We start from the raw sequence: 57,671 nt of genomic DNA on the forward strand, positions 1-57,671 counted from the left end.
CAGAAGTTAAGCTCTTTAGCGCCGATGGTAGTTGGGGGTTTCCCCCTGCGAGAGTAGGACGTTGCTAGGCACACCGAAGTACTGACAGAAGTCAGTGCTTTTTTTATTGTCTAAAATACTGTGGAAACTTGCCAACAATGACTCTTTTACGATACAGTGGATATGTGAAGGATGATTAGGATGAAAAAATGGATAGCGATTATAGCAACGCTAGGCTTATTGGGTTGTTTTTTATATGCTAATCAGCAATGGCTTCATCTAACGAAATACGCAATTACGTTAAAAAAGCTTCCAAAAGAAATGGATGGTTTAAAGATTGTGCAAATTTCGGATTTGCATCATGCAGAATTTGGGCATGAGCAGAGTAAACTTATTGAAAAAGTGAAAAATGAAAAGCCAGATATGATTGTGATTACGGGAGATTTAGTTGATCGCTACCATTATGACTTAGACCAGAGTTTAGAGGCTGTTGAAGGCTTTGTAAAAATTGCCCCTGTTTATTATGTGAATGGCAATCATGAAGTATCTTTAAATGATGTACCACAAATCACAAAATTATTAAAAGATATTGGCGTACATGTATTAGAAAATCAAACATTATCGTATTATCGAAATGGTGCTGCGATTGATATTATCGGTATTGATGACCCACTAAACGGCAAAAAGACAGCGCAAATGCTGAATGAAGCTTTAGTAGGCACTGATACAGAAACATTTCGGTTATTATTAGCGCATCGCCCTGAATATTATCAGGATTATGTGAATGCGGGTATTGATTTAACATTTAATGGTCATGCACATGGTGGTCAAATAAGAATTCCTGGTATCGGTGGTCTTGTAGATCATCAAATGAATTTGTTCCCAACACATATTGAAGGAATTGAGCGACAGGACCAATTGACGCAAGTCATTAGTCGAGGTCTTGGAAATAGTCGCGTCAATATTCGTCTTTTTAATCCACCTGAAATAGTCGTAGCCACGCTACATTCGGAAAAGTGATCAATTATGGTCACTTTTTTTATGTTTTCAGCAAGAAAAATACTTGACAGCGTTTGTTATTCTGAAATAGAAAAAACATGGATTTTTAACTAGAAATGGTGCATATACATGGATTTTTGCCTAAAAAACGCGTATTTCATTGACGTTCCGTAATTATCGTTTAAAATTTAAATGAGAATGATAATCAATTATATTTGGAGGGTTTAGGAAATGAAAAAATGCTTAGCGATTGCATTCGCGTTTATTCTTGCGTTGTCATTAATACCGGCACAAGAAGGTCAAGCGAAACTAAAAGACGGGAAATACAAAGTAAATTACACGGTAATGAATGTACAAGGAACTTCTGCATCATATGGTAACGACTATTTTGTGAAGCCGGCTATCGTAACGGTGAAAAATGGGAAAATGACGGCTCGTATTACAATTAAGAAAAGTAACTGGATCAAAAAATTCTCTGCGACAACAGGTGGCAATAAAGTCATAAGTCGTAATAAAAAGAAAAATACACGTGTTGTTCAATTTAAAGTGAAAAGCTTAAGTGCTAAGAAAATGACAAAAGTAAAAACGCGTGTTGAGATTCCATCACAAAATTATTACCACTCCTACACAATGAAATTGAAATTTGGTACTGCGAAAAAGGTGAAGTAACGTGAAAAAAAGCTGGTTACTCCTTTTAATAAGCTGTCTCTTCGTACTTGCTGCTTGTGGTAATAAACAGACAGAGGAAAAGGCTGCAGCAGAAACAACGTCTGAAACGAAAACAGTTGTTGCAGGCACGATGGTTGTAGCAGATATTTTGGATAAGCTTGAAATTGATTCGGTTGTAGGTGTTCCAACGTCAACGGTTAAAATGCCTGAGCGCTATACGAAGGCAACGGAGATTGGGAATGCGATGAATCCGGATATGGAAGTTGTAAAATCACTTAATCCAGATGTTTTCATTTCTGTAACGACATTAGAATATGATTTAAAGCCTGCTGTGAAGAACATTAATGTAAATGGTGAGTTTATCGATTTACAAGGTGTGAAGCAAATGCAGGATTCGATTTTAGCATTAGGGAAAGAGTTTAATCGGGAGGCGCAAGCCGAAAAATTAGCAAAATCATTTGATAAAAAGCTCGAGGAATTAAAAACAAAAACAGCTGATAAAAAGAAACCGAAAGTATTGGCTGTTTTAGGTGTACCAGGGAGCTATTTAGTTGCGACAGATAATTCTTACATCGGAAGTTTAATTGAAGGTGCTGGAGGCGAAAATGCGATTCAGGGACCATCAGAGGAGTACTTAGCCTCGAATACAGAATACTTGCAACAAAGTAAGCCAGATATTATTTTACGTATGGCACATGGTATGCCAGATGAAGTAATGAAAATGTTTGATAAAGAATTTAAAACAAATACAGTGTGGAAGCATTTTGATGCGGTGAAAAATGGTCGTGTCTATGACTTAGAGGAACCGTTATTCCAAACGACAGCAAATCTACAAGTGGATGATGCGCTAGAAGAATTGTATCGAATTTTTTATGAAGAACAATAGGGGATTAAGATGACAAAAAGAATCATAAGTTTTGCAGTAGTTACGATTTTACTGTTGGTGGCGATTTTCTTCTCGGCGACAACAGGTAGTGTCAGCATGGGGCTAGGTGAATTTATTCGGGCATTATTCGGTGAACAAAATGCGGATTTTGCAGTCATTAAAGATTTACGCTTCCCTCGAATTATTATCGCTATTTTTGCGGGTGCAGCATTATCGGTAGCGGGTGCATTGCTACAAGCAGTTATGCGTAATCCACTTGCAGATGCGGGTGTCATCGGTATTTCAGCAGGTGCGGGCTTTATGTCGATGTTCATCATTACATTTTTACCGACATTATTTTTCTTCACACCACTCTTTGCATTTATCGGCGGGGCGCTTGCATGCTTCCTTGTCTTTGTACTATCGTGGAAGTCGGGGTTAGAGCCGATGCGCTTGATCTTAGTTGGTATCGCCATCAGTGCGGTATTCACAGGTCTACGCGAGGCATTTATTATGATTTGTGGCTATATGAACGTCACAATTGATGGTTCGTTTACATCGAATATGACGATGAAAACGTGGACAGAGGTAGAAATTATGGTGCTGTATGGCACGATTGGTTTAGTGCTTGCGGTGCTATTAGTGAAATGGTGTAATCTACTAACATTAGATGATAAAACCGTACGCAGTCTAGGCTTTCCGTTGATGACGGCACGTATTGTCATTGCGGCAGTAGCGGTGCTATTATCAGCAATTGCGACAGCAGTAGCTGGTGTTATTTCATTCGTTGGTCTATTGATTCCACATATTGCACGTCGACTTGTCGGCAATGATTATAAATATGTCATTCCATTTTCAATGCTAGCGGGTGCATTACTGATTTTAATCGCGGATACTTTAGGGCGTACACTTGTAGCGCCACAAGAAATTCCGGCATCTACATTGATGGCCATTATCGGTGGACCATTCTTAATTTTCTTACTGCGAAGAGGTGACCGAGCGAAATGAACATTGAACATGTAACATTGTCATATGACGGAAGCCGTAATCATTTAGAAGATGTATCGACGAATATTCCAAAAGGGAAAATCACAACGATTATTGGACCAAATGGGAGCGGGAAATCAACGCTCTTAAACGTTATCTCACGTAATCATAAGGTGAGCAGCGGGCTTGTGACGCTTGAGCAGAAAGATATTTTAGCATTTAAGCCAAAAGAATTTGCGAGAAAGCTAGCAATCGTTTATCAGCATAATACAACACCAGAGGAGCTAACGGTTGAGAAGCTTGTCGCATTTGGTCGCGTGCCGCATCAGCGTTTTTTGAAGCGTCAAACGGTTGAAGACGACGAGGCGATTGACTGGGCGCTATCAGCTACAAACTTATTAGATAAACGAGACCGTTCGCTCACAGCACTCTCTGGCGGTGAACGTCAGCGTGTGTGGATAGCGATGGCACTAGCACAGCGCACATCGATTTTATGCTTGGATGAACCAACAACGTATTTGGATATTTATTATCAGCTGGAACTGCTTGATTTAGTGAAGCAATTAAATCTCGAGCATGAGCTGACAATTGTGATGGTGCTGCATGATATGAATCAGGCACTGCGTTATAGTGATCATATTTTAATGATGAAGGATGGTCATATTATCGCAGAGGGCGCACCAGAAGAAGTCGTAACGGTTGAACGTGTGTATGATGTATATGGTGTGACATCACGTGTCTATCAAGACGAAGAGCTCGGTACGGTGATGATGCCCGTATCTCGTTAAAAAAAGGAATTGCGTGAAATAGCGCAATTCTTTTTTTATGCAAAAAAGCTAAGAGAAAAAAACTCCTCTTAGCTCTTTGGGGTAATTCTTGCTACGCGAATAAGTGACAGTACGGCGCAGATGACTACTGGAATACCAAGATACAAAATGAACGCTAGACCGAGATCAAGTGAACCAATTACGATAAAAATAATGCCAGCTGATAAAAAGGAAAAAGCAATCATCATCGCTGTTTGTTTTGGCATACCTTGTTGTAGAAAATTGCCAATTACCCAGTATTCAGTGACGCCCATGACGATGCCAACAGCGAGCATTAAAAAAGTGATTGTCATTTATATTTCGCCTCCCTATAGTATCCTTTACCCACACATGAAAAAAAGGAACCGCACTAATGTGCAGTCCCTTTTGTGTGTAGCTGTAATTTTCGTTGCTCTAGGTAGGTCGGTAAAATCATACCACCTAACACAAGGATGATGCCGAAAACTTGTAGGGGCGTTAATACTTCGCCTAGCACGATAACTGATGCAATGATAGCTACCGGTAATTCTGTTGCACTCAGAATAGATGCTGTTGCGCCGCCAACTTTTGGTACGGCAATCGAGAATAAAATAATCGGGAAAATAATCCCGAAGAAGCCAAGTGCTAGACCAAAGTATAAAAGATCTGTTGTAAATAATTTTCCGTTGACCATTACTTCTGGTGATTGGAAAAGGGATACGATAATTAAAGCGAATAGTGACATAATCAGCATGCGGCTAATCGGTGTCACACCTTCGACTGGTTTTGAGTTGAACTGCATAAAGCAAGCAAAGCTAAAGGCAGCAGCAAAACCAAATACCCAACCGCGCCAATCAAGACCTGTTAAATCAGCATCAAGTACGCCGGCAGCTAAAATGGTACCGACAATTAAAATGATGATTGAAATGACTTCCATGCGCTTTGGTAGGCGACGATGGATAAGACAATCTAGTAATACACCAATCCATGTAAATTGGAAAAGCATTACTACCGCTAATGAAGCGGGTAAATAATGGACAGATTGCCCGTAAACAATACCAGTCGTTCCGGTGAACAAACCCGCAAACATGATAATCAAAAATCCTTTGCCTGACATGCGAGGCATTTTGCGTTGTGTCAAAATAAATAATACGGCCGCTAATAAAAAGCCGATTGCATATTGTGCTGTGACCGCTTCAGAAGTAGTAAAGCCATGTTGCATGGCTACTTTAATCATCGTTGATAAAATCCCGTAACAGCTTGAGCCGACAATGATTAACAGCGGATAAAGTAATTTATTATTCATAATTTTTTTCTCCTCAAGTAAATTCACTTTCCTCATCATAACAATTCTTTTTATAATGAAAAAGGACATATGTCCAAAAAGGGGAGCTTCTAATGAAAATTGTAAAGAATGACCAGTTATTGCATGAAAAACTAATGGCGTATCATTTTGACACCATTTTTCCTCAGCTAGAAAAGCACCCATTCATTTTACAGTCATTTGAAGCGGGCGAGATCATGCTTGATGAGGGTGTGGATATGACGGCGCTACTCTATTTAGTAGAAGGAACGATAAAAGTGACGGCAAGTGTAGGGAACGGTAAGTCGCTATTACTACGTTTCAATCATCCATTTGCGGTTATCGGGGATATTGAATTTATTCGTCATGTACCGGTGCAATCTCAAATTACAGCGGTGACCGACTGCTTATGTATTGCGGTGTCTTTTGAATATTTACGTCGTTTTGAAATGAATAACGCGGCATTTTTAAAATCACTTTTACAGCAAGTGACGTATAAATTACAGACGAATACAACCGCATCACGTGTCAATTTATTATCATCCGTTGACCAACGTTTCGCGAGTTATTTACTATCGGTCACAGATAGTGAGCATTTCGCTTATGAAATGCAGTATGCGAGTATTAGTGAGATTGCAGACTTACTTGGTACAACACATCGCCATTTAAATCGTGTTATTAAGCAACTCGTCGAACAAAAGATTATTGAAAAGAAACGACGTTCGATTCATATTTTAAATAAAGAGGCGCTAGAGGATTTATCCCAGGGCGCGCGCTATGAATAAAAAAGAGGCATCGCATGATTGCGCGCCTCTTTTTTTAATGCAATTCTTTTACTAAATGGTCAAATTCTTCGCCAATAATCATCCATGGCTCAGAAAATTTAAAGCCGACACGTTCGTATAACTGACGTGCACGGACCTTTTGTTTTTCAACGCTTAGCGATACTTTCTGATAGCCTTTTTCCTTCGCTACAACATCGGCATAGTTTAGCAGCGCTGTGCCAACACCTTGTCCGCGATGTGCGCGTGAAGAACAGATCGTATCAATATAAAATTCATCAGGGCGCGCTTCGATTTCGATTTTTGGAACCGGTGCACCTTTATCTGCTAGCCATTTTTCTAAGTTGTGATCGAGTGTTTCGGCTTTATCACCGCCGTAAACGACCATGATGCCTGCTAGCTCACCATCGAGTTCTGCTACATATGTGTTTAAATATGAGTGGCGATTTTTTGTACCTTTAAATAAAACATTTAACATTTCTAATACTTTCTCAGAATCCTCTTCACCTGTTAAGTGGTTTGCGATTTCATCAATTGCATCCACGATTAACGGCGCAGCAAGTACGCCATCTTCCGGCTTCGCTGGTCGAATGGTTACTACCATGAAAAATCATCTCCTCTACAAAGCAGTATAGCAGACAGAACATAAAAAAGCGTTCAATAGACATAGAGCATACAGTAGAATTTTCACATTTTCGAAAAAATTGATGTAATTCTTTTTCATGTAGCTTTCCTGTCGTCTGACTTCTATGGTACGATAAGGAGACATATTAATTTGAAGGAGCAGAGCAATGACACAGTCCAAAAAAGAATTCGTTTTATTATATGGGGACGCATTTGTTGATTTTATTTCAAACGACCGAACAAATACAACATTTACGAAGTTTTTAGGGGGAACAACGGTTAATGTGGCAGCCGGCGTAGCACGTATTGGCGCACCGGCCGCATTAATTACAGTTACAGGTGATGACGAGGTATCTGATTTCGTACGCAATGAGATTACGTCGGAAGGTGTTCGTTTAGATTATGCAAAAATCGTTCCAGAGAAACGCGTAACAAGTGTGGATGTTCATTTATTAGAAGGCAATGAACGCATGTTTACAAACTATATTGATGAAACACCTGATTTACAAGTAGAAGCGGATTCTTTAGTGGAAGAAGCGTTTGAAAAAGCTTCTGTCTTTAGCTTCTGTTCCAATACGATGTTCCACCCGGTAGCACTTGAAACGACGAAAAAAGCGGTTGATTTAGCTGTGAAGCATGATGCGATTATCGCAATGGATGCGAATATTCGCCCACTTCGTTGGGAAAGTCCAAAACAATGCCATGATACGATTGCTGAGTTCTTATCAAAAGCAGATGTGTTAAAGCTAGCTGATGAAGAGCTACTGTTCTTAATGGAAACAGAAACAATTGAAGAAGGTATTAAAAAACTAGCAGCCTATAATATTAGCCTTGTGATGGTTACAGTCGGCGCAAATGGCACTTACTTAGTGATGAACGGTGAAACACGTCACGTCCCATCAATTAAAATCGTTTGTGTGGATACAACGGGTGCTGGGGATGCCTTTATGTCGGGGATTTTACGTCAAATCCATTTAGAAGGCATGCCAACAACATTAGACCAAGCTTTTGATTACGTTTATTTTGCGAATCAATTAGGTGCAATGGCCGCAACTAAATCTGGCGCGATTACAGCGATGCCACATTTAAAAGATATTCAACAATTAATTAAAGCGTAATTTTATAGCGGAGTAGCTCAAAAATGAGCTGCTCTTTTTTTGTGGTAAAAAACGAACAACAATTAACAGATTTTTCTGTATACTGAGGAGGGGGAGATTTCATGAATAAGACAACAGGGGTGACCGGCAATCCAATTTATCCAATTATTTTAGCGATTGGATTTTGCCATTTATTTAATGATACATTACAAGCCGTTGTGCCAGCGATGTTTCCGGTGCTTGAAAAGGAGCTCGGCTTAACGTTCACACAGCTTGGCTTTATTACATTTACACTGCAAATGATTGCATCGGTATTGCAGCCGGTATTTGGGTACTACAGTGACAAGCAGCCGAAGCCGTTTTGGTTACCGCTAGCGATGATTTCGTCGTCTGTCGGCATACTCGGACTTGCGCTTGCACCAAGCTATACATGGATTATTGTGTCGATGATTTTCTTAGGATTTGGCTCTGCGATTTTTCATCCAGAGGGCTCAAAGGTGTCGTTTATGGCGGCGGGCTCAAAGCGTGGACTCGCGCAGTCGATTTACCAAGTAGGTGGCAATATTGGTCAGTCACTCGCACCATTAATTAGCGCATTCGTACTTGTACCATTTGGTCAAATCGGTGCGGCATGGTTTTTAATCGTATCAGCCGTTGGGATTTTTGTGTTATCGCGCATTGCCCTTTGGTACCGTGGTGTATTAGAAGAGGAAAAACGTTCAAATAAAAAGCGTACGCTCATTTCTAAATTTACGGCATTGTCGAAGAAGCAAGTATATGTTGCACTTGGCCTGTTATTATTTTTATTATTTATACGGTCCTTTTACGTGGCGAACATTACAAACTTCTATGTTTTCCACTTGATGGATCACTACGATTTACATGTGAAATCAGCGCAAATTGTCGTATTTGTCTTTTTATTCTTTGGCGCACTCGGCACGTTCTTCGGCGGACCACTTGCAGACCGCATTGGCAGTAAGACCGTTATTATGGCGTCGATGATTATTCCGATGCCATTTGCGATTATGTTGCCATATGTGCCACTTTGGGGCGCATGGATCCTTGCCTTTATTATCGGTTTTAGCATTATGCTTAGCTTTTCTGTAACGGTTGTTTACGCACAGGAGCTGATGCCAGATAAAATCGGTATGATGTCTGGTTTAACGGTTGGCTTATCGTTTGGGATGGGTGCACTCGGCTCTGTCGTCATTGGTATGCTGATGGACCATATAGGTATTATGGCGACGATGCAAATTGTCAGTTTCCTGCCCCTACTCGGGATTGTTGGCTTTTGGATGCCAAACGACCGCAAAGTATAACGAAAAAGAAGCGGTTAGGACAACATACGTCCTTTTTCTTTTTTCGCGTTCGCAACGAAAAACCGGAACCGCGCCACAGCGCAATTCCGGTTTTTTTTATGCTCATCGGAGCGGTTGTTTTTACACGTCTGTTCCAATCTCTTCTTATTTATGCTGATTCAAATTCTGGTAATTTTTTCGCGTCTAGCTCGTCGACAGCGCCTTCATCAATTGGTACCTCATGCAGCGCACCTTTGTACATAAATTTGAAGATACCATTTTCAAAATCCGTCCCGATTTCTTTAAAGAAAATGCCCTCACAAATGACGTTTTTCTTACATACGAATGTAACTTTGTAGCGGTCGTCTTCATTTACTAAATAAGCGCGTGCACCCTTTTCAAACATCGCATCATTTGAATTGACAACCTCTCGTTCAACGGACACGACGTGTAAATCAACGAATGGCAACGCACGCAATAATAAATTGACGAATGAGCCTTTCGTGATTTCCTCCCAGCGACTTTGTGCCGTTTGACCAATGATAGCCTGCGTAATATTTAGGTCATGGCAAACTTCTGCAACGACACGCTGAATCGGGCGGTCCTCATCATCTTTAATAATAAATTCCTCAACCTCAAGCTCGTCACAAAGTTTTTGCCAATGCTCGATACTATCACGTTTTGTTGAGTCGATTTCATCTAATGGTAGACGATCGATTGTTAGTACATATAAAGGGCAATCTAGCATTTGCGCGATTTCATGCCCTCTGCGAATTAAGCGTTCTCCGTTTGGACCGTAGTATACACATACTAAAATGCTTTCATCCATACGTCCGCGTAGATATTTCACAGAAATTCCCACCTTTTCAACGATTTTTTGTATTTTCAATATAATTTCATGCAAAAGCAACCCTCATTGAATGAAAAGCACGAGAGGATTGTGTATAATTTTAGTATAAAAATAACACAAAATAGATTTTTTAAGTGCAAAATAGTACTTATTATTATGTGTTTTAATGTGGTGTTTCAGGCAAGAAAAATAATAGGGTGTTCTTTTTTCTCTATATGGCTTTCTATTATGATGGGTTACCACAGTAACGTCAAGTAAATTACAAAAGGGGGACAAAAGATTTGTGACGATTCATTTAGCGATTATTTTACCATTACTAATGGCTGCACTTATTCCATTTATTTATAAACTTTTCACAAAAATAAAAATCGGCTGGCTCGTATTGCTCGTGCCAGTGACTGTATTTATTCTATTTGCTCGGTTTATTCCACTGATTTCCTCAGGTGAAACACGAACGTATACATATGAGTGGATGCCATCGCTCGGCATTAATTTTACAACCTACTTAGATGGTCTAAGTATGATTTTTGGATTGTTAATTTCGGGGGTAGGGGCACTCGTCGTGTTATACTCTATCTTTTATTTATCCACAAAAGAGGCACTTCATAACTTTTATTGCTACTTACTATTATTCATGGGTGCGATGCTCGGCGTCGTGTTCTCAGACAATTTGATGGTGCTTTATGCATTTTGGGAATTAACAAGTGTGTCGTCATTCCTATTAATCGCTTTTTGGCATCATCGACGTGCTTCGAAGGCAGGCGCACGAAAATCAATGCTTATTACCGTATCGGGTGGTATCGCGATGTTAGCTGGCTTTATTATGCTGCACGCGATGACGGACAGCTTCAGCATTCGTGAAATCATTGCTGAGATGCCAGCGCTTACGAATGAGTCACTTTTCATTCCAGCAATGATTTGTGTATTACTTGGTGCGTTTACAAAATCAGCGCAGTTCCCGTTCCATATCTGGTTACCGGATGCGATGGAGGCACCAACGCCAGTGAGTGCGTATCTTCATTCCGCAACAATGGTAAAGGCGGGGATTTATGTCGTCGCTCGTTTGACGCCAGTATTCGCCTACGATTTGACGTGGTTTTGGACGGTAACGATTGTCGGACTGATTACGCTGTTTTGGGGTTCATTTAATGCGGTGAAGCAGACCGATTTGAAGGCGCTACTTGCATTTTCAACGGTCAGTCAGCTTGGCTTAATCATGAGTCTTTTTGGTATGGGTTCTCTAGCGTTTCATGTAGATATTGATGCGTCTACGATTATTTATACGCAGGCAGCGTTTGCTGCGCTATTCCATTTAATGAATCACTCGACCTTTAAAGGGGCGCTATTTATGATGGTCGGCATTATTGACCATGAAGCGGGAACGCGTGATATTCGCCGACTTGGTGGCCTGATGACGATTATGCCAGCGACATTTACAATCGCTGTGATTGGCAGTATGTCGATGGCGGGGTTACCACCTTTTAACGGCTTTTTGAGTAAGGAAATGTTTTTAACATCGGCACTAAAGGTTGCTGAATTCGATATCTTTACGCTTTCAAGTGCAACAGCGCTTGTACCAGTCATTGCCTGGGTAGCGAGTGTCTTTACGTTTATTTATTGCATGATTATTATTTTTAAAACATTCTTTGGTACGACGGAAAAACTACCACAGGATCGTCATATTCACGAGGCGCCAATGGGCATGCTGATTTCGCCATTCGTGCTCGTATTTTTCGTCATTACGATTTTCTTCTTTCCAAATGTGCTCGCAAAATACATTTTGGCACCGGCAATGCTGAGCGTTTATCCAGGGCTTGCATCAATGACGGATATGACGCCGCATGTCTATGCATGGCATGGCTTTAATACAGAGCTATGGATGACGATTGGTGTCGTTGTTTTTGGTTTTGTATTATATGCGACATTATCAAAATGGCGCAATATCTACAATACGATTCCGGCACAATTCACATTAAACAATGCATTTAATCGTGTATTGGCTGAGGGTGAAAATGTGTCATCCTTTATTACGAAATTATATATGACGGGGTCGCTGCGTCATTATTCATTGTATATGTATGGCTTTTTAATTTTAGTCGTTGGCAGCTACTTTGCCTTTAGTGATACTTTCCGCTTTAGCATGGAAAATAATGCAGAGATTCATGTGTATGAGGTATTGCTTGTACTTGTAATGGCAGTGGCGGCAGTAGCGATGCTGTTTGCCAAATCGCGTGTCACAGCGACAGTTTTAAATGGTGTTGTCGGCTTTGGAATTTCGATTTTCTTCGTCATTTTCCGTGCACCAGATTTAGCGCTGACACAGCTTATTGTGGAATCGGTGACAACAGTACTGTTCCTACTATGCTTCACGTATTTACCAACGTGGAAGCCGGAGAAAACATCGCATCGCCAAAAAATGACGAATGCGACAATTTCGATTTTAGTTGGCTTGCTTGTTGTTGCGGTATCGTTATCTGTTTTATACTTCAATGAATTTAAAACCATCTCGTCATTCTTTGAAAATGCCTATGAGCTTGCGGGTGGTAAAAATATCGTTAATACGATTTTAGGCGATTTCCGTGCATTTGATACAATGCTTGAAGTTGTTGTCCTATGCATCGCGGGAATTGGCGTCTATACGATGATTAAATTTAGAACGAAGAAGGGGGACGACCGCCATGAGAATTAATGATGTTATTTTAAGGACGGTCGTACGCTTTGTCGTATTTATTATTTTAACGCTAGCGATTTATTTATTTTTCGCAGGGCATTATTCACCAGGGGGCGGCTTTATCGGTGGCTTAGTCATCGCGTCAGCTTTCGTATTATTATATGTCACATTCGACATTGAAAAAGTGAAAAAAGGCATTCCTGTCGATTTTAAAAAAGTGGCCGCGCTAGGCGTCTTCTTAGCAGTCGGTACAGGCTTTGGCTCAGTATTATTCGGCGTCGATTTTTTAACGCAAGCAGCAAAGAAATTCCATATTCCACTGCTTGGTGAAAAGGAACTTGGTACGGTGATGCTATTTGAGCTTGGCGTAGCGCTAACGGTTGTTGGTGTCGTTATGACAATCATCGTAAGTATTGCAGAGGGGGACGGAGACTAATGGAAACGTTAATGATTTTATTAATCGGCGTACTCGTCTCTGTCGCCACTTATTTAGTATTATCACGCAATGTCATTCGCGTGATTTTAGGGACTGCCGTATTATCTCATGCGGTGCATTTATTAATTTTAACAATTGGTGAAGTGAAAAAAGGGGAGGCACCACTGCTTGGTAATCAAACTGCAGATGGCCCGTATACAGATGCGCTACCACAAGCCTTGATTTTAACGGCGATTGTCATTAGCTTTGCGGTGACGGCTTTTGTGCTTGTGCTCGCATTTCGTGCCTATAAAACAAATGGTACCGACGATTTAGAGAAGTTGCGAGGTGATGAGCATGACTAACTTGATTGCGATGCCACTTGTGCTCCCAATTCTTATGGCAGTGCTACTCATTTTCTTACGTAACTACCGCTATGTACAGCGCGTACTCGTTGTGGTGACACTTCTTGTAATGATTGGCATGAGCATTGTGCTGTTACAACATGTGCATACAGATGGGATTTTACGCCTTGATTTCGGTGGCTGGCAACCACCATTTGGCATTTTATTTGTAGCGGATCCATTTGCGGTATTACTCGTATTAATTGCAACGATTGTGACGCTATTTTGTATGGTATATGCTTTTAGCTCGTTCTCAGCACGCTATGAGCGCATGTTTGCGTATCCCTTAATGTTGCTGATGCTTGCAGGGGTAAATGGCTCGTTTTTAACAGGCGACATTTTTAACTTATTCGTGTGCTTTGAAGTTATGCTACTGGCCTCTTATGCGCTCATCGCACTTGGTGGTCGTACAGAGCAGCTACGCGAATCATTGAAATACGTTATCACAAATATTATCGCGTCATGGCTATTCCTTGTAGCGATTGCCTTTTTATACAGCACAATCGGAACGCTAAATATGGCACATATTGCACAGCGTGTCCAAGAGGTCGGGCCAGATCCACTAATTACGACGATCGCACTATTTTTCTTAATTGTGTTTGCTTTAAAGGGTGGCTTACTGCTGTTCTTCTGGCTACCTGGTTCGTACAGCGTGCCTCCTGTGCCAATTGCGGCGATGTTTGGGGCACTGCTGACGAAGGTAGGGATGTATGCGATTATTCGAACATTTACATTAATGTTTACGGCGCAACCGGAAATCACACATCAACTTATTACCATTATGGCGATTATTACGCTAATTGCAGGGTCACTTGGCGCACTCGCTTACCGAGATATTCGCCAAATTGCGGCGTTTAATGTCATTATTGGTGTCGGCTTTGTATTACTAGCACTTGGCGCAAATAATGAAGCGGCTTATGCAGGGGCTATTTATTATATGATGCATGATATGGTCGGCAAGGCAATGCTGTTCTTAATTTGTGGCACGATGATTTATTTAACGAAGCAGGAGCGCTATGACGATATGAGCGGTCTCATTCGCCATTATCCGTTATTCGGCTGGATGTTTTTAGTGGTCATGGTGTCGTTGACTGGGATGCCACCATTTAGCGGCTTCGTTGGGAAAGTGATGATGGGTGAAGGGCTTGTTGCCTCAGGCTCTTATGTGTCACTTGCAATTGGATTTGGCGCAAGTGTCATTATCTTATATTCATTGCTGCGCGTGATGCTACATGCGATTTTCGGTGAAACGATGATTGCAGATGAAAATAAGGTCAAGCTACCAAAGCCGATGCTTTTATCCATCGTTGCCCTTGGTGCTGTATCGCTTTATTTAGGAACAAGCGCAGAAATGGTATTACCATATGTGACGGATGCGGCGCGCGTACTCGCAGACCCATCGATTTATATAGAAGCGATTTTAGGGAAGTAGGAGGTGTACGAGATATGTCATCGCAGTTTTTATTAAATTTATTTATCGCGGTACTATGGATGCTATTAAAGGATGAAAATAAAATCCATTTAACGACGTTTTTTAGTGGATTTTTAATCGGTATCGTCGTGCTCTATTTAATGCATCGCTTCTTCGGTACACCGTTCTATTTGCGTCGTGTCGTAGCTATTATTAAATTAATTCTGTTGTTTTTAAGAGAACTAATCATGTCGAGTATTCTCGTTTTCAAGCAAATTTTAAGCCCGAAAATGGATATTACACCGGGGATTTTTACGTATAAAACCGATTTAAAAAGTGAAACAGAAGTGACGACACTGGCATTACTTCTTACATTAACGCCAGGCTCAGTCGTAATGGAAGTATCACCATCTGGGAATGTATTTTATATTCATGCAACGGATATGGGCGATACACGCCTGTCGATTTTAAAATCGATGCAGTCATTTGAAGATGCCATTAAGGAGGTGACACGTCGCTATGATGATTAAAGGAATCCTTACCATTGCGCTCATTTTCTTTACGATTACAGTAGTCATTTGCTTGTATCGTGTCATAAAGGGTCCAACACTACCAGACCGTGTTGTGGCGCTTGATATGATTGGTGTTAATATGTTGTCGATGATTGCGATTATCTCGCTGCTTCAAAATACGACAGCTTATTTAGAAGTTATTTTGATTCTTGGCATTCTATCATTTATTGGGACGATTGCATTCTCAAAATATATTGAGCGAGGTGTTATTATTGAACGCAAATCAAATCGTTGAGTTAATTGCAGCGTTACTTATTTTATTCGCGAGTATCATGAGTGTCATTAGTGCGTTTGGGATTATTCGAATGCCTGATGTTTATACACGTTCTCATGCGGCAACGAAAAGCTCGACGCTTGCGGTATTACTCGCACTGACAGGCGCGTTCGTTTATCTAATTGCATCAACAAACTACGTCAGTGTTCGTTTGCTATTAGGCATTATTTTTGTGTTCTTAACAGCACCAGTAGCGGGTCATTTAATTACGCGAGCAGCCTATCGTTCGGGCGTACCACTATCCGAGCAATCAGGTGATGATGCACTCTATGAACAAATATTTGACGAAAAAGGTAAGAAAAGAATAGAACAATGAGATGCGGAAGCCAATTTATAGGGCTTCCTTTTCTTTTTGATTACAAAGCGGGCACTTTCTAACTATTTTACGAAAAAATAAATTACAATAAAGATACCAATATCATTCAAACAAAGGGGGAGTAAGTCGTGCACATCGCTTTATTTGGCGCAACCGGGCGCGTCGGAACTGTTTTTTTACATAAGGCATTAGAAGAGGGGCATCATGTAACAGCACTTGTGCGTGATGCGACGAAATTAGCTACACATCCAAATTTAACGCTTATTGTTGGAGATGCGAAAGTATATGAGGATATTGAAAAAACGGCAGCAAAAGCCGATATTATCCTATCGTCACTTAGCACAGATCAAACGACGACGCTGACGGATTCGATGAAACATATGATTGCCGTTTGTTTGAAACTTCAAATCAATCGAATCGTCTCTATTGGCACAGCGGGTATTTTAGATAGTCGTTTAGAGCCAGGCAAACTTCGCTATGACTCTGTGGAATCTCGTCGCTCGAAAAAATTTGCGGCGGAGGAACACGCAAAAACATTTTATATGTTGCAGCAAACGACGCTTGATTGGACACTTGTTTGCCCAACAGCCTTGCCAATGGGCGAACGTCTTGGCAACTACCGTGTAGAAGCCGACTTACTGCCTGAGGAAGGAAAACGCATATCCGTTTATGACACCGCAGACTTTACGTACAAAGTAATGACCGAGCATTTATTTTCAAAAAAACGTGTCGGCATTGCGTATTAATCGACTATAGGATGTGTTTGCTTTTATGAAAAATCGCAATAAATTAGCGATGCTCGCGCTCTCAGTGGGTGTGGCGCTGGGCTATAAAAAGAAAAAAGATGGCCAGGAACCTACATGGTTTCGAGCTATTCAAGACCAAGAACTTAAAGAAATAAAACGATATATAACACATGGCCAAAATGTACATGTGACAAATCGCCGAGGCCGCTCTGCATTAATGATGGCTACATACAATCATCATATAGAGCTTGTGCAGCTTTTAATTGAAGCAGGCGCCGATGTGAATCAGCAAGATGATTTAAAAAATACACCCTACTTATATGCGGCAGCAGAGGGCTATACCGAGCTTTTAGAGCTGATGAATGGAAAAGTGAATCCATACATTACAAATCGTTATGGTGCCAGTGGATTAATTTCAGCCTGTGAGCGAGGATCTGTGGATGCAGTTGAATGGATTTTAAAATATACAGCAAGTGATGTAGACCATATTAATAACCTCGGCTGGACGGCGCTACTTGAAGCTATTATTTTAGGAGATGGTAGCGGAAATTACCAGCAAATCATAAAATTATTACTTGATGCAGGGGCGAATGCCAATATTGCGGATAAAGACGGTGTTACACCACTTGAGCATGCAGAAAAGCGTGGATACAATGATATTGCCTCTTTGCTTGTGCATCAGAAAAATCTGCTGTAAAAACGAAATTTACTATGTAAAAGGCTGATAATTCCGATGTTTTGTAAATTTTTTGTTCGACATTTAGGCCTATATCGTTATATAATGATTGTAATAAAGAAATCGGTTCATCGTAATTAATACATTCACTTATTGGAAGGGGATCGTGTTTTGCGATTCACTCTCTAGTAAGTGTATTTTTTTACCAATTGAAGGATCTCTATTATTAATTTTTTTTTAGGAGGTCATTACACATGACACAAGGTACAGTTAAATGGTTTAACGCAGAAAAAGGCTTCGGCTTCATCGCAGTAGACGGCGGCGAAGATGTATTCGTACACTTCTCAGCAATCCAATCTGAAGGTTTCAAAACTTTAGAAGAAGGTCAAAAAGTTGAATTCACAATCGAAGAAGGCAACCGCGGACCACAAGCAGCTAACGTAGAAAAAATCTAGTAGCTGATTAAAACGGAGTTGGGATTTCCCAGCTTCGTTTTTTTGTACCTAAATGTAGTCCTATAGTGGATAATTTCAAAAACCTATGGAATCTTTTATAATAGAGCTAATATGAATAATTTGACTATTGAAAACTGTATGCGTATACATACGAGGGGAGTGTGGGATAAGTATGACGATTTCAAATGATGGAAAACGAACAGATCACATCGAGGGGGATGTTAATTTAGCAGATTTATCTGAACTGAAACGAGTTTATATTGAGCAGGCAGAGAAGCGTCTGCCACATTATTATTCGCCGGATAAGCAAGTGATGCTACAAAATATGTCGCGTACTGAAATTTACGAAAAGGGTTTGCCACGTGAGATTTTATGGAAAATGGTCGAGTATAACTTGAGCGCTAAAAATGGAATTTCAACGAAACGAATGTGTACAATCGTCGAGCATATTGATTATTTAGCATCGCAATATGTAACGTATCATGCACGGATTCATCGTGATTTTGAACAAGATGAGCGTGAAGTAGAGCTAAACAATTTGCGTGAAATTTTCAATCGTAGCTTTGAGCGAATGGCGAGTGTATTTGTTGAAGACATTGGCGACTTTCTTGCGCGGAATGAATTACCAGATGAAGGCCCGTTATTATTTGAATCAATCCAAGAATTATATCGCCGTAAAATTTATCAGTATGCAGAATATGTACGCTTGCATGAGGATTTTGCACAAGTAGTTGGTACAGCGGAGGAATGGCTATTACGCGATTCTTATTTCATGGGCGATATTTTACGTCTTGTAACATTAAAGAACGGTACAGAGCTTCCTGAGCGCCTTTATAGTGAACAGGAGCTGATTGCGGTAGCAGCGTTCTATCAGTCTGCACGTAAATGGCTCATTATGCAAAAATCCACAGCCGTTAGTGAGGAGCAGTTAGGGATTGAACTGGGGATTTTCGCGATGAAGACACAGGTGTTAATTGAGCATCCACAAATCACACCAGGCTTACGTAAAAAATTCCAAATTGCTTACAACTCATTTTACAACTATAAGGTGAATGATTTAGACAAGCGTCAGCACGAAGAAGCCATGAATCCGTATGAGCCAGATAAGCGTTTATATGGACCAATTGACCGCGAGGCTGTGGCGCTTTGGACGAATAAATTGCATAAGCTGGCTATTGCACATGCTATCGAGCCGATTTTCACGAATGTCGTACATGAAGCGTTTGAAATCTTTGATGAAAAGGTTCGCCTTGGTAGTACACTAGAGCGCTATCAAGATTCAAATGAATGGTACCGCTTCAATCAGCAAGATGATATGATCAGTCCAGAGGCAGATGCTTTTACGTTACAGCTTCGTATTGCTGACTGGAATAAATTTTTGAAAATCATTAAAGCAGAAGAATTTTGGTTTTTCGAGATAAAATATTAAATTATTAACTGAATTGTGTTTTATATAAAAAGAAGTGGGTAAATAATAAGTAATCCTTAATAGAAAATGCGAAATAGTTAATGACCACATTGTTGGCTTATCCATTTCGCTTGGATAAGCGAATATCACTTACACCTAATGCTTTCTATTAAGGAACGTAATTAGACAGCTAGAATCTCCCATAGTCTAGATTTGTCAAATAGGCGTTCGCTCTTCCTTTTACCGATTAACCGTCGGGCGTGTCCATAATGATGAGCAGGGGCTAACGTCTATACATAACCACTTGCTTTGCAGGTGGTATGTAATCTCCCTTTTCATATTCTTTTTTGACTCATCGATGTTGATGAGTTTTTTTTTTGCGACAAAATTTGTCTTAATAGCTTCGAAATAAAAGAGGGCACTTTCAAAGGGGATAATCTTTGGAAGTGTTTTTTTGATGAAAAAAACAAGCGTATGCATGCAAAACAAAATTGAAAACGATTAGAGATGAAGTTAGCAAATGCACTAGTGACTGAAATGAAGATGGTGAGGGACATCATTTACACAAAGTAATGCAGTTAGGAGAAAGGACCAACGGAAGAAACATTGCTAGCGGTACAAAGTGAAGTCTAGCTAGCACTTTTAAAAAGTACATTGCATGCTTATCAGCAATCAAAAAAGGCGTTATCATGAGCATGCCTAGGAAAGACATACTAGCTGATAACGCCTGCATTAAAATAGTTAACTACGATAATTATACGCGCATTTTAGCAAAGCTAAATCTCAGTTACGTACCGAAAAAAAGATGGCAAAATAAGAATTTGACGGCGACTCCTAGGGGAATAGCATGAGTGGAAGACCCCGCAGTGAGCTTGCGAGCGAGGCGGCTTCCGCCATGCCCCAGGAAAGCGTCCGTCAAATTTAATTGAAAAAATGTGTCTTTTTCTTTGTCTTACTTTCGTAGGTCAGTTCCCTTTAGCGCGATGCCTTTTTTATTACGATTCTTTAATTAATATAGCTGTGCACATATATTCGCCAGCAGTTCAGTCGTTGAAACCGTTGTATCACCGCCACCTTGTGCGAAGCTATCGTTACCGCCACCCTTGCCGTTAATGGTTGTAAGTGCTTGTTTTAAGACATCATTGGCACTTTTTGCTACGCCCGTTTCTTTTCCTTTTGCAATAACGATTTGTGTTTTCGTACCATCAGCGGATACGAGTGCTACTGTTTTGTCAGTATGCTCGTTTGTGAGTGTACGCGCAATTTTTTGGAGTTGCTGCATTGAGTAATCATCAAATGTTGTCGCAATGACAATGTCGTCTGTTGCTGCTAATTGAGCGATTTCAATGTCGAGTAATTGCTCGCGTGCTTGTGCCAATTGCTTTTCAAGCTTTTTATTCGTTTCAAGTAAGCCCTCGATACCAGTCGCAATCTCGCTCTCTGGACGACTTACGAGCTTCGCTGCTTGTGCCATAACGTCTTTACGCATTGTCATATTTTCACGTAGGCGTTCGCCACACATAAAGTGCACACGCGTTTGTTTTTTCTGACGCTCAGTTGATAAAATTTTAATCATTGCGACCTCGCCAGTTGTGCGTGGATGCGTACCGCCGCAGCCGTTATAGTCAAAGTCTGGGATGATGACAAGACGTACATCGTCAGTGAATTTTAATTGCTTACGAAGCGGATAACTTGCAGCCTCTTCTGCCGTTACCCATTTCGTTTCGATTGGACGGTTTTCAAGCACAATTTCATTTGCGCGGTCCTCTGCCTGTTGTAGTTGTGCAGGCGTCACATGTTCTGTGTCTAAATCAATCGTAATCGTGCCAGAGCCTAAATGAAATGACACCGTTTGATAATCAAATAACTCAACGAATGCGGCCGTTAAAATATGCTGTCCCGCATGCTGTTGCATATGATCAAAGCGTACCGCCCAGTCGAGTTGACCATGAACCATACCGCTAAGTTCGGCGTCTACATAATGACGGATTTCGCCGTCAATTTTTTGAACATCTATGACACGTACATCATTGAGTGTCCCGATATCTGCCGGCTGACCGCCACCTTCTGGATAAAAGGCTGTATTGTCTAAGACGACATAGAAGCCTTGGTCGTCTGTCCCTGTGTGAAGAATGTTTGCGTCAAATGCTTGTATGTACGCATCTTTGTAATAAAATAAATCGTGCATGAAAAAACGCCTCCTTTTCGTGTTATTTCTATTGTACCGAATTTTATCGAAAGAAAAATAGTGGTCAAAACTTTACTAATTGAAAATATTCGTTATCATAAAGAGTGAACTAGTATTAAAGGAGCTTAAAGAATGAACATTCTCGCATATATGATGGAAGAAATTAAAGACCCAACAAACATTTTGGAAGGTCAACGCTTCGAATTTTTATTAGATATCGAAGTAGACGAAGAAGATGAACTTTATACTGAAGGTGGCATCGACCTACGTGTTATCGTGTCAAAAAATGACGATGACATTAAAATCGAAAATTATTTCTTCATTCAAAAATCAGACCAAAAAGTACTTGAATTTGGTTTAGAAGACGATGAAGAAGCAGAAGTGTTGGCATTTGTTAAGCAACATATTCTAGCTGGAGAGTAATCACGAGGGAGGGGCTATGACAATCGTCAAGCCTCCTCTTTTTTAATGAAAGGGGGAATAAATATGTCGGCTTATATGCAGCCGCTTTATTCTGCTTCGATTGCCTTTGTGTTATTAGGCTTCGTATTATGGATTCCTTGGATGATACATACGTATCGCAAACACGGCTTTTTCTCATTATCCCAAACGTTATTATCATTTTCATTTGTTTTTTATATGATATCAGCGTTATTTTTAGTACTACTACCACTGCCTGACACGCGCAATACGTGTGCGATGCAAAATCCCAATACCCAGCATTATTCGCTGATGCCATTCCGTTTTATTGCGGATACATTAAGTGGGGGCTGGTTTGATATTAAACGGCCCGCAACGTATATGCTCGTCTTTAAACAACCGGCATTTTATCAAGCATTCTTTAACTTCATTTTATTAATGCCACTTGGCGTTTACTTACGTTATTTCTTAACGCATAAAAAATTATGGTGGAAAGCGGCGATCATTGCTTTCTTCGTGACATTATTCTATGAAGTAACACAAATTACCGGCATTTATGGTATTTACAACTGCGCATACCGTATTTTTGATGTTGATGATTTAATGTTAAATACAATGGGCGGCATTTTAGGCTTCTTCTTAGCACCAGCGGCTCTTGCGATTTTCCCATCAAAAGAACGCATTGATGCGCGCGCGAAATATTTATTAGAGCGCGATGAAGTGAAAGCCATGTCCGTATTGCTTGCGATTGCGATTGATATTTTCTTAGTAGATATTATTCGTCAAATTATTTTACACTTCACGAATCAAAATGAAGTAACATCGTTTATCGTGTTCTCGGTCGTATCATTCCTTTGGATGTGCGTCGTACCAATTCTTTGGAATGGTCGCACAGTTGGTACCGCCATTATGCGCTTCCGCTACGATAGTAAGTTATCGAAGAAAACGACGATTTCACGTTTAATTAAACGGTATGCCGCTTTTTATATGGCGTACTTTACGCTTGCGATAGTAGGTGTATTAAATAATGTCGAAGTAACGATGGCTTCACCTTACTACAAAGCATCTGTCTTTTTAGCATTCGGTTCTGCGGTATTAACGGCGATTTTAATGGTTGTACTCTTTATCCACATTATGCTTGTCGTATTTGGTAAAGGAAAACGTCGCTTCTTCTTTGACGAATCTTCAGATCTGTATACAACACGTAAAAAATAATGATTAAGACGTTCCTTACAAAAAGGGGCGTCTTTTTTTGTGGAATTAAGGTTGTTGTAAGGTTGGCATAAACCAGCTGTAAGGAGCCTCGTTTATAGTAAGGGTATGAACAACGATGAAAGAGGGATGGCATATGACATTATTAGATGTAGCACATATACAAAAAAAGTTTGGTAAAGGGCAAAATGAAGTTACTGCGCTGAACGACGTTACATTTTCAATCGACAAGGGTGAATTTGTTGGTATTATGGGGCCAAGTGGAGCAGGAAAATCAACACTGCTTAATTTATTAGCAACGATTGATACACCAACTGAGGGCTCAATTATTATGAATAATTTAAATTTACATGCGATGAGTGAAAATGAGTTGGCGGATTTTCGTCGTGACCATCTCGGCTTTATTTTTCAGGACTATAACTTACTTGATTCACTGACGGTGAAAGAAAATATTTTACTACCACTCGCTATAGCGAAAGTGAAGGCGAGTGAAATTAATCAGCGCGTCCAGGACATCGCGAATTTATTTGGTATCGCAAATCTACTCGAAAAATATCCCGTACAAATTTCAGGTGGACAGAAGCAGCGTACGGCAGCAGCACGTGCACTTGTGACAGAGCCTTCGATGATTTTAGCGGATGAACCAACCGGCGCACTGGATTCAAAATCAGCGACCGATTTACTCGAAAGTCTGCAGCATCTAAATGAAGCAAAACAATCAACGATTATGATGGTGACACATGATGCCTTTGCGGCTAGCTTTTGTGAGCGTATTTTATTTATTCAAGACGGGGCGTTATCAACAGAACTTCATAAGGCGGGGAAAACACGAAAGGAATTTTTCCAAGAGATTTTAAGCACAGTCGCAACATTTGGAGGTGGCGCGCATGACATTATTTAGCATCGCTAAAAAGAATGTTGCGCGTAATTTCTCGCAGTACTTTCTCTATATCGCATCAATGGTTTTTTCGATTGTTATTTACTTCACGTTTGTGACATTGAAATATAGCGACACCATTGAACGTGAAATTGAAAGTTCACAAAAAATCGGCTCACTTATGAGTGGCGCGGCGTTCGTATTAATCTTTTTTGTCGCGATTTTCATTTTTTACTGCAATGCCTTTTTTATGAAGAAGCGTAAAAAAGAAGTGGCACTCTATGCATTACTCGGTGTTCGAAAACGCCAAATCGGCTTTATGCTATTTTTTGAAAACTTATTACTTGGCGCTGTATCATTGCTTGCGGGTATCATTATCGGCTTTCTGGCATCAAAAGGACTGTTGTCGATTTTAATTCGATTAATGGGCTATGATGTCGCGGCACCGTTTGCCTTTTCATGGCAGGCAGTAATGAATACAGTCATCATCTTTATGATTATTTTTCTTGTGACGTCACTGCAAGGCTACCGCGTCATTTATCAATTTAAATTGATTGATCTATTCCATGCTTCTGCAAAAGGAGAGGCTGTTACAAAGCCCAATCCAGTCATCGCAGCTATTGGCGTCTTTTTAGTTGGACTTGGTTACTTCCTTGCGCTACAAGATATGACGAGTAAAATTTGGCAGGTGCTCGGCTTCTTAGTAACCCCAATGGTTATTTTATTCGCAACGATTATTGGAACGTATTTATTGTTTCATAGCTTTACAGGAACGATGTTAAAATGGCTGAAAAAATCCGAAAAATGGCTATGGCGCGATCTGCGTGTGCTAACCATTTCACAGCTATTACATCGTGTGAAGGCACATGCGACGACACTTACGCTCATTGCAATTTTAAGTGCAACTACGATTACAGCGGGTGGTGCGGTCTTTGGCTTGTATTACAATATTTCATCAACTGTTAAACAAATGGATCCAAACACGTATATGTTTGTCGAACAGGACGAGGCGACAACGAAAAAAATCAATCGTATCGTTGGGGATGCGGATTATAACCGCGTCGTCGAAACAATTGAACAAAATTTCACCTATAACGGCGAGAAGATGGCGTATACATTACTATCAGAAAGTGAGTACAATCGTTTAGCGAATGTACAACAGCGTGATGAAATTCATGTGAAGGGTCATCAATTTTATGCGCTTGATGCGACATATGATGAACGTTTTTCACCGACCTATACGAATATGACGCTACAAACGAAGCAAGAAGATTTTAAAGTCGTCGATTACAAACCGTATAATGTGCTGAACTTAGCGCTTGCATACTCAACAATGGTTGTGTCTGATGACGTATACGATACATTTGCTGCAAAAAAATCAGCAAAAATTCAACATTTCCGTGTCGTCATCGACCCAGATGCGACAAAGGCTGATGCGAAAAAAGTGGCGACAATACTTCCAGAAGATGCACAGTTAAGCAGTCAGCCAGCAGATATGCAGGCAAATGTTGAAAGCATGGGGGTGCTACTATTTATCGGTAGCTTCTTAGGGCTTGTATTCCTCGCTGCAACGGGCAGCATCATTTACTTTAAAATGTTGACAGAGGCAGAAGAGGACAAAGCAAAATATGTGATGCTTCATAAAATGGGGGTATCAATGAAGGCCATGCGTCGCTCGATTGCAGGACAAAATGTTGTGATTTTCTTCGTACCATTACTTATCGGTATCCTTCACAGTGCAGTCGCACTAAAGGCATTTTCGAGTCTACTAAGTATGAATTTAATTATCCCAGTATGCATGTGGATGCTCGCGTACACAATGATTTATGCGTTATTCTATATATTAACGGTATGGTCGTATACAAAAATGATAAAACAAACAATTCAAACGGAGGGTGTATAATATGAAAAAATTTCTACTAACAATCGCGATTTTATTTGTCGTTTGCCTTGGTGCGCTCTATGCACTTATGACAATTGACTTTAATCGTATGAATGCAGATCATTACTATTTACAAATTACGCAGGACGGGGAAGTATCGGAATCTCGTGCCTCAGACGGTAAAGTGTATAAGGATTATAATTACAAACTACCAGCCTACAATGAAGATGGCAAAGAACGTGAGCTTGAGTTTATGACACAGAAAAATTTACGCAAAGATGCGTATTTAAAAATGTATGTGAAAAAAGATGGCGTATCGTCGTATGATGAAGTGAAGTTTGAGGAAATTCCTGAAAAAGCACAGGCTAAATTGAAGTAATGGAAGGAGGTTGCGAAAATGCAGCCTCTTTTTTAAATTTAATAGAAATATATGGCGGCGCTATGGCAAAAATCAAATTTACATGATGTGCTTTGTTGTTCATAGTTGCATTGCTAAATGAATGTATGTAAAAATCGAAGAAACGACAAAATAAGATTGGAGTATTCTAGTGATTGAAGAGTTGATTTTATCGTTAATCATGATGTTTAAAAGTCTCGGCTATTTTGGCGTGCTATTAGCATTATGCTTTGAATTTATTCCAGCAGAAATTGTGCTACCACTTGCAGGCTTTTGGGTCGCAAATGGCGAGTTTAATTATATCGGCATGGTACTAGCAGGGACAGTCGGGGGGACGCTTGGACCGCTGACACTGTATGCGCTTGGACGCTACGGTGGTCGCCCGCTCGTTGTGAAGTACGGCAAATATTTTTTAATTAATGAACGACAAGTAGATGCAGCAGACCGCTTCTTTGATAAATACGGTGCTGGTGTGGCATTCTTTGCGCGCTTTTTACCAATCGTGCGTACAGCGATTTCCGTACCATGTGGCATGACAAAAATGAGTGTTTGGAAGTTTTCGATTTATACGTTTTCTGCGATGCTACCAATTACAGCGCTCTATATTTATTTAGGGATGAAGCTTGGTGAAAACTGGGAAGAGGCGAGTGCATTATTCTCTGAATATATGACACCTGTCATTATTGTCATTGTTATCGGCATTGTGATTTATGCAGGTATTAAATTGTACCAAAAGAAACGTCAAAAAGATGCGAATTTAATTGAAGTAAAAGAGCGTAATTAAGAAAAAGAGGCTATGACATACGTGTAAAAAACCCTCTCCTATGAGCATAAGAAAAAACGGAATCGCGCTGTGGTGCGGTTCCGGTTTTTCGTTGCGAACGCTAAAGAAAATGACGTGTTTTGTCCCAGCCTATTTTTTAAGGAAGTAACACAAAAATGGTCGTCCCTTTACCTCGTTCACTGCGGAGTACAACGCGACCACCATGTGCCTCGACAATATCACGCGCAATCGCCGTCCCAAGTCCGGTACCACGTGTATTTGTCGTATTCGTACCACGGTAATAGCGTTCGAAAATATTGTTCAGCTCATCTTCAGGGATGCCTTTACCTGTATCTTGAATCATTATGCAGGCACGCATTGTGGATAACTTTTCATCGTCTAAAATTTCCTGTGGATAACTTTTTGAAACACTTACAGTTACATTGACCGCTTCATCATTGTGGATAAATGCATTATCAATAAAGTTTAATAATGCGCGTTTCATCAGCTTTTGGTCAATCGTTGTCATAATCACGTCATCCGCTACTTGATAATCAAGTGAGCGCGCCACAAATGCCTCATCATTTAATACATCAATGACGATTTCACGACTAAAGGGTACGAGATTCGTTTCCTTTAATTGAAGCGGCAGGGCATTATTACGTAGCTTCATTGTTAAATTCAAATCATCGAGTAGCTCTTTCATATAATGTGATTTTTGCGTAATAATCTGGCTGTATTCAGCGACCTCTTCAGGTGTATTGGCATATTCAAGTAGCTCTGCATAACCTTGAATGGATGCAAGTGGCGTTTTTAGGTCATGTGAAATATTACTAATCCATTCATCACGCATTTTCTCGTGTTGCTGTTGTGCTTTTTCATACATATCTAGCGTATTTGATAGCTCATTCATATTATCAAAAACTTCCTTATAAACACTGCTTTTCACTGGCATGTGTGTGAAGTTACGTTTGCGTAAAGTACTAATACCCTCGATTAATTGATGCAGTGGTTTTGTGAGCTTTTGACCGAAAAAGACGCCAATCAAGAGTGCAATTAAAATATCGACAAATAAAAAGATGAGTAAGTAACGCCCAATTATGAGCGCGGCGGTTTGAATATCAAACGTAAAAACGCTACGCTGAACGTTTGAATTTTTAATACCAACAAAATAGCTTTGCCCCTTTTTTGTTTCACTAATATAAAGTGTCGTATCTGCGACAATGCGGTTTTTATAGTTATTAATTAATGCATTTGGACTGTAATGCTTTGGAAATTCCTTGGCAACCCGGTAGCGATAAATTTCATTACCATTATTATCAAGTACTTGTAGCCAGGCGTTTCGTTCATCAAGACGTTTTTTCCCTGCTGGTGAGAGAGAAATGGTTTCATTGCTACCAGAAATTTCATTCGCTAGCTGGCGCGTAAATTGCTCTGGTGTATTTTTGAATTGTTCTTGTGTGGCCTGATACCAAATAAGACTAATGCCAATAATCGTATTTACAACAAGGACGATAATGACGATGATAATGGTCGATAATAAAAAGCGACTCGCAATTTTCCAGCGCATCGTATCAGCTCCCTTGCATGAATTTATAACCAAGACCTTTTACGGTAATAATATGCTGCGGCTTTGAGGGCTCATCCTCGATTTTTTCACGCAGACGACGAATATGGACCATCATTGTATTGTCAGAGCCAAAAAAGTTTTCACCCCACACACGTTCAAATAAGGTTTCCTTACTTAAAATTTGATTTGGGTGATGCATAAATAATGCCATCAAGCCCATTTCTTTAGCGGTTAAATCGAGCGCACGATTATTTTTCGTCACACACGTTTCAGCGGCATCCATCGTGAAGGGACCTACCTGAATGACTTGTGGCTCTTGCTCACGATAGCCGAGTCGGCGTAGATGTGCCTTCACACGGTAAGCGACCTCTTTTGGGCTAAAAGGCTTTGTAATATAATCATCGCCGCCAATTGCAAGTCCGAGTAATTTATCAACTTCCTCATCTTTTGCAGACATGAATAAAATCGGAATATTGGATTCTTCGCGTACTTTTTTGCATAGCTCATACCCTTCGCCGTCTGGTAACATAATATCGAGCAGCATGAGAGAGGGACCTGCCTGCTTAAATTGTGTATAGCCCTCTGCTACCGAGCTTGCTGTGACGGTATGAGGCATGCCTTCTTTATGTAAAACACGTTCAAGTAATGATGCAATTTCAGGTTCATCATCAACAATTAAAATCGTATGCTCTGTCATCGTAATCCCACCTTTTTCTTCAGTATAGAGAAAGCGCCAAAAAAAATGAAACCTTTTGATAGATTTCGGGGTAAAGAATAGTAACAACATGAATGGGGGAATTAGATGTTTAAGAAAATGGCTTCAGATGCGTTAGGTTTATCAGATATTGGGATTGTCGTACCAAGAGAGGATTTCGATAAAACGGAATCAGATGATTTTGTAAAACATGAAAAACAGGAAAAAATCTATTTTCTAATTAAAACAAAATCCGATGAGTACTGCTTCACGAACCTAGCATTAATTCACGTTGATGGTACGAGTGCGATGAGTAAAAAGCGTACCCTTCGTCGCTATGACTATGAGACAACAACCTTTACAGATGTGACACTTGAAACAGCCGGTACAATTGATTTAGATGTAGAAATTAAATTTACTGTAGCAGGTGTGCCGGTGTCGATCGACATTCATAAAAAATTCGATACAGAAATTAAAGATTTATATAAAGCATTACATGAGATTTCAACAATCATGTATAATAACACGATTAAAATGGAATACGCACAGCAGAGTTTAAATTTAGCGGCTTCTGCGGTAGGGCGTAACAGCTCTGCGGGTACGGTGACGCCTTCGCAGTCATTTGAGCAAATTACACGCTTTTCAAATAGCTGGTTAGTCGAGCATAAGAAGGAATACAAACGCGTGGATTACGGCGATGTGTTTGAGTTGTACATTAATCAATAACCTAAAAAAGAAGGCATCGTGCCAACGCGCGATGCCTTCTTTTTTATGATTCTATCGGTGTTTTTTTCTCGTAACTAAAGATGGCGATGATGCCATAAAGCAAGATAAATAAAATGATGAGACCCGGCCATTCAATCGAAATGCGATCAAAGTAGGGCAAAACAAACCGATGGAAAAGGCCAATTGAAATGACCATTTGTACGATAATACTTAAAAGATCCACAAGTGTCGTAATTTGAATCTTAAATGCTGCAAGAATAAATAACGTTAAAAAATCGAGTGCAAATACTAAAATTACAAGTAATAAAATAAATCCGCCAAAATAAGTTAGATCATGCCAAAAAGATTCGAATAAATCGATATGGGCAAAATCAAATTTTGCAAGAATGTTGTAGAGACCGAACATTACGAATAACGGAATGAATACGATCGCGCCAACAAATAATACGAGCCCTAGTAAAATAATGACTAGTGCCGACCAACCATTTAGACGAATTTTGAAATTTTTGTTCTTCAATGTAAAATCCCTTCTCATATGTAAATGTCCCAGTTGTTAGTGCAATAATTTCTATTATAGAACAGACTTCAAAACATTGCACATTTGAGATTTAGCTTAGCATGTTTTGTCTTTAGCTGAGAATACCTAAAATTAAGCTATCTCAACGTATAAAAATTTGAGCGAACAATGAACCATTCAACAATTGGGGTGAAATACGTTATAGTTAGAACAACTAAAATGAAATGGTGGAGAATATGAAAAGCTTTTATCAATGGAGTGTCATTTGTTTTTTAGCGGTTTGTAGTGTGTTCTTTATGACATCACAAGCAAGCGCAAAGGAACAGACGGCCATTGTGATATATAATGATGCAACAGGATTAGCGAACATTCAACAGAACCATAGAGGGATAGAGAATCATTATGAAAACTTAAAGACAGTTGAAGGTGATTTTACAGCAACACAGCTGAAACAATTGAAGAAAGATCCACATATTGCGCTCGTTGAAACACGTGATATCGAGCTTAACACGCTTAGTGAGGATCTCCCTTGGAATTTAGCATTATTAAATACTACGTATGCATGGAGTCATGATTTAACAGCGGGAAATGTGAAAGTAGGGATGCTCGATACAGGTGTTAACTGGCAAGCAGGCTTAGAAAAAGTACATCGTATCACCCTCGTTGATAGTGATGCATACCGAGATATTCGAAATCACGGAACGATGGTCGCAAATATTTTAGCCTCAACGAATGAATATTTACCAGGCATTGCGCCGAATATGGATTTATATAGTATTAAAATTTTTGATGATGACAATGAAGCCTCTGTATCTGATTTTTTAGCAGGTATTGATTGGGCGATTGATAATGACTTAGACGTATTGAATATGTCGCTTGGCACAAAAAAGGATTATCAATTGCTACATAATGCGGTACAAGCTGCTGAAAAAGCAGGCATCACGATGGTCGCTGCGGCTGGGAATGACTATTCGAAAAAACCCATTCATTATCCCGCAGCCTATAAGGAAGTTATCGCAGTCGGCGCAATTAATAAGGAAAAAGAACATGCTGATTTTTCAAATAGAGGTAAGGAACTCGAATTTGTTGCACCAGGTGAAAAAATACCGAGCCTAACAAATAAATTGTATAGTGGTACATCTTTTGCGGTACCACATGTCACGGCGAGAATCGCAACACTCAAGCAGCAGTATCCTACATGGTCGACAGCAAAGCTTCGTAGCTATTTACGTAATTATACCGAGGATTTAGGGAGTGCCGGGCGAGATAATCTATATGGCTACGGACTTATCTCGTATACATTACAAGCACCTCAACCCCTTAGCACATTAAAGACCGATTATATCGGAAAAAATGAGGTGCGTATTCAGTACAGTATGCCGAAAAATGTCACGGTGCCGATTGCTAAATATGCGCTATATGTTGATGGGAAACGTGTGAAAACAACAACAAATACGACGTATAGGATTACGAAGCTTAAAACGAATTCTAAGCATAAAATCGAAGTGATACCGGTGAGTACGGCAGGCAAGAAAGCGAAAAAGGCAAAGGGCATTGTTGTGCGTACCGCAAAAAAGACGGCTTCTAAAGAATACCTTGATCGTCATAAAAAATCGATGCAGTCCTTATTTTCGAATTTAGCAAAAGCAGATATGCGCGATGACTATTCAAAGCTATATAGTTTAAGCGATGAATTAAGTCAGTCGAAGCGTAAAAAAATGCGTACTGCCGCTACAAAAAAATATGCCGTTGTTTTATCAAAGGATAAAACAACGGCATCGTTTGTGAAAGTGAGCAATTTGAATAAAATGCCTGCAAAGGGATATAGCGATATTAAATTTTCGACGGCATTAAAATCGGTTAAATCATCGAGCTATCGATTGAAACGAAGCGGGGCAACCGTATCTGGCTATAAGGTCAGTAAAGTTGATAGTAAGATACTTCGCTTAAAGCTACCAGCGAATGCGAAGCCCGGGCGCTATGCCTTCGTGCTCGAACGTAATAACGTAAAAACGACGAAAAACAAAATGATTGATAAGCATATCATCGTTTATTTTGAACTTTAAAATACATCCCTTAATATTCTTCTAGAAACAGCGCAGGCGCATTTATTTATTTTTATTAAAAAAACACGTTCAAAAATGATACTTTGAACGTGTTTTTTCGTTTATATTGGCCTCGTATTTAACTTATGAAAGTTTTTGAATGAAGACAACTTTTAAATAGTTGAACTCAGGGAATTCACGTGTTGCGCGGAAATCTTTTGGTAAGCCAAATTGTTCAACGATTTTATATTTAGTATTTGTGTCTTTAAATGCTTGGTCTACGAATGATTTGAATTTCTTCATACCAAAGCTTGCATTGTTTGTTGAAGCGACGATGAAGCCTTTTTTCTCTGTAATCGCAATCGCATCTTTTAATAATTTTGGATAGTCTTTTGCGGTAGAGAATGTCATTTTTTTCGTACGTGCGAAGCTTGGTGGATCTAATACAACTAAATCGAATTTCATTTCATGACGCGCTGCATATTTGAAGTAGTGGAACACGTCCATTACTTTAATATCTTGCTCTTCAAAGTCGATACCATTGATTGAAAACTGTTCGATTGTTTTGCCTAGACTACGAGAAGCTAAGTCTACGCTTGTTGTTTTGTTTGCGCCGCCGATTGCAGCTGCAACAGAGAAAGCACCTGTGTATGAGAATGTATTTAACATATTTGTGCCAGCCGCATATTTATCACGAATCGTACGACGTACATCGCGTTGGTCTAAGAAAATACCTGTCATTGCACCGTCATTTAAATCGACTGCGTAGTTGATGCCATTTTCTTTAATGATGATTGGGAAATCGCCAGGTGTACCTGCTACAAAATCATCTTGTTCCATATACATGCCTTTCGTATCGAAACGTTTTTTCTCATATAATGCATGGAATTGTGTAAGCTCTGTTAATGCTTCGATAACAAATTCACGGAATGAATAAATACCTGCGCTATACCAGCTCATCATGTAATAGCCATCAAAGTAGTCAATTGTTAAACCACCGATGCCATCGCCTTCGCCATTAAAAACGCGGAAGGCATTTGTATCGTCATCGTTGAAGAAGTCTTTACGTAGTGCAAGTGCCTTGTTAATTTTTTTTGTAAAGAATGCTTGGTCTAATTCTTGGTCTTCTTTTGTCGATAGTACCCAGCCAATTCCTTTATTTTGATTGCCGTGATAGCCTTTACCAATAAAGCGCTTGTGGTGGTCGACTACTTCGATAATATCGCCTTCTTCTAAACGGGCCATATCCGCATCTGTTACTGCTTTACGTAGAACAAGTGGATAGCCTTTCTTTAAATCTCCAGCGTACTCGGGGTCAATCGTTAATGTAATAGTTTCTCGCATAATGTCATCCTTCATTTTTAAGTTTCTTCTATTATCTCATGTTTCAAATAATAAAGCGATGTTACAGAAAAGTATTCTCGTGTCATATTTCTTAATTGATTTGTAAACATACTGTCGTTGTATGACAAGGGTTATTATCCTAGAATTAGTATTAGTTAATAACAAGAAAATAACAAAAAACATTTTAAATATCAAAAATATACTAAAGAATACGGAGATTAACTTTGAAGAAAATTCTAGCAACAACAATGGCAGCAGCAGTAGGTTTAGGGACAGTCACGAGCATCGATTTAACGCAGGCAAGCGCAGCAACATCACAAGCAACGAAGGTGTCAGGTACATATGTGACGACAGCTACGAAAAATGTTTACTACCGCGCAGCATCTAAAAAAGTCGGCACAGTTTCAAAGAGTAAAAAAATTAAACTTACACATAAACGTACTGTAAACGGTAAAACATGGTACAAAATTTCTTACAATGGTGGGAAACGAGGCTGGATTGTTGGAGCTAATATTAAACGCTTAACAGTCTCTAGTGCATCAACATATAAGAAAACATTCGTAACGAAAAAAGCGAAAAACTACTATAACTTAGCAGGTGGCCATAATAAACGCTTAGGTACACTTGCATCAGGTAAAAAGATTACTACTTCTTATTACCGCACAGTAAATGGTGCTGGCTGGGTAAAAGTGAATGGCTACGGCTGGACACCAAAATCAAATTTAAAATCATATGTATCACAAACATCAAACTCATCATCATATGATAAATTAACATCATACGGTGCACAGTTCTTAGGTGTTCCTTATGTATGGGGTGGATCGACTCCAAATGGCTTTGACTGCTCTGGCTTCACAAGCTATGTGTATAAAAAAGTGTTAGGCAAAACGATTCCACGCACGTCAGCAGCACAATACACAGCTTCAAAAGAGATTTCAAAATCACAGCTTAAAAAAGGTGATTTAGTATTCTTCAACACATCAGGTGGCGGTGTATCACATGTTTCAATCTACGCAGGGAATAATAAACTACTTCATGCGGCAGGAAACAGTGTAAAATATTCAAATCTTTATGATGGTTACTGGGATAAACGTATCGTTGGTTATGGTACATTCCGTTAATTGTAAAAATAAGATATAGTTTCAAAAAAAGAAGGCATCGCGAGTTTGCGCGATGCCTTCTTTTTTTAGTTTTCTTCTAAAGCAGCTGTCGCTAATTTTGTAATCGTCATATCGTCCATTGGTGGATTATGAAGTCCAGCACGCACATCGCGATAATAGCGATTAAGTGGATTGCTTGTCTTTAAGCTCTGTGCGCCAACAATACGCATCGCAATATCGACAATATCAAGTGCATTATTCACAACAACATGTTTCGCTGCACCTAACAGGCCTGCCGCATAGTCATGTGTTTTCGGATCCTCAAATTTTTGTGCCACATCATATAAGAAATGGCGAGATGTTGTAAGCTTCAATTCCATCTGACCAATTTTTTCTTGAATATGAGGGAGCTGACCAATCGGGAAATCCAGGCTATTTGGTTTATACGTACGCGCAAATTCAAGCGCATGATCGCGAGCCGCTTGCGCAATGCCTAAATAAACAGCTGGAATATGCAGTGCCCAGCCATTTACCTTTGCGCCGCGCGGTTTATTGTTCAGTTCAACGAGCGCATCTTCTGGTAAGACGACATCCTCAAAAATTAAATCATGGCTTGCTGTACCGCGCATGCCCATCATATCCCATGTTTCTTTAATCGTTAACCCATTACTTTGTTGTGGAATTAAGAAAAAGCCGATTAATTCTTTTTCAGGAATCCATGCAGAAGTAATATAATGTGTCGTTGCATAAGATAGGGATGCGAAACTTTTATGGCCATTTACATGCCACTGCCCGTCACTAAATATCGCATTTGTGCCAGGGCGTCCACCACGTGTGGGGCTCCCTGTAATGACCTCGCTTAAAATACGATTTGTTAGAGCGCGCTCATTCACGATTTTTTTTGCGAAATCTTCTAAATGCGCATCATCCCACAGTTTTTTATCATATAAATCACCAACAATACCAAGATGCCAGCCGATCGATAAAGCCGTTGCCGCATCAAAGCTTGCGAGTGTTTCTTGGAATAAAATCATATCGTAAATACCAAAGCCAAGTCCACCGTATGCTGCTGGTAGCGTGACTTTGTTATAGCCAATGTTTAATAAATCTTCGAAGTTTTCAGCGGGGAAACTATTTTCTAAATCGGCCTTTGCACCGCGTTCCTCGATGTTTCTTTTTAGTGTATGTAATTGTGTAATCATCGCTTGCTGATTGTCATTTTTAATAAAAGCATTAAGTGCAGCCATATAAAGCATCTCCTTAAAACATAGTTTGTTAGTAAGAATTAAATTGAATACTTTCATCATACAGATAATAGTCAGAAAAATCCATCAGCTAATTAAGAACATAAAAAAAGGAACTACCTAAGCAGTTCCTTTTCTATATAATGTTATGCTTCTGTTGAAGAAACGATTTCTGAAATAACGATTTGGCTGCCTAGCATTGGTGAACCAGCTTCTGGGCCACCATGTTTTGGAGCTGCTTCGCCTTCTTTTGGTTCTGGACGTTTGTGTGCAGCTTTGAAAGCATCACTTTCACGCCATACTTTAAAGTCTTCTAATGATTCCCAGAACATATTAACGCTCATTTCATCATAGTCTTCAAAGTCGCGTGCAACAGCTACCTCTGTTTTCACGAATCCTTTAAAATCTTTTAAGCCTTCATTTGCTGTGAAACGTGGCGCCATTTTTTCTGCAAAACCTTTTTTAACTTGAATGCGGTTTGTTACGATAAACATAAATTGCCACTCCTTTAGTTATAAATATACTGTACAGTAAAAATCCTATATTATTTTCGATATTGTTGCAATGAAAAAGCGCCATTCTTTTTGGGGGAAGAATGACGCTTTTTACAATTAAGGAGAGTTCTACTTCTGGGTGTGCGTTATGTGTAAAATATAAAGTCGTTTGGGGAACGACCTTCAACATAATGTAGAACCATGCACGGTACTAGTATGAGCGATACTAGCAAGGCGATAAGAATACAGGGGGACTAATTCCTAGTATTCTAATCTATCTCAATTATAAAACAGGTAAGGATTTCCATCAATACAAATTGGATATTTATAGGAAAAGATACGATGAAAGTCTAAAAAATGACAGTTAATTAAATAATTAAGTACTTGCTATATTGCTTACATTAGGTAAAAAGGGTATGTTAAAATGCGTATAAGTCACAAAAAATTGAGGTCTACAATGAAGAAATATACAACGTTTAAATTGCAATATTTAATTATGGGTGTTGCCTTTTTAGCGGTGTTTTTAACGTCGTTGGTAAGTATTTGGAGTGGTTACCGTATGAACGAAAAGACACTCACAGAAAATACACTTGAAACGAATCGTGTGTACGCAGAAAAACTCGCATCAAGTGCAAATGATTATTTAGAGGAAACATTTAAGTTATTAAATGTAAATGCGACTGAGATGAGTGCTTATATGGATGACGGAGAACGATTAGAACGCAAGGCGGATTTATTACGCCGCGGCTCGACCGCTTTTAATTCCATTATTGTGATGAATGCAAAAGGAAAAATCATTGCTACTTCGCCGCAGTCACTAAATTTAAAAGGAATTAAGGTGACATCTAGGGCGTCGAAAAAAGCGCTTGAAGAACGAAAACCAATGATTTCAGAGCCGTATAAAACAACGACTTCCGGGCGTGAAATCATCTTTATTTCTACACCAATTTATGATGCCAATAATCGCTTTTTAGGTGTGTTAGGCGGCACGATTTATCTAAAAGAAAATAATGTCTTAAATCAATTACTTGGAAAGCATCCGTATGAGGACGGCTCGTATGTATATGTTGTCGATGCGAACGGTCAAATTATTTATCATGAGGATAAGACGCGTATAGGCGATAATGTGCTGAAAAATAATATCGTCCAAAAAGTGTTAATGACCGATTCAGAGACAGGGGCCGACCGCGTTGTAAATAAGAAAAATACAGATATGCTCGTAGGCTATGCGAAGATGGAAATTAGCGGCTGGGGTGTTATCGCACAGCGCCCAACGGCACTAGCATTAGCACCAGCAGGTGAAATGGTCAATCATATGATGCTTGTTGGATTGCCTTTATTATTGTTAGCTTTAGTAATTGTCATTATGCTTGCACGTAAAATCGCAAAGCCACTGCAGGAACTTGCGGATATTACAGTGGTAGACCGCGATGAGGCGGATGCTGCGCAGAAAAACTTCCAAAGTGTCACGGCTTGGTATTATGAGGCAATTCAATTAAAGCAATCGCTGATGTCGAGCTTTTCTCATTTGCATAACCAAGTGCATTTTTTCCGAGACCAATCGGCAACTGATGCGCTAACAGGACTGACGAATCGTCGTACCATTGATGAGTTAATGAATAGCTGGCATATTGAGCAGCGCATGTATTCGCTTATTTTAATTGATATTGATAAATTTAAATCAATTAATGACACCTATGGGCATGGTGTGGGGGATGAGGTACTACAGTTTTTAGCACGCAAAATGGAGAATGTCGCACGTAGTGAAGATGTATGCTGCCGCTATGGCGGAGAAGAGTTCGTAATTTTACTACCGAATACACCGAGTGATATTGCGATGACAATGGCGGAGCTACTGCGTCAGAATGTAGAATCAACGGCTGCACCACATGCCATTCAGGTGACATTGTCAGCAGGTGTAGCGACATTTCCAGTGGATGCACATCATCCGAAACAATTACTTGAAAAGGCAGATGATGCGCTCTATTATGCAAAAGAACATGGCAGGAACCAAGTTATCCTAGCTAAATAGTCATATCTCACAAAATACGTTAATTGATTAACTGGCATAATAATGGTAACAAAATAGACAATTTTTTCGGATTATTTTAACGATCATCTCTTTTTTAAATATCCATTTCATTTGAAAATGTGTAACATGTGAAAGAGAGGTGGAAATGATGAATCGCGAAGAAATTATTCAAATTGTTTCGGAAAAGATCAAGCTTATACGTACAGAAAACAGTTACACACAAGACCAAATGGCGGATATTGTGGGTATTTCAAAAAAGACACTCGTGCAAATCGAAAAACAACGAATTGCCTGTGGATGGAATGTGGCTGTAACGATCTGTGCGTTATTTAGAGACAGCACAATTTTACAAAACGTAATGGGTGGCGATCCACTCGAAGTAATTGAACTAACTGCGCATGATTGCATTACTCGACCAATGAAAACAACACCAAATACGAATGTATGGTGGAAAACGCTTGAAGAAACGACTGCGTATCGTTTACAGCAAAATCTTTTAAGTCATCATTATCGTATTGTAGATACAGAAGGATTCCGCATCTTCACAAGCTTCGATGAACCACTGACGCGTGACCATTACGCAAAAATTCAGTAGTCTTGCATCATTGATTGAACGATTCAATTTAAGAGCAAATAGCAAAAAGGAAATATTAGAAAAGAGCGTTAGGTGATTGGGATGAATCATCTGGCCCTCTTTTTCTTTTTGCTAAAAAGGGGCATAATGAAAATGAAATAACAATTTGAGGTGACAGAATGTACTATTTAAGCATGATTTTCTTTCAAGTCGTTGCGCCCATTTTGCTATTACTTGTATTAGGTGGCGTTATTCAAAAACGATTTCAATTTAATTTAAAAGCATTATCAAATTTGGTGACATTTTGTTTAATGCCCGCTGCGATTTTTTTAAATATTTATGAAACAGAAGTTGATGCGGCGGTACTCGGAAAAATTCTTCTTTATTTATTCACGTTTATTTTCTCACTCATGCTAATTAGTAATTTACTCGTGAAAATCCTGCGCTTAGAAGGAGCGAAGGCGGCAGTATTTAAAAATAGCATCGTCCTTATGAACTCCGGAAACTACGGCTTGCCCGTAAGTCAGATGGTTTTTAGTACACAACCTCTTGGGACGGCGATTCAAATTATTACGATTGTCGTTCAAAACTTAACGACCTATACGTATGGTTTATACAATTTGATTGCAACTTCAAAAAAAGGGCTTGATATTTTACGTGATATTATTAAATTACCGATTGTTCATGCACTTATTTTAGGCTCGATTATGAATTATTTTGATATTCCGCTACCACAGTTTGTTAGTATTCCACTGAATCATGTAGCAGATTCCTTTATTGCGATTGCACTTATTACCTTAGGGGCACAGCTCGCGAAAATTAAAATGAAAACATTGTTTAATAAGATGCTGTATTTAAGCTGCTTTGGTCGTTTAATTTTAGGACCTGCTGTGGCAATGGTGCTCATTTATTTATTCCGATTTGACGGCATTGTGGCACAATCACTGCTCATTGCGAGCTCATTCCCGACATCACGAAATAGCTCCTCTCTTGCACTTGAATATGATGTAGAGCCTGATTTAGCAGCGCAAACAGTACTTGTAACAACGATTGTCAGCTGCTTGACCGTTACAATTGTGATTTATATGGCTCGTTTATTGTATCCAGTTTAAATTTGTATAATTGGTTATTGTGTAGTAAAATATGGCTAAATAATGAAAGGAGGCCGTTATTCGATGAAGAAAAAACTAGTATTCGTGTTGGCGGCGTGCATTCTTGTACTCACAGCATGTGGTCCAAACGATAACGAATCGAATGATGACCGAGACCGTAATTATTACGCATCAACAACTGTAAATGACAACGACAACTTATAATTTTTTATAATAGATGGGGCTGGGACATATGTGTTAAAATCACCTCTCCTATGAATAGAAGAAAAACCGGAATCGTGCTGTAGCGCGGTTCCGGTTTTTCGTTATGAACGTAAAAAAAAGAGAAGTAGCCAAAGCCACTTCTCTTTTATAGACGGATAATTGTCGGATTATCTAGTGTCTAGAAGTATTTGATTTCTTTATTTAGGTCGATTGAATTGATATCGATGCCTAAAGCTTTTGCAACACCTTCACCATAAGCTGGATCCGCTTTATGGCAGTGGATGATGTGGCGTTCTTTAATGAAGTCTTCTACGCCATTCATTTCTGCAGCAGTGTTGTTGAATAATTGTTGTTTTTGGTCGTCATTCATTAAGTTGAATAATTTACCTGGTTGCTCGAAGTAGTTACTATCATCTTCGCGGAAGTCATAGATGTCAGCAGGTCCATCAAGTTGTAATGCAGGGTCTTTGTATTCTGGTTGACCATGTAATGCACCGTAGCTGTTTGGATAGTAAGTGATTGCAGAACCACGGTTACCATCTGCACGACCTTGACCATCGCGGTGGTATACCATGAATGGACATTTTGGTGCGTTTACTGGAATTTGGTGATGGTTAACGCCTAAACGGTAACGTGTCGCATCTTGGTAGCCGAATAAACGAGCTTGTAGCATACGGTCAGGTGAGAATGAGATACCTGGTACAACGTTTGATGGTGCGAAAGCAGCTTGCTCAACATCAGCGAAGTAGTTTTCAGGGTTACGGTTTAATTCGAATTCACCAACTTCGATTAGTGGGTACTCAGATTTGTACCAAACTTTTGTTAAATCGAATGGGTTATCTTTATGGTTGCGCGCTTGTTCTTCTGTCATAACTTGGATGAACATTTTCCATTTAGGGAAGTCACCTTTTTCGATTGAATCGAATAAGTCACGTTGTGAAGATTCGCGGTCAGAAGCGATGATTGCACCAGCTTCTTCGTTTGTAAGGTTTTCGATACCTTGTTGTGTACGGAAGTGGAATTTCACATATACGCGTTCGTTTTCAGCGTTGATGAATGAATATGTGTGAGAACCGAATCCATGCATATGACGGTAACCATTTGGAATACCACGGTCAGACATAACGATTGTTACTTGGTGTAATGCTTCAGGTAACATTGTCCAGAAATCCCAGTTAGAATTTGCATTATGCATATTCGTTTTAGGGTCACGTTTTACAACGTGGTTTAAGTCTGGGAAGTGTAATGGGTCACGGAAGAAGAATACAGGTGTGTTGTTACCAACCATATCCCAGTTACCTTCTTCAGTGTAGAATTTTAATGCGAAACCGCGGATATCACGTTCAGCATCAGCAGCACCACGTTCACCAGCTACTGTAGAGAAACGCGCGAACATCTCTGTTTGTTTACCTACTTCAGAGAAGATTTTTGCTTTTGTATATTTTGTAATATCATTTGTAACAGTAAATGTACCGAATGCACCTGAACCTTTTGCATGCATACGACGTTCTGGAATTACTTCACGGTTAAAGTTTGCTAATTTTTCAATTAAGAATACGTCTTGTAATAAAACTGGTCCACGACGGCCAGCTGTTTGTGTATTATCATGTGATACGACTGGAGCGCCAGTGATTGTCGTTAACTTTTCATTGTTATTGTTCGTCATTCATATTGCCTCCCATATGTTTAATCATCTCTTCAATCATTACTATAACAGAAGTTATTTAGAATGAAAAGTAAATAATAATTATTATTGTTTAGAAATTATGATAGTTAATTGAAAAATGTGCAAATCGACATTTCTCCTTATTATAATAGGTCAACATTAATTTATACCCTTTTAATGTGCAAAAAAACATTTGAAATGATTAAAAATCGCTATTTTTCTTTTAAAATAAATTAAGTGATTTTCTCATTAACATCATAAAAATAGTGATAATAAGTGCTCTAATTGATAATTATTGTTTTTTTAAAGTTAAAAATCTAGAAGTATGCGAAAGGCAAATGTCCATTTGTGACAACTTCTTTACATGGATATAAAATACATATTTTTTGCGAGGAAGAAAGATTGTACAATCAACAACAGAGTGCACATTATTAAGACAGACTTATTTTAGGGAAGTGAAGATGTTGTTAGAACAAGTACGAATCTTTTTAGAACAATACACAGCGGAAAATAAACTAGCACAGTCGTATGTTGAAGAGCGTTTACAGCAATTCACAGCTGCAGGAGCTGTCGATTACACAATAGAAGAAATGGATTACGCGCTAAAGCTTGCATGGCGTAATAGTAACAAATGCATTGGTCGTCTTTTCTGGAAATCATTGCATACATTTGACCGACGACATTTAAAGACAGCACAAGAAATCTATGAGGCGTTACTGGCGCATATTGACTACGCGACAAATGGTGGGAAAATTCGTTCGACGATTTCAGTCTTTGATCCAAGTGTGCGCATTTGGAATCATCAGCTTATTCGTTATGCTGGTTATAAAACAGCAAATGAGATTATTGGAGATCCAGCCTCTGTTGAATTCACGCAGAAATGCCAAGAGCTTGGTTGGCAAGGTGCGGGTGGTCGTTTTGATGTTTTACCACTTGTTATACAAGTAGGGGATGCGGCACCCGTCGTTTTTGATATTCCAAAGACGCATATTTTAGAAGTAGAGCTACGCCACCCGACGCTTGAATGGTTCCGTGAGCTTGGCTTGAAATGGTATGCTGTACCGATGATTTCAGATATGAAGGTTGAAATTGGCGGATTAGATTTTGTATCCGTTCCGTTTAATGGCTGGTATATGGGCACAGAAATTGGTGCTCGAAATCTGGCCGATTCAGAACGCTACAATATGCTACCGATTATTGCAGAGAAGATGGGCCTTGATACGTCTAAAAATATGACGCTTTGGCAGGACTACGCACTTGTCGAATTAAATCGTGCGGTATTGTATTCATATAAGGAAGACGGCGTATCGATTGTCGACCATCATACGGCGGTTGAACAGTTTCTTCTATTTGAAAAACAGGAGCAACAGGCAGGGCGTGAGGTGACAGGCAACTGGGCGTGGCTTTTACCACCGATGTCCCCAGCGACAGCGGCGATTTATCATCGCCCGATGGACAATACAAAACATAAGCCGTTTTATCGTTATCAACAAGCACCTTATCAAAATAGGTAAAAAGATTCATTTTTAGGAACAAGGACCGAAAATATTTAAAAATGTGAAAAAATGGGTATAGTATTTTTTGCATATTATTAGTGAAAGTGAGGTTAGGAAGATGGGAGAATTACCGAAACTCATATCTGAATCTGAAGTAAAAAGGATTTTTCAATTTTTTCAAAATCAGATTGATCGACAAGCTATTGTTGTATCAGTTATTGCTTTGCGTCCAGTTGGCGAGACGCCATTTGAGAAGCTACAACAAATACTTCTTGAAACTGCACGCTCAAGTAACTTATATTTTTTACTATCAAAGGATGTAATAGGCATTGTATTATATGAAGCAACGCAAAAAGATGCGCAATTTTATTTGAAGCGTTTAGAACGAGATTTTCCACAACTAACGTGGCAAGCATCCATTTGTGAATTGCGCCAGAAAGTAGCAGATTTTCAATTCATTAAAGAGGAGCTAATAGAACAGCTACCGACAACTACAACTATCTTTGAAAAAAATATTAGTACGCGTTTTAGTCAGCGCAAAAAAATGAAGAAAAAAGTTAGCATTGTTGAAGCAAATGATGTAGCTCGTCATTTGCTTGAAAATGCCATTCATACGATTAAGCTTCCGAATGTGGAAATTGCGCTTCAGACATTTTCAGATGGAGAAGCTTTTTTGGCGTCTGATTGGTATCAATCAGAGCACGAACATATCGTGCTACTTAACGCAAAATTGCCACGAAAAAATGGTCTGCAAGTCGTCAGTGAACTACGTGATTTACCGAATGACCGGAAGTTTTCGATTTTCTTAATGTCTCGGTTACCTGCAGCTGAGGATCAAATTTCAGCGTATGAGCATGGCGTAGATGCCTACATAATACGCCCGTTTAATCTCGGCGTGTTAAGCGCGCAAGTTAAACAAAAATTAATGAAGAGGGCACATAAATGACAGGTGTTGTATGGCTTTCTTATGGCGTAGTGGCGGCATTTATTGTGCTAGTTTTGATTATGCTTTATGTATCAATTGATACGAAAAATTATCAAAAAAGACAGCAACAAATTAAAAGGGATGTGCAGGAACATACGGCCGCGTGCTATCGCTATTTTATTGAAGGAGACGATGACAGTTGCGTGATTGCTAATACGAATGAAGAATTTGAAGCAATTGAAGAAATTGTAGAAAGCTATATTGCTTATGTCGAAGATGAGGCCATTTTAACGCGTATTTATCAGTATATGGACACATATTATAGCGCAACATATCGACGACAGTTAGGCGGTAATGATACGACAAAGCGTATTAATGCGCTGTATCAAATTATGGATTTTCATATTATTTCACTCTTGCCAGAGGTAAAAGAAATGCTGCTGAAAAAGCATATTACGCTGAAGGAATGTTTTATTGGCCTAAAGATTGTTGCGACATTAGAGGAAGAGAGCACGTACAAATTTTACGTGCACCATAAATCAAAACTTGCCGCAAATCAAGTAACGATGATTGTGAATTGTATGACCGATGATAGAATTTACGATATTGTCGACCATGAGCATACGGATATCGAATGGCTGGTGGCAGCATTAAAGGTGATGGCGAAGCGCCAATTGGCGTATTCAAGTCTTGTTGTGCACGAGCTACTCCATCATGATGTGCAGATTGTGCGAGACGAAGCATTACAGGTGCTTAGTGCCATTGGGACCGAGAAATCATTGATGGATTTTGAAGAGTATTTTTACTCAGAAGATGCAGATAGCCGGATGCTGTTTGCGAAACTTGCATCCCAGTATAAGCTCGAAGATGTGTCTGCTTATTTAGTTGTGCTAGCGCAGGATAAGTCGTTTCTTGTACGTCAGGCTGCGATTCATGCGATTGCACAATATCCAAAGGGACAAGAGATGTTTGAGCGAATGCTTGAGACGATTGATGACGCGTATATGCATGATTCCATTCATACTTATCTGAAAGGAGGACATGAGCATGTGGCATTGGATTAATCTTTTTTTCCAAACGCTTATTTTAATTTATATGTTCATCGTTATTGGTGTCTATGTGATTATGCTGATTTTCTCGTTGATTGAACTTTATCGCGGGCGCAATATTTCACGTGAGTCGGTAGATGAGGAGCTACAGGATGTTGACTATGTTTATCCATTGTCGATACTCGTGCCAGCTTATAATGAAAGCATTAATATTATCAATACGGTCCAATCACTGCTGAGTAGTCGTTACCCCGAGTATGAAATCATCATTATAAATGATGGTTCAAAGGACGATACGTTAGAAGTAGCGATAACGCATTTTAAAATGAAAAAAGTACATCGTGTCATTCAAACAACCTTGCCATCGAAGGATGTGCGCGGTATTTATCAGTCAACGATTGATCCACGTATTTTAATGATTGATAAGGAAAACGGCGGAAAAGCAGATTCATTAAATAGTGGTATTAATTTATCAAAGTATCCGTACTTCTGCTCGATTGATGGCGATTGTATTTTAGGGGAAACATCGCTTGTACAAGTGATGGAGGCGTTTGTGAAGGACCCGAATGTCATTGCGGCAGGTGGTAATGTCAAAATTGCGAATGGCTCAGATATTCAAATGGGGACATTAATGCGTTATGGTATGTCGGATAAGCCGCTTGTGATGATGCAAGTTATCGAATATTTCCGTGCTTTTCTTATGGGGCGCATTACATTTAGTCGCTTCAATATGGTGTTTATTATTTCTGGCGCCTTTAGTATTTTCTCGAAAAAGGAAGTTGTCGAAGTAGGGGGTTACTTGCGGGATACAATCGGTGAGGATATGGAGCTTGTCGTGCGTCTACATCGCTTGATTCGCAAAAAACAAAAGTCTAAAAAAATTAAGTTTTTACCGTATCCAGTATGCTGGACAGAGGCTCCTGAAACGTATCAGCAGCTGAAGCGTCAGCGTAGTCGCTGGCATCAAGGGTTAATGGAAAGCTTATGGCGTAATAAACAAATTTTCGCAAATCCCAAATACGGTAAGCTAGGCTTTATCGCCTTTCCGTATTTCTTATTTATCGAATGCTTAGGACCGATTATCGAATTTGCGGGCTACTTATATGTGATTTTCGCCTTTTTCACAGGTGGTGTGTATTTAGAGTTTGCGTTGTTATTACTCTTATTATTCGTTATCAATGGCGCACTATTTTCGATGGTATCTGTCATTATGGAGTCATGGCTAATGAAGCGTTACATATCAGTAAAAGATATTTGGCGCTTATTCGTCTTAGCCATCACTGAAATCTTTTGGTATAAACCATGTACATTATGGTTCCGTCTACTCGGCTTGTGGAATTATGCTCGCGGTAAAAGTAGCTGGGGCGAAATGGTTCGAAAAGGCTTATAAGGGGATGCGACGATGAAAAAATTACTGATTATTTTTGGTGCGGCCATAGCGCTTTTACTTGTGATTTTTGGGGGCTGGCAATTGAAAAGTGACCAAAAACTCTCGATTGCGATTATCGATAAAACAGTTGCAACGACGGAGTATCAAGAGCATCAGGGGTTAAACTGGCTATTAAAAGCAGAGAAATATGTAAATGATAAGGGAGAACCGTATGCCCTAACAGATTACTTTGGCTATCATCCTGAGCAGGACCAGCCTGTAGGGAAACTCCCGACATCATATGACGATACGAATTTGATTTATATTGCAGATACATATGGTGTCTATGAGGAGAAGCAAGGACAGGCTAAGCCGAAAAAGCTCGATGGTGGGCTGACGATGGATGAATGGAATGCGGTTTTTAAACGTCTTGAAGATGATAAGGCGGTTACGCTTGTAACGGAATTTAATACACTCGCATCGCCAACAACGACCGAGGTACGTGAGCATATGAGCAGTGTACTTGGCATTCATTCGTCTGGCTGGATTGGCCGTCATTTTAATGAATTATCACTCGACAATCCGGATATGCCGAGTTGGTTAAAGAACGAAAAGAATTGGCCGTATAGTGGCGCTGGCTTTGTGCTTGTGAATGAGGAACAAGAGAAATACTTTATTCTCAAGGATGACAAGGATGTGGCTAGTAAACTTACGGTGAAGTACACCGAAGCGGGTCAAAAAGCATTTGATTTAACAGAGTCCGTCGCATTTAATGGCTGGTTTGATATTGTTGAAAGTGAATCAGCAGAAGCGACACTCGCAAACTTCCACTGGGATTTAACGGATTCAGGGAAGCAGTTAATGAAAGAACATGGTGTGCCAACAAAATTTGTCGCTGTTAATAAAATGACGATGAACAATGCGACAGCGTATTACTTTGCGGGGCAATTCAATGTAACACCGTCTGTGCCGAATTACTATCAATTCCTTGGTGTGGAGATATTGAATAGTTGGATTAGTCATTTTAGTAAGGAAACGGGCTTCTACTGGGATGCATATGTACCGATGATGAAAAAGGTACTCGCCCAAACGACCGCACAAAAAAATAAAAAGGTAGCGGCCCTCAAAAAACCAAAGGAAGTTCAATATGTGTCGCGCATTCATGACAATGATATGCAGGTGCAAGTGAATGGAAAATGGCAGTCAATGAAAATTCAAGGCGTCAATGTAGGGATGGGAAAACCCGGTACGTTCCCTGGACAGGCAGCGATTACGGAAAATGAATATTATAAATGGTTCCAAGATATTGGTAAGCTTGGCTCCAATACGATGCGTGTTTATACGGTGCAACCACCTGGGTTTTATAATGCATTGAAGCGTTATAACGAAGCACACGAACAAAAGCTTTATTTGTTGCATGGTACGTGGATTGATGAGGAACGAATTGTTCATAAGGGTAATGTCTTTGACAAGCAGGCGACAACGGAATTCCGTGATGAAATTCGCCACATCGTCGATATTCTTCATGGCAATGAAATGATTGCTTATAAAAAGGGGCATGCAACAGGGGCCTATACAGCCGATGTGTCAGAGTATGTCATCGGTTGGGTGCTTGGCATTGAGTGGGACCCAGTGATGGTGAAGTCAACGAATAAGAAAAACAAAGCAGTTGGCGACTATAAAGGCACATATGTATATACAAAGGGTGCATCGCCATTTGAACATTGGATTGCTGAAAATCTAGATTATGTCGCAAAATATGAAAAAGATAAGTATAACTGGGTTCGTCCACTAAGCTTCACAAACTGGGTGACGACAGATCTACTGGAGCATCCTGAGGAGCCTGATCCAGAGGAGGACTTAGTATCCGTCAATCCGAATGTTATTCATTTAAAAGGGGACGTAACGAAAACACAGCAATTCGCAAGCTATCATGTGTATCCGTATTATCCTGAATCGCTGAATTACCAATACAATGATTATATCGATTTTCGTGGCAAGAAAAATAACTACGCAGCGTATTTAAAGGATTTACATGCAGCACATGATATGCCGGTGTTAATCGCAGAGTTTGGGATTCCATCATCACGAGGAAAAACGCATAATAACGTCAATGGTTGGAATCAGGGGCATATGTCTGAAACACAACAAGGCGAGACACTCGTTCATTTATTCGAGGATATTTTACATGAGGATATGATGGGCGGCTTAATCTTTACCTGGCAGGATGAATGGTTTAAGCGGACGTGGAATACGATGGATTTAGATGACCCAGATCGTCGTCCATTTTGGTCAAATGCACAGACGAGTGAGCAGCAATTTGGCTTATTGAGCTTTGATGTATTAAAGGTGAAGGTCGATGGGGATGATCGTGACTGGGAAGGCGCAAAGACCATGTATGAGTCAAGTGGGCCAATCAAGTCACTCATGATGCAGCATGATGAGCGCTATGTGTATTATAAAATTCAAATGAGTGCTGATGCGAAGGGGTATCCGATGCTCATGCTTGATACGAAGCAGACGCAAGGTAATACAAAGATTAATAACTATAAGTTGAAAACTGAAAATGGACTCGAGTTTATCGCACCGTTAAAATCAGCGAAAAATGCTCGTCTACTTGTCGATACACAGTATGATATTTATGCACTGTATTACGGCAAATACGATCCAGAAAATATTACGTATCATCCTGAAAAAAATACAGGAAATTTTACGAAAATTAATTATGTACTAAGCAATGAATTAAACATCCCAACAACGAAAGAAAAAATCCCATTCGTTGGGTATGAAACGGGTAAATTACTTGAAGGCAATGCGAACCCTGAAGCAGAAGACTATAATTCTCTTGTCGATTTTAATATAAATGAAGAAGAGCATTTTATTGAACTACGTGTGCCGTGGTTGCTCATGAGTTTCTCAGACCCAAGTTTGAAGGAAGTAATTGGCGATATTGATAAGCCGGATTATATGGCACGTGAAAAGGTAGACGGCATTCACGTAGGTGTTGCCTTTATGAATGATGAGGACAAAGTTGTTCAAACGTTGCCAGCAAAAAAAGGCAATACGATTAGTCCGTTCAAACAATATACATGGGCAAACTGGGAGCAGCCGAACTCGATTTATCGTCTGAAGCCATCCTACTACATGGTACAGGATGCCTTTATGAAAAATGAACAAGCCTTTGTGAAATAACGAAATGAGGCTTTGACATACGTGTAAAAATCACCTCTCATAGGAGCATAAGAAAAACCGGAATCGCGCGGTGGCGCGGTTCCGGTTTTTCATTGCGAACGCTAAAAAAAGAACATGACGTGTTTTGCCCCAGTCTCATTTTTTTATGCACTGTCAGAAATCATTGATTGCTTCAAGGAGCGGGTTTTGGCTACGACATATTTCTAAATAAGTGCCAAACTACGTCTATTTTCGTACGTAAAAAGAGAGTTTTAATAAGCATCATGCAGAAAGCTGTCAACGAAAATTTTTATTTGCGATTTTTTCATAGATGTTTATTATTTTTAAGATATGAAAAAGGCCCGTTTTCGGTTGTTTTCGGCAAAAACAGGTGCTTTCAGGCTCTCCGAGGGTTGTTTTTGCACGAAAACTCGGATTTGATCAGTCTAGCATGTCATTTATTGAAACAAATCAAAAATGCGCCATGCAGCACGTTTTTTCTAAGTGAAAGAGAACCGTTAGAGGCCGAAAATAGACCCGAACTCGTGAAAAATGGGCTGAAAACGACCCTTCTTTGTCCGGTTTTGATAAGATGCTGTACAAAGTTATTGTACGTATCAACCGAAAAAAACATAATTATTTGATATGAAATGCTATTTGGACAAATGATTAGCGTTTCACTAGGTTCATAGACATAGCGCTGACACTTATTAAAAAATAAGTCGTATGCAAAAGACGCTTTCTAGCAGGATGTGGCTTTTTAAATAAATGATTCGAAATAAAAAATGGTGTGACATTTAAACGTCACACCGCATGTATTAATCATTTGTTACATACCGATCTTTCGCGCTCGCATAGGAGAAGAAGAATAAAATAATCGCAACGGCTAAGTAAACAAAGTTCGCGCTATGGAAGCCGCCAGCGTAATCATGTACGAAGCCGTATAATACCGGACCGGTTGCGGCTAATAAATAACCGATGGATTGCCCAAAGCCTGATAGCTCCGCTGCCTCGTAAGCGTTACGTGCACGAACAGAGAAGAACATCATACAAATACCAAACGATGCACCACCCGCAAGCCCTAGAAAAATCATCCACAACCATGTGAGGCTCGTCCATTCAAGTAAGAGACCACCAAAACCGATTAAATAAAACAGTGAAAACATCGCAACAAGTGGGCGCTGGTCGCGTGTACGGCCCGCTAAAATGGGAATAATAAAGGTCATCGGAATTTGTGAAAATTGTAGTACAGAGAACATTGCACCCGATGCACTCGCACTCATTCCTTGCTCGGTAAGCATTGCCGGAACCCATGCGACGGTCGTATAAAATAAAAATGACTGAAAGCCCATCGCGAAGGTCAAAGCCCATGTCAGGGGATATTGCCAAATTTTCTTTTTCGGTGGCTTACCTGAAAGATTGGCTGCATTTACATGATCCGTCTTTTTCGTTTGTGGTAGCCACACGATAATCGCAATAATGATAAAAACAAGCCAAATGGATAGCGTGCCTTGCCAGCCAAGTGCTGTGGTTGCGATTGGATAGCTTACACCTGCTGCTAGACTTGCTGTTACATTCATCGAAACGGTAAAAATGGCTGTCAGTAGCCCGATTTGAAGCGGGAAGCGAAGCTTAATGATGCTTGGCATCAATACATTACTAAATGCAATACCGATACCGATTAGCACTGTGCCGATGTAGAGCATCGTGCTACTGCCAAGCGAGCGTAAAATAACACCGATTGCTAAAATGAACATCGCAATAAATAAAGTGCGCTCGATGCCAATTCGGCGAGATACCTTTGGAACGATTGGTGAGACGACGGCAAATGCTAGAAGCGGAATCGTCGTAATGAAGCCTGCTATAACATTTGAAATATGTAGGTTATCACGTAAAATTTCGACAATTGGGCCGACTGATGTTATCGGGGAGCGCATCGTAAAGGAAATACAAACGATGCCTAGTACGAATAACCAGGTCGCCTTCGTCCATTTGCGTGAAGTTTCAAAATGTGATTGTTCCATATTCCTCCTCCTATTCCTGAATTGAACTAAGCGTAACAGGTTCGACAAGTAAAGTATAGAAACAAATTATTAGAGGATTACATAAGTTTTAATGTCAATTAAGTCTTGAAGTGAATTGTGTTTTATATTAGAATGAAACGAGTATTAAAAAGAATATTGCAATGCCTCATCCAGCAAAAAAGGTGAGGTAGAGGTCGCGAACGTTATTAGTATCATTTTCGAGATGAGAAAGCATTACTGACAAAATGAGAAAGGAACGTTTGCCGAAGTATTTCAAATGCTTTTATCATTTGAATGCTGGGGCTGTCGCTTAATAGGTGCAGAACTGTCACGTAACAACGTGTTGAGCTATCTTTAATCTAAGTTTGGTGGGACTACTGTATACATACAACCCATTTTAGAGAAAGTTCTAGAATGGGTTTTTTTATTCAGAAAAACCACTGTTAGACCTTGATACGCAATAGGAAAAGAGGAAATTTTTTATGAGCAACAATACAGAACAGCTCGAGTTGAGCCGTGGTCTTAAATCGCGCCATATCACGATGATTTCGCTTGGTGGTACGATTGGGACAGGTTTATTACTAGCAAGTGGGAACTCGATTGCACAGGCAGGTCCTGGTGGCGCACTTTTAGCTTATGCCTTAATTGGTGTGATGGTGTACTTCTTAATGACCGGTCTTGGTGAAATGTCGGCTTACATGCCAGTATCATCTACGAGCACATACGCAACACGTTTTATTGATCCATCACTTGGATTCGCATTAGGTTGGAACTATTGGTATAACTGGGCAGTAACAATCGCGGCAGAAGTAGCGGCCGTAGCACTTGTTATGAAATATTGGTTCCCAGATACACCTTCATATATTTGGAGTGCTGCATTCCTTATTATTATTTTCTTACTGAACTATTTATCAGTAAACACATTTGGTGAAAGTGAATATTGGTTTGCGTTTATTAAAGTCGCAACGATCATCATTTTCTTAATCGTATCATTCTTAATGATCTTTGGTATTATCGGTGGGAAAGCGCCGGTTGGCTTCACAAACTTCTTTGAAGGTGACGGTCCATTCCACGGTGGTTTCTTCGCAATACTAGGTATTTTCCTAGCAGCAGGGTTCTCATTCCAAGGGACAGAATTACTTGGTGCGACTGCTGGTGAAGCAAAAGATCCTGAAAAAACAATTCCAAAAGCCGTGAAATCTATTTTCTGGCGTATTTTATTATTCTATATTCTAGCGTTATTCGCGATTGGTTTATTATTACCTTACACAGACCCTCGCTTAGTGAATACTGATGACAATGTAGCGATTAGCCCATTCACATTAGTATTTGAAAATGCGGGTATTGCGTTTGCGGCAACATTAATGAATGCGGTTGTGTTAACAGCGATTTTATCAGCAGGTAACTCTGGCTTATACGCATCATCACGTACATTATGGCAGTTAGCAAAAGACGGCTTAGCGCCAAAAATCTTCTTAAAATTAAACCGTAAAGGCGTGCCAGTAGCTGCATTAGTATTAACGGTATTAGTAGCCTGCCTAGCGTTCCTAACATCATTCTTCGGCACAGGTGAAGTATATATGTGGTTATTATCTTCATCTGGTATGTGTGGCTTTATCGCTTGGATTGGGATGGCCGCAAGTCATTACCGCTTCCGTCGCGCATATATCGCACAAGGAAAAGATTTAAATGATTTACCATATCGTTCTGGCTGGTACCCATTTGGTCCGATTTTCGCCTTTATTTTATGTGCGATTATTTTAGTCGGCCAAGTTCAAGACTTTATGGGTGGCGACATCGACTGGGTAGGAATGACGGTTTCATACATTAGTGTACCGATTTTCTTACTATTATGGATTGGCTATAAAGTGAAACACAAAACAAAAGTATACAAACTACAAGATGTTGATTTAGAAACGGATCATCGTCAGTAGCTAAAAAAAAGAGTCGCATTGCGGCTCTTTTTTTGTTCGTAAAACGATATAAAACGAAAAACTTTTCATATCATAAAATTGACGTTATATACAAAAATGAGAAAAATGTTCGTGAAACAGCTAAAAAAACGTGCATGAGCAAAAGAATGTTAAGAAATTAGTTTATTTTCATAATATTCAAAATAAATAAAATTCTTAAACGTGTATTGATTTTAAGAAGTAGAGTGATATACTTTGTACATTATTTCTTTTAAATAATAAACAACTTACTCATATAATAGTGGGGATATGGCCCACGAGTTTCTACCAATTCGCCGTAAATGAATTGACTATGAGAGGCAATTATCCAAAACGTTTATTTCGTTTTATATTCGACTTAATACTCGATGTATATTGCCCTACTCGTAGAATTACGATTAGGGTAGTGTGCGTCGAGTTTTTTTATTTTAAAAAGTGAACATTCGAAGGGAGCCTTTCATCGTGAAAGCATTAGAACAAGCAATTTTAGCAAAAGGTAAAGTTTTATCAGAGGACGTATTAAAAGTGGATTCATTTTTAAATCACCAAATTGACCCAGCATTAATGCAAGCAATGGGCCAAGAATTTGCTGACTTATATAAAGATGCAGGCATTACAAGAATTTTAACATTAGAAGCATCAGGTATCGCACCAGCAGTAATGGCTGGCTTAGTCTTAGGCGTACCTGTTGTATTCGGCCGCAAACGTAAATCAGTTACATTACAAGACAATCTTTACACTGCGGATGTTTATTCATTCACAAAAAAAGTAACGAACACCATTTCAGTTTCTAAAGACTTTTTAGATAAAGAAGACACACTATTAATCATCGATGATTTCTTAGCGAACGGAGAAGCAGCGAAGGGCTTACTTGACGTTGCCAACCAAGCAGGGGCGAAGGTTGCCGGCATCGGAATCGTAATTGAAAAAGGATTCCAACCAGGTGGTAAAGCACTTCGCGAACAAGGATATCGCGTTGATTCATTAGCAATTGTTTCTTCATTGGAAAATGGCACAGTAACATTTGCTTAGGAGGCAATTAGGACAATGAACAAGGCAAAACTTGCGACATTAGGGATTCAACATTTACTTGCAATGTATGCGGGTGCGATTTTAGTACCGATGATTATCGGGGGCGCACTAGGCTTTAACGCCACGCAAATGACGTATTTAATTTCAATCGATATTCTGATGTGCGGCGTTGCGACATTACTTCAAGTAATGCGCGGTAAAGTATTCGGAATTGGGTTACCACTCGTTTTAGGTTGTACGTTTACAGCCGTTACACCGATCATCGGTATCGGCAATGAATTTGGCTTAGGCTCAATTTACGGTGCTGTTATCGCATCTGGTTTAATCGTTGTATTGATTTCAGGTTTCTTCGGAAAGTTAGTAAAATTTTTCCCACCAATCGTAACGGGCTCTGTTGTAACGATTATTGGGTTAACATTGATTCCAGTAGCATTTAATAATGCTGCCGGTGGTCAAGGTGCGAAAGACTTTGCATCAGCTGAAAATGTTATTTTAGCATTTACAACAATGCTTCTGATTGTGTTAATTTATCGCTTCTCTACAGGTTTTGTACGTTCAATTGCGATCTTAATTGGCTTAGTCGTTGGAACAGTCATTGCTTCATTTATGGGCAAAGTTGACTTTACGAATGTAGCAAATGCTTCATGGCTACATATGGTGAAGCCGTTCTACTTCGCGACACCAGAATTTAATCTTGTACCAATCTTAACGATGACGCTCGTCGCCATCGTGTCATTAGTCGAATCTACAGGCTCTTACTTTGCGCTTAGCAATATGACAAAAACACCAATCGACTCAAAAGCATTAGCACGCGGGTATCGCTCTGAAGGGTTAGCATCAATTATTGGTGGTATCTTTAACTCATTCCCGTACACAGCGTTTTCTCAAAATGTTGGTCTGATGCAAATGACAGGCGTAAAAAATCGCGCGGTTATCGTTGTGACAGGCGTTATGCTTGTAGCACTTGGCTTCTTACCAAAAATCGCTGCACTCGCAACAATCATTCCAACAGCTGTTCTAGGCGGGGCAATGATTGTCATGTTCGGGACGGTAATGTCACAAGGTGTTAAAATGCTAGCAGTTGCTATCGGTAAAAATGAAGGAAATGCGATGATCGTCGCTTGCTCATTAGGTATGGGTTTAGGCGTAACGGTTTTACCAGAAATATTCAAAGTTTTACCGAGTGTGCTTCAACTAATTACAAGTAACGGCATTGTAGCGGGTAGTTTAACGGCTATCATTTTAAATATTGTATTCAATATGATTCCTTGGAAAAGAGAATCATTATCTATGGAGGCGCAGCAGGAGTTAGATGCAGTGAATCCACGTAAACAATCAACAAAGTTCTCTGAAAAAGAGGCTTAACAGTATAGAAGAAAGAGACGAGGGAAAGAATTCCTTCGTCTCTTTTTTTATGGTATGATGATGAAAAATATTTTCTTTTTACAATTTTAACCTTTTATTAATGAACATGTTGTTTGTCGCTAGTTTCCGGGAATATAGTATATGAACACGAAATTTATTTTCATAAATTAGGAGGCGTTTTTTGATGTATGAAGATTTAAAAGGTAAGGTAGTAGCAATCACAGGTGGCTCAACAGGTCTAGGTCGTGCAATGGCACTTCGTTTTGCGAAAGAAGGTGCGAATGTCGCGATTAACTACTATAAAGACGAAGCAGAGGCGCAAGAAGTAAAGGCAGAGCTAGAATCTCATGGTGTCAAAGCCATTATCTTCGGTGGCGATGTACAAAAAGAAGAAGATGTTGTGAATTTCGTACAGACGACGATTAAAGAATTAGGGACACTTGATGTCATGGTGAATAATGCAGGAATCGAAAACCCTGTGCCATCACATGAGATGCCACTAGAGGACTGGAATCGCGTTATTGGAACGAATTTAACAGGGGCATTTTTAGGAAGTCGCGAAGCTATTAAATACTTCGTTGAACATGACATTAAAGGAAGCGTTATTAATATGTCATCGGTTCATGAAATGATTCCGTGGC

54 protein-coding genes, 1 rRNA gene and 2 riboswitches (1 of these 57 running past the window's edge) are annotated in these 57,671 nt (G+C 39.6%); of the genes, 42 read left to right on the plus strand and 13 right to left on the minus strand.

From position 1 onward, the window contains the following. From rrf to ACFSY7_RS08650, 6 genes are all read left to right on the plus strand, one after another. Positions 1-70: ribosomal RNA gene (gene rrf, locus ACFSY7_RS20315) — 5S ribosomal RNA — on the plus strand; the annotation flags it as partial. Between the two features lie 110 nt (positions 71-180). Then, positions 181-999: a metallophosphoesterase gene (locus ACFSY7_RS08630; protein WP_380147607.1), complete on the plus strand. Its 819-nt coding sequence runs from the start codon at positions 181-183 to the stop codon at positions 997-999. A gap of 210 nt (positions 1,000-1,209) precedes the next feature. Continuing rightward, positions 1,210-1,647 carry an NEAT domain-containing protein gene (locus ACFSY7_RS08635; protein WP_380147608.1) on the plus strand — a complete coding sequence of 146 codons (438 nt, stop codon included), beginning with the start codon at positions 1,210-1,212 and terminating at the stop codon, positions 1,645-1,647. 1 nt (position 1,648) lies between these two features. After that, positions 1,649-2,533 carry a heme ABC transporter substrate-binding protein IsdE gene (gene isdE / locus ACFSY7_RS08640; protein ID WP_380147609.1) on the plus strand — a complete coding sequence of 295 codons (885 nt, stop codon included), beginning with the start codon at positions 1,649-1,651 and terminating at the stop codon, positions 2,531-2,533. 9 nt (positions 2,534-2,542) lie between these two features. Then, a complete protein-coding gene (locus ACFSY7_RS08645) occupies positions 2,543-3,520 on the plus strand; it encodes a FecCD family ABC transporter permease (RefSeq protein WP_380147610.1) in 978 nt (325 codons plus the stop codon). Next, positions 3,517-4,287: an ABC transporter ATP-binding protein gene (locus ACFSY7_RS08650; protein ID WP_380147612.1), complete on the plus strand. Its 771-nt coding sequence runs from the start codon at positions 3,517-3,519 to the stop codon at positions 4,285-4,287. The genes ACFSY7_RS08645 and ACFSY7_RS08650 overlap by 4 nt, the downstream gene beginning before the upstream one ends. 68 nt (positions 4,288-4,355) lie before the next feature. Here the strand turns inward: ACFSY7_RS08650 and ACFSY7_RS08655 are convergent, their stop codons facing one another. Both ACFSY7_RS08655 and ACFSY7_RS08660 read right to left on the minus strand, forming a co-directional pair. Beyond that, complete coding sequence (locus ACFSY7_RS08655) at positions 4,356-4,619, minus strand: hypothetical protein (RefSeq protein ID WP_380147613.1); 264 nt, start codon at positions 4,617-4,619, stop codon at positions 4,356-4,358. Between the two features lie 56 nt (positions 4,620-4,675). Next, entirely contained in the window at positions 4,676-5,590 is a 915-nt protein-coding gene (locus ACFSY7_RS08660) for an EamA family transporter (RefSeq protein WP_380147614.1), read from the minus strand. A 92-nt stretch (positions 5,591-5,682) separates the two neighbouring features. On the opposite strand from ACFSY7_RS08660, the gene ACFSY7_RS08665 reads away from it, so the two are divergent. Beyond that, positions 5,683-6,372 carry a Crp/Fnr family transcriptional regulator gene (locus tag ACFSY7_RS08665; RefSeq protein ID WP_126989586.1) on the plus strand — a complete coding sequence of 230 codons (690 nt, stop codon included), beginning with the start codon at positions 5,683-5,685 and terminating at the stop codon, positions 6,370-6,372. Positions 6,373-6,406: 34 nt separating this feature from the next. Here ACFSY7_RS08665 and ACFSY7_RS08670 read toward each other — a convergent pair whose 3' ends face one another. Beyond that, positions 6,407-6,973, minus strand: a complete 567-nt coding sequence (locus tag ACFSY7_RS08670; protein WP_380147615.1) for a GNAT family N-acetyltransferase — start codon at positions 6,971-6,973, stop codon at positions 6,407-6,409. A 187-nt stretch (positions 6,974-7,160) separates the two neighbouring features. Here ACFSY7_RS08670 and ACFSY7_RS08675 point away from each other — a divergent pair, with 187 nt between their 5' ends. Next, positions 7,161-8,111 carry a carbohydrate kinase family protein gene (locus tag ACFSY7_RS08675; protein ID WP_380147616.1) on the plus strand — a complete coding sequence of 317 codons (951 nt, stop codon included), beginning with the start codon at positions 7,161-7,163 and terminating at the stop codon, positions 8,109-8,111. A gap of 101 nt (positions 8,112-8,212) precedes the next feature. Continuing rightward, positions 8,213-9,409: an MFS transporter gene (locus tag ACFSY7_RS08680; protein ID WP_126989583.1), complete on the plus strand. Its 1,197-nt coding sequence runs from the start codon at positions 8,213-8,215 to the stop codon at positions 9,407-9,409. Between the two features lie 148 nt (positions 9,410-9,557). Here the strand turns inward: ACFSY7_RS08680 and ACFSY7_RS08685 are convergent, their stop codons facing one another. Next, the gene (locus ACFSY7_RS08685) at positions 9,558-10,238 is read right to left on the minus strand and encodes a histidine kinase (protein WP_126989582.1); all 681 of its coding nucleotides are present in this window, start codon (positions 10,236-10,238) and stop codon (positions 9,558-9,560) included. A 283-nt stretch (positions 10,239-10,521) separates the two neighbouring features. On the opposite strand from ACFSY7_RS08685, the gene ACFSY7_RS08690 reads away from it, so the two are divergent. The 11 genes from ACFSY7_RS08690 to ACFSY7_RS08740 all read left to right on the plus strand — a co-directional run bounded on the left by ACFSY7_RS08690 (position 10,522) and on the right by ACFSY7_RS08740 (position 19,607). Continuing rightward, the gene (locus ACFSY7_RS08690; RefSeq protein ID WP_380147617.1) at positions 10,522-12,927 is read left to right on the plus strand and encodes a Na+/H+ antiporter subunit A; all 2,406 of its coding nucleotides are present in this window, start codon (positions 10,522-10,524) and stop codon (positions 12,925-12,927) included. After that, positions 12,917-13,345, plus strand: coding sequence for a Na(+)/H(+) antiporter subunit B (locus ACFSY7_RS08695; RefSeq protein ID WP_126989580.1), 429 nt, complete (start codon positions 12,917-12,919; stop codon positions 13,343-13,345). Before ACFSY7_RS08690 ends, ACFSY7_RS08695 begins: the two co-directional genes overlap by 11 nt. Next, positions 13,345-13,689 (plus strand): Na(+)/H(+) antiporter subunit C, encoded by a 345-nt coding sequence (locus tag ACFSY7_RS08700; RefSeq protein ID WP_139996068.1) that lies wholly within the window; start codon positions 13,345-13,347, stop codon positions 13,687-13,689. Before ACFSY7_RS08695 ends, ACFSY7_RS08700 begins: the two co-directional genes overlap by 1 nt. Further along, a complete protein-coding gene (locus ACFSY7_RS08705; protein WP_380147618.1) occupies positions 13,682-15,160 on the plus strand; it encodes a Na+/H+ antiporter subunit D in 1,479 nt (492 codons plus the stop codon). Before ACFSY7_RS08700 ends, ACFSY7_RS08705 begins: the two co-directional genes overlap by 8 nt. 14 nt (positions 15,161-15,174) lie before the next feature. After that, positions 15,175-15,669 (plus strand): Na+/H+ antiporter subunit E, encoded by a 495-nt coding sequence (locus tag ACFSY7_RS08710; RefSeq protein ID WP_126989577.1) that lies wholly within the window; start codon positions 15,175-15,177, stop codon positions 15,667-15,669. Then, positions 15,662-15,946 (plus strand): Na(+)/H(+) antiporter subunit F1, encoded by a 285-nt coding sequence (locus ACFSY7_RS08715; protein ID WP_126989595.1) that lies wholly within the window; start codon positions 15,662-15,664, stop codon positions 15,944-15,946. The genes ACFSY7_RS08710 and ACFSY7_RS08715 overlap by 8 nt, the downstream gene beginning before the upstream one ends. Continuing rightward, the gene (locus tag ACFSY7_RS08720) at positions 15,924-16,301 is read left to right on the plus strand and encodes a Na+/H+ antiporter subunit G (RefSeq protein WP_380147619.1); all 378 of its coding nucleotides are present in this window, start codon (positions 15,924-15,926) and stop codon (positions 16,299-16,301) included. Before ACFSY7_RS08715 ends, ACFSY7_RS08720 begins: the two co-directional genes overlap by 23 nt. 128 nt (positions 16,302-16,429) lie before the next feature. Continuing rightward, positions 16,430-17,047: an NAD(P)-dependent oxidoreductase gene (locus tag ACFSY7_RS08725; protein WP_139996076.1), complete on the plus strand. Its 618-nt coding sequence runs from the start codon at positions 16,430-16,432 to the stop codon at positions 17,045-17,047. 25 nt (positions 17,048-17,072) lie between these two features. Beyond that, positions 17,073-17,744 (plus strand): ankyrin repeat domain-containing protein, encoded by a 672-nt coding sequence (locus ACFSY7_RS08730; RefSeq protein ID WP_380147620.1) that lies wholly within the window; start codon positions 17,073-17,075, stop codon positions 17,742-17,744. Between the two features lie 233 nt (positions 17,745-17,977). Beyond that, positions 17,978-18,178, plus strand: a complete 201-nt coding sequence (locus tag ACFSY7_RS08735) for a cold-shock protein (RefSeq protein WP_126989573.1) — start codon at positions 17,978-17,980, stop codon at positions 18,176-18,178. A 172-nt stretch (positions 18,179-18,350) separates the two neighbouring features. Continuing rightward, positions 18,351-19,607, plus strand: coding sequence for a hypothetical protein (locus ACFSY7_RS08740; protein WP_380147621.1), 1,257 nt, complete (start codon positions 18,351-18,353; stop codon positions 19,605-19,607). Between the two features lie 988 nt (positions 19,608-20,595). Here the strand turns inward: ACFSY7_RS08740 and ACFSY7_RS08745 are convergent. After that, positions 20,596-21,774, minus strand: coding sequence for an alanyl-tRNA editing protein (locus ACFSY7_RS08745; RefSeq protein ID WP_380147622.1), 1,179 nt, complete (start codon positions 21,772-21,774; stop codon positions 20,596-20,598). Positions 21,775-21,906: 132 nt separating this feature from the next. Here ACFSY7_RS08745 and ACFSY7_RS08750 point away from each other — a divergent pair, with 132 nt between their 5' ends. The 6 genes from ACFSY7_RS08750 to ACFSY7_RS08775 all read left to right on the plus strand — a co-directional run bounded on the left by ACFSY7_RS08750 (position 21,907) and on the right by ACFSY7_RS08775 (position 27,346). Then, on the plus strand, positions 21,907-22,197 hold the full coding sequence (locus ACFSY7_RS08750; RefSeq protein ID WP_126989570.1) for a DUF6509 family protein: 291 nt from the start codon (positions 21,907-21,909) through the stop codon (positions 22,195-22,197). Positions 22,198-22,260: 63 nt separating this feature from the next. Next, positions 22,261-23,409, plus strand: a complete 1,149-nt coding sequence (locus ACFSY7_RS08755) for a VanZ family protein (protein WP_380147623.1) — start codon at positions 22,261-22,263, stop codon at positions 23,407-23,409. A 133-nt stretch (positions 23,410-23,542) separates the two neighbouring features. Continuing rightward, positions 23,543-24,307: an ABC transporter ATP-binding protein gene (locus ACFSY7_RS08760; RefSeq protein ID WP_380147624.1), complete on the plus strand. Its 765-nt coding sequence runs from the start codon at positions 23,543-23,545 to the stop codon at positions 24,305-24,307. Next, complete coding sequence (locus ACFSY7_RS08765) at positions 24,294-26,186, plus strand: FtsX-like permease family protein (protein WP_380147625.1); 1,893 nt, start codon at positions 24,294-24,296, stop codon at positions 26,184-26,186. The genes ACFSY7_RS08760 and ACFSY7_RS08765 overlap by 14 nt, the downstream gene beginning before the upstream one ends. 1 nt (position 26,187) lies before the next feature. Further along, positions 26,188-26,544, plus strand: a complete 357-nt coding sequence (locus tag ACFSY7_RS08770; protein WP_380147626.1) for a YxeA family protein — start codon at positions 26,188-26,190, stop codon at positions 26,542-26,544. A 169-nt stretch (positions 26,545-26,713) separates the two neighbouring features. Further along, a complete protein-coding gene (locus tag ACFSY7_RS08775; RefSeq protein WP_380147628.1) occupies positions 26,714-27,346 on the plus strand; it encodes a DedA family protein in 633 nt (210 codons plus the stop codon). A 136-nt stretch (positions 27,347-27,482) separates the two neighbouring features. On the opposite strand, the gene ACFSY7_RS08780 is transcribed toward ACFSY7_RS08775, so the two are convergent. Then, on the minus strand, positions 27,483-28,895 hold the full coding sequence (locus ACFSY7_RS08780) for a sensor histidine kinase (RefSeq protein ID WP_380147630.1): 1,413 nt from the start codon (positions 28,893-28,895) through the stop codon (positions 27,483-27,485). A gap of 4 nt (positions 28,896-28,899) precedes the next feature. Next, the gene (locus ACFSY7_RS08785; protein WP_380147632.1) at positions 28,900-29,592 is read right to left on the minus strand and encodes a response regulator transcription factor; all 693 of its coding nucleotides are present in this window, start codon (positions 29,590-29,592) and stop codon (positions 28,900-28,902) included. A 105-nt stretch (positions 29,593-29,697) separates the two neighbouring features. Between ACFSY7_RS08785 and ACFSY7_RS08790 the strand changes: the two genes are divergently transcribed. Further along, entirely contained in the window at positions 29,698-30,315 is a 618-nt protein-coding gene (locus ACFSY7_RS08790) for a PH domain-containing protein (RefSeq protein WP_126989563.1), read from the plus strand. A 43-nt stretch (positions 30,316-30,358) separates the two neighbouring features. Here ACFSY7_RS08790 and ACFSY7_RS08795 read toward each other — a convergent pair whose 3' ends face one another. After that, entirely contained in the window at positions 30,359-30,832 is a 474-nt protein-coding gene (locus ACFSY7_RS08795) for a hypothetical protein (RefSeq protein ID WP_380147633.1), read from the minus strand. A 236-nt stretch (positions 30,833-31,068) separates the two neighbouring features. On the opposite strand from ACFSY7_RS08795, the gene ACFSY7_RS08800 reads away from it, so the two are divergent. Continuing rightward, positions 31,069-32,898 (plus strand): S8 family peptidase, encoded by a 1,830-nt coding sequence (locus tag ACFSY7_RS08800; RefSeq protein ID WP_380147634.1) that lies wholly within the window; start codon positions 31,069-31,071, stop codon positions 32,896-32,898. A gap of 123 nt (positions 32,899-33,021) precedes the next feature. Here ACFSY7_RS08800 and ACFSY7_RS08805 read toward each other — a convergent pair whose 3' ends face one another. Continuing rightward, on the minus strand, positions 33,022-34,221 hold the full coding sequence (locus ACFSY7_RS08805; RefSeq protein WP_380147635.1) for a class I SAM-dependent rRNA methyltransferase: 1,200 nt from the start codon (positions 34,219-34,221) through the stop codon (positions 33,022-33,024). A 224-nt stretch (positions 34,222-34,445) separates the two neighbouring features. Between ACFSY7_RS08805 and ACFSY7_RS08810 the strand changes: the two genes are divergently transcribed. After that, positions 34,446-35,342, plus strand: a complete 897-nt coding sequence (locus ACFSY7_RS08810; RefSeq protein ID WP_380147636.1) for an NlpC/P60 family protein — start codon at positions 34,446-34,448, stop codon at positions 35,340-35,342. 65 nt (positions 35,343-35,407) lie between these two features. On the opposite strand, the gene ACFSY7_RS08815 is transcribed toward ACFSY7_RS08810, so the two are convergent. Together ACFSY7_RS08815 and ACFSY7_RS08820 are read right to left on the minus strand one after the other, a co-directional pair. Next, the gene (locus tag ACFSY7_RS08815) at positions 35,408-36,568 is read right to left on the minus strand and encodes an acyl-CoA dehydrogenase family protein (protein WP_380147637.1); all 1,161 of its coding nucleotides are present in this window, start codon (positions 36,566-36,568) and stop codon (positions 35,408-35,410) included. Between the two features lie 143 nt (positions 36,569-36,711). Continuing rightward, complete coding sequence (locus tag ACFSY7_RS08820; protein WP_126989557.1) at positions 36,712-37,059, minus strand: heme oxygenase; 348 nt, start codon at positions 37,057-37,059, stop codon at positions 36,712-36,714. 457 nt (positions 37,060-37,516) lie between these two features. On the opposite strand from ACFSY7_RS08820, the gene ACFSY7_RS08825 reads away from it, so the two are divergent. The 4 genes from ACFSY7_RS08825 to ACFSY7_RS08840 all read left to right on the plus strand — a co-directional run bounded on the left by ACFSY7_RS08825 (position 37,517) and on the right by ACFSY7_RS08840 (position 40,981). Continuing rightward, positions 37,517-39,091 (plus strand): sensor domain-containing diguanylate cyclase, encoded by a 1,575-nt coding sequence (locus tag ACFSY7_RS08825; protein ID WP_380147638.1) that lies wholly within the window; start codon positions 37,517-37,519, stop codon positions 39,089-39,091. A gap of 148 nt (positions 39,092-39,239) precedes the next feature. Then, positions 39,240-39,686 carry a helix-turn-helix transcriptional regulator gene (locus ACFSY7_RS08830; RefSeq protein ID WP_186439700.1) on the plus strand — a complete coding sequence of 149 codons (447 nt, stop codon included), beginning with the start codon at positions 39,240-39,242 and terminating at the stop codon, positions 39,684-39,686. 158 nt (positions 39,687-39,844) lie between these two features. Continuing rightward, on the plus strand, positions 39,845-40,777 hold the full coding sequence (locus ACFSY7_RS08835; protein ID WP_380147639.1) for an AEC family transporter: 933 nt from the start codon (positions 39,845-39,847) through the stop codon (positions 40,775-40,777). A 63-nt stretch (positions 40,778-40,840) separates the two neighbouring features. After that, on the plus strand, positions 40,841-40,981 hold the full coding sequence (locus ACFSY7_RS08840; protein ID WP_186439699.1) for a hypothetical protein: 141 nt from the start codon (positions 40,841-40,843) through the stop codon (positions 40,979-40,981). A 178-nt stretch (positions 40,982-41,159) separates the two neighbouring features. Here ACFSY7_RS08840 and ACFSY7_RS08845 read toward each other — a convergent pair whose 3' ends face one another. Then, the gene (locus ACFSY7_RS08845) at positions 41,160-42,647 is read right to left on the minus strand and encodes a catalase (protein WP_380147640.1); all 1,488 of its coding nucleotides are present in this window, start codon (positions 42,645-42,647) and stop codon (positions 41,160-41,162) included. 461 nt (positions 42,648-43,108) lie between these two features. Here ACFSY7_RS08845 and ACFSY7_RS08850 point away from each other — a divergent pair, with 461 nt between their 5' ends. From ACFSY7_RS08850 to ACFSY7_RS08870, 5 genes are all read left to right on the plus strand, one after another. Then, the gene (locus ACFSY7_RS08850; RefSeq protein WP_380147641.1) at positions 43,109-44,161 is read left to right on the plus strand and encodes a nitric oxide synthase oxygenase; all 1,053 of its coding nucleotides are present in this window, start codon (positions 43,109-43,111) and stop codon (positions 44,159-44,161) included. Between the two features lie 100 nt (positions 44,162-44,261). Further along, on the plus strand, positions 44,262-45,089 hold the full coding sequence (locus ACFSY7_RS08855; RefSeq protein ID WP_126989551.1) for a response regulator: 828 nt from the start codon (positions 44,262-44,264) through the stop codon (positions 45,087-45,089). Next, positions 45,086-46,132 carry a HEAT repeat domain-containing protein gene (locus ACFSY7_RS08860; RefSeq protein ID WP_380147642.1) on the plus strand — a complete coding sequence of 349 codons (1,047 nt, stop codon included), beginning with the start codon at positions 45,086-45,088 and terminating at the stop codon, positions 46,130-46,132. The genes ACFSY7_RS08855 and ACFSY7_RS08860 overlap by 4 nt, the downstream gene beginning before the upstream one ends. Further along, on the plus strand, positions 46,116-47,507 hold the full coding sequence (locus ACFSY7_RS08865) for a glycosyltransferase family 2 protein (RefSeq protein ID WP_370323578.1): 1,392 nt from the start codon (positions 46,116-46,118) through the stop codon (positions 47,505-47,507). Before ACFSY7_RS08860 ends, ACFSY7_RS08865 begins: the two co-directional genes overlap by 17 nt. Positions 47,508-47,519: 12 nt before the next feature. After that, the gene (locus tag ACFSY7_RS08870) at positions 47,520-50,678 is read left to right on the plus strand and encodes a hypothetical protein (RefSeq protein ID WP_380147643.1); all 3,159 of its coding nucleotides are present in this window, start codon (positions 47,520-47,522) and stop codon (positions 50,676-50,678) included. Between the two features lie 797 nt (positions 50,679-51,475). Here ACFSY7_RS08870 and ACFSY7_RS08875 read toward each other — a convergent pair. Beyond that, positions 51,476-52,681, minus strand: coding sequence for a CynX/NimT family MFS transporter (locus ACFSY7_RS08875; RefSeq protein WP_126989547.1), 1,206 nt, complete (start codon positions 52,679-52,681; stop codon positions 51,476-51,478). Between the two features lie 180 nt (positions 52,682-52,861). Continuing rightward, a riboswitch (Lysine riboswitch) is annotated at positions 52,862-53,040 on the plus strand. 123 nt (positions 53,041-53,163) lie between these two features. On the opposite strand from ACFSY7_RS08875, the gene ACFSY7_RS08880 reads away from it, so the two are divergent. The 4 genes from ACFSY7_RS08880 to ACFSY7_RS08895 all read left to right on the plus strand — a co-directional run. Continuing rightward, entirely contained in the window at positions 53,164-54,615 is a 1,452-nt protein-coding gene (locus ACFSY7_RS08880; protein WP_380147644.1) for an amino acid permease, read from the plus strand. Between the two features lie 250 nt (positions 54,616-54,865). Next, positions 54,866-54,967: riboswitch (purine riboswitch) on the plus strand. Positions 54,968-55,095: 128 nt separating this feature from the next. Continuing rightward, the gene (locus ACFSY7_RS08885; RefSeq protein WP_380147645.1) at positions 55,096-55,665 is read left to right on the plus strand and encodes a xanthine phosphoribosyltransferase; all 570 of its coding nucleotides are present in this window, start codon (positions 55,096-55,098) and stop codon (positions 55,663-55,665) included. Between the two features lie 15 nt (positions 55,666-55,680). Further along, positions 55,681-57,030: a nucleobase:cation symporter-2 family protein gene (locus ACFSY7_RS08890; protein WP_126989544.1), complete on the plus strand. Its 1,350-nt coding sequence runs from the start codon at positions 55,681-55,683 to the stop codon at positions 57,028-57,030. A 184-nt stretch (positions 57,031-57,214) separates the two neighbouring features. Further along, positions 57,215-57,671: the 5' portion of an SDR family oxidoreductase gene (locus ACFSY7_RS08895; RefSeq protein WP_126989543.1), read on the plus strand. The gene runs 329 nt beyond the window's last position; only the first 457 of its 786 coding nucleotides appear in the window; it begins with the start codon at positions 57,215-57,217; the stop codon falls past the right edge of the window.

This window comes from Kurthia populi (genome assembly GCF_042686175.1).
GTDB lineage: Bacteria > Bacillota > Bacilli > Bacillales_A > Planococcaceae > Kurthia > Kurthia populi.

Coding starts and splice junctions, on each gene's coding strand:
- ACFSY7_RS08630 (WP_380147607.1), top strand. CDS start 181: ATGAAAAAATGGATAGCGATTATAGCAACGCTAGGCTTATTGGGTTGT.
- ACFSY7_RS08635 (WP_380147608.1), top strand. CDS start 1,210: ATGAAAAAATGCTTAGCGATTGCATTCGCGTTTATTCTTGCGTTGTCA.
- ACFSY7_RS08645 (WP_380147610.1), top strand. CDS start 2,543: ATGACAAAAAGAATCATAAGTTTTGCAGTAGTTACGATTTTACTGTTG.
- ACFSY7_RS08650 (WP_380147612.1), top strand. CDS start 3,517: ATGAACATTGAACATGTAACATTGTCATATGACGGAAGCCGTAATCAT.
- ACFSY7_RS08655 (WP_380147613.1), bottom strand. CDS start 4,619: ATGACAATCACTTTTTTAATGCTCGCTGTTGGCATCGTCATGGGCGTC.
- ACFSY7_RS08660 (WP_380147614.1), bottom strand. CDS start 5,590: ATGAATAATAAATTACTTTATCCGCTGTTAATCATTGTCGGCTCAAGC.
- ACFSY7_RS08665 (WP_126989586.1), top strand. CDS start 5,683: ATGAAAATTGTAAAGAATGACCAGTTATTGCATGAAAAACTAATGGCG.
- ACFSY7_RS08670 (WP_380147615.1), bottom strand. CDS start 6,973: ATGGTAGTAACCATTCGACCAGCGAAGCCGGAAGATGGCGTACTTGCT.
- ACFSY7_RS08675 (WP_380147616.1), top strand. CDS start 7,161: ATGACACAGTCCAAAAAAGAATTCGTTTTATTATATGGGGACGCATTT.
- ACFSY7_RS08680 (WP_126989583.1), top strand. CDS start 8,213: ATGAATAAGACAACAGGGGTGACCGGCAATCCAATTTATCCAATTATT.
- ACFSY7_RS08695 (WP_126989580.1), top strand. CDS start 12,917: ATGAGAATTAATGATGTTATTTTAAGGACGGTCGTACGCTTTGTCGTA.
- ACFSY7_RS08700 (WP_139996068.1), top strand. CDS start 13,345: ATGGAAACGTTAATGATTTTATTAATCGGCGTACTCGTCTCTGTCGCC.
- ACFSY7_RS08705 (WP_380147618.1), top strand. CDS start 13,682: ATGACTAACTTGATTGCGATGCCACTTGTGCTCCCAATTCTTATGGCA.
- ACFSY7_RS08710 (WP_126989577.1), top strand. CDS start 15,175: ATGTCATCGCAGTTTTTATTAAATTTATTTATCGCGGTACTATGGATG.
- ACFSY7_RS08715 (WP_126989595.1), top strand. CDS start 15,662: ATGATTAAAGGAATCCTTACCATTGCGCTCATTTTCTTTACGATTACA.
- ACFSY7_RS08730 (WP_380147620.1), top strand. CDS start 17,073: ATGAAAAATCGCAATAAATTAGCGATGCTCGCGCTCTCAGTGGGTGTG.
- ACFSY7_RS08735 (WP_126989573.1), top strand. CDS start 17,978: ATGACACAAGGTACAGTTAAATGGTTTAACGCAGAAAAAGGCTTCGGC.
- ACFSY7_RS08740 (WP_380147621.1), top strand. CDS start 18,351: ATGACGATTTCAAATGATGGAAAACGAACAGATCACATCGAGGGGGAT.
- ACFSY7_RS08745 (WP_380147622.1), bottom strand. CDS start 21,774: ATGCACGATTTATTTTATTACAAAGATGCGTACATACAAGCATTTGAC.
- ACFSY7_RS08750 (WP_126989570.1), top strand. CDS start 21,907: ATGAACATTCTCGCATATATGATGGAAGAAATTAAAGACCCAACAAAC.
- ACFSY7_RS08755 (WP_380147623.1), top strand. CDS start 22,261: ATGTCGGCTTATATGCAGCCGCTTTATTCTGCTTCGATTGCCTTTGTG.
- ACFSY7_RS08760 (WP_380147624.1), top strand. CDS start 23,543: ATGACATTATTAGATGTAGCACATATACAAAAAAAGTTTGGTAAAGGG.
- ACFSY7_RS08765 (WP_380147625.1), top strand. CDS start 24,294: ATGACATTATTTAGCATCGCTAAAAAGAATGTTGCGCGTAATTTCTCG.
- ACFSY7_RS08770 (WP_380147626.1), top strand. CDS start 26,188: ATGAAAAAATTTCTACTAACAATCGCGATTTTATTTGTCGTTTGCCTT.
- ACFSY7_RS08780 (WP_380147630.1), bottom strand. CDS start 28,895: ATGCGCTGGAAAATTGCGAGTCGCTTTTTATTATCGACCATTATCATC.
- ACFSY7_RS08785 (WP_380147632.1), bottom strand. CDS start 29,592: ATGACAGAGCATACGATTTTAATTGTTGATGATGAACCTGAAATTGCA.
- ACFSY7_RS08790 (WP_126989563.1), top strand. CDS start 29,698: ATGTTTAAGAAAATGGCTTCAGATGCGTTAGGTTTATCAGATATTGGG.
- ACFSY7_RS08800 (WP_380147634.1), top strand. CDS start 31,069: ATGAAAAGCTTTTATCAATGGAGTGTCATTTGTTTTTTAGCGGTTTGT.
- ACFSY7_RS08805 (WP_380147635.1), bottom strand. CDS start 34,221: ATGCGAGAAACTATTACATTAACGATTGACCCCGAGTACGCTGGAGAT.
- ACFSY7_RS08815 (WP_380147637.1), bottom strand. CDS start 36,568: ATGGCTGCACTTAATGCTTTTATTAAAAATGACAATCAGCAAGCGATG.
- ACFSY7_RS08820 (WP_126989557.1), bottom strand. CDS start 37,059: ATGTTTATCGTAACAAACCGCATTCAAGTTAAAAAAGGTTTTGCAGAA.
- ACFSY7_RS08825 (WP_380147638.1), top strand. CDS start 37,517: ATGAAGAAATATACAACGTTTAAATTGCAATATTTAATTATGGGTGTT.
- ACFSY7_RS08830 (WP_186439700.1), top strand. CDS start 39,240: ATGAATCGCGAAGAAATTATTCAAATTGTTTCGGAAAAGATCAAGCTT.
- ACFSY7_RS08835 (WP_380147639.1), top strand. CDS start 39,845: ATGTACTATTTAAGCATGATTTTCTTTCAAGTCGTTGCGCCCATTTTG.
- ACFSY7_RS08840 (WP_186439699.1), top strand. CDS start 40,841: ATGAAGAAAAAACTAGTATTCGTGTTGGCGGCGTGCATTCTTGTACTC.
- ACFSY7_RS08845 (WP_380147640.1), bottom strand. CDS start 42,647: ATGACGAACAATAACAATGAAAAGTTAACGACAATCACTGGCGCTCCA.
- ACFSY7_RS08850 (WP_380147641.1), top strand. CDS start 43,109: ATGTTGTTAGAACAAGTACGAATCTTTTTAGAACAATACACAGCGGAA.
- ACFSY7_RS08855 (WP_126989551.1), top strand. CDS start 44,262: ATGGGAGAATTACCGAAACTCATATCTGAATCTGAAGTAAAAAGGATT.
- ACFSY7_RS08860 (WP_380147642.1), top strand. CDS start 45,086: ATGACAGGTGTTGTATGGCTTTCTTATGGCGTAGTGGCGGCATTTATT.
- ACFSY7_RS08865 (WP_370323578.1), top strand. CDS start 46,116: ATGTGGCATTGGATTAATCTTTTTTTCCAAACGCTTATTTTAATTTAT.
- ACFSY7_RS08870 (WP_380147643.1), top strand. CDS start 47,520: ATGAAAAAATTACTGATTATTTTTGGTGCGGCCATAGCGCTTTTACTT.
- ACFSY7_RS08875 (WP_126989547.1), bottom strand. CDS start 52,681: ATGGAACAATCACATTTTGAAACTTCACGCAAATGGACGAAGGCGACC.
- ACFSY7_RS08880 (WP_380147644.1), top strand. CDS start 53,164: ATGAGCAACAATACAGAACAGCTCGAGTTGAGCCGTGGTCTTAAATCG.
- ACFSY7_RS08890 (WP_126989544.1), top strand. CDS start 55,681: ATGAACAAGGCAAAACTTGCGACATTAGGGATTCAACATTTACTTGCA.